Consider the following 56396-nt stretch of genomic DNA (forward strand, 5'->3'; position numbering starts at 1 on the left):
ACAAAACTAAAAGGATTGTCCCCTGTGCAATACAGAGTTCAATCCTTAGTAGCTGCTTAATATATTTGTCTAATTTTTTGGGTTCAGTTCAGAATGGTAGTCTTTTTTTGTGCTGTATGCTAAAATAGCTGTGTGATTGTATTTTTATTGAAATAAATTTAGGACAAAATAATAATATGAAAACGCTGTCATAAAATGTGAATAGAGTTGTGAACATAAGCAGGAAAAAAGGAAAATGGGGGATGTAATATGATTAGTATTCCGAAAGACGAATTTCAACAAATTCTTGTGAAGGATTTAATGATTTCATCGGAAAAAGTAGCTCATGTCCAAATTGGAAATAGTTTAGAACATGCTTTACTCGTTCTTGTGAAATCTGGATATTCGGCGATACCTGTCTTAGATCCAATGTATAAACTACATGGTTTGATTAGTACTGCCATGATATTAGATGGTATGTTAGGATTAGAGCGTATTGAGTTTGAAAGACTCGATGATATGAAAGTAGAGCAGGTGATGAAGGAAGATATACCTGTTCTTAAATTAGACGATTCATTTGCAAAAGCTTTAGAAATGACAATTGATCATCCTTTTATTTGCGCTGTTAATGAAGAAGGCTATTTTGAGGGGATTTTAACACGTCGGGCTATTTTAAAATTGTTGAATAAGAAAGTAAGGCAATATAATCGATAACGTGAGAAAAGTGACTTCATAGAAACGAAGAAGTCACTTTTTTTCGTGCATATCACTTGTGTATGTATTATATTTAAAAAGACATAAAACATAAGGAAAGTTTGCGCTGGACAATTGTATTTTCTGAATGAAAGCATTCGGCTAAATTAAGGATGAAAAGCTTATTAAAATAAGGTGTATGGAAGCTAAGGAAAGAGGGAGAAAGTTGCAAATTGATGATTTTCAAATGATGGTTGTGTTAGCTCAGGAATCAAATATGAGAAAAGCGGCGGAACGTTTATTTGTTTCCCAACCTGCGCTGAGTCAACGATTACAATCTATGGAGAAACAATGGGGAATGAAGTTTTTTATTCGCTCACAAAAAGGATTGACAATTACACCTGAAGGGGAAAAAGTAGCAAATTATGCTAAAGAAATGTTGCAAAGGGAAGAAGATATAAAAAGTGAGCTAGCTGTTTTTAGAACGGAAACTCATGGAACGTTAAAAATAGCTGTTGCGTCAGTTATTGGTCAATATTGGCTCCCTCCTGTTTTGAAAAAGTTTGTGCATAAATATCCTTCTGTAAAGATATCGCTGTTTACTGGATGGAGTAGTGAAGTGCAAAAGCAGTTTTATGAAGGAGACGTTCATGTTGCTATACTGAGGGGCACACAAGAATATAAAGGTCAGAAACAACAATTATTTGAAGATGAACTGTATTTAGTTGATAAAGAAATAAAAGATATTTCGATGTTAAAAGAAACAAATAGGCCGTTCATTCAATTTAAAAGTGACTCTACTTATTATGGACAAATACAAAATTGGTGGTATGGTTTATTTTCTAATCCGCCTAAGCGAACAATTGTAGTTGACCAAATTGAAACATGTAAACAACTTGTTTTAAATGGTATAGGTTATGCCCTTTTACCTTCTACTGTTTTAAAGGAAGTACAGGAAAATATGTATAAAACACCTGTTCAACTGACGAGAGAAACATGGTTGTTAACAAGTGACTCGGCAAGGCAGTTGAAGCAAGTGCAAGCATTTTTAGAAATTATAGAAGAAATTCAAAGGGAAAAATAAGATTATTATCTTGCTACTCGCTCTTTCGTTTGGTAGAGTAACATTATAAATGGATTTAGGAGGCAACAAGAATGAAAATGATGGATGCTAACGAAATTATTTCGTTTATTCAAAAAAGTGAAAAGAAAACTCCTGTAAAGGTATACATAAAAGGGGATTTAAAAGAAGTAACATTCCCTGAAACAGTACAAGCATTTGTGAATAAAAAATCAGGTGTATTATTCGGAGAATGGTCTGAAATTAAGACAATTCTTGATGAGAATAATAAGCACATCGTTGACTACGTTGTAGAAAACGATCGTCGTAATTCTGCAATCCCAATGCTTGATTTAAAAGGTATTAAAGCTCGCATCGAGCCAGGTGCTATTATTCGTGACCATGTTGAAATTGGTGACAACGCTGTAATTATGATGAATGCAACAATTAACATTGGTGCTGTAATTGGTGAAGGTTCTATGATCGACATGAATGCAGTACTTGGTGGACGTGCAACAGTCGGTAAAAACTGTCACGTAGGTGCAGGTGCTGTACTTGCAGGTGTTATTGAGCCACCTTCTGCAAAACCAGTTATCGTTGAAGATGATGTAGTAATCGGTGCAAACGTAGTTGTTTTAGAGGGTGTTACAGTAGGTAAAGGTGCAGTTGTAGCAGCGGGAGCTGTTGTAACAGAAGATGTGCCTCCATACACAGTTGTTGCAGGTACTCCAGCACGTGTAATTAAAGAAATTGATGAGAAGACAAAAGCAAAAACAGAAATTAAACAAGAGCTTCGTCAATTAAACCCAGAGAAATAAAAAGTAAAAAAAGCGTAAGAGCGTAAAAGGGCTCTTACGCTTTTTATAGATAGAGGTGCAAAAATGACAGTAAGCAAATTTGTCCAAATTCGTAGAGATCTACATAGAATTCCAGAAATCGGATTTAAGGAATGGAAAACACAACAGTATATTTTAGATTATATAGGAACACTTTCTCATGAATTTGTGGAAGTGAAGACATGGAAAACGGGTGTAATCGTTAAAGTAAATGGAAAAAATCCCGAAAAAATAATAGGTTATCGTGCAGATATAGACGGTTTACCAATTACAGAGGAAACTGGATACGAGTTTGCTTCTATTCATGAGGGGATGATGCATGCATGTGGCCATGATGTACATACAACAATCGGTTTAGGCCTTCTAACGAAAGTTGTGAGCGAAAGAATAGATGATGACCTTGTATTTCTATTCCAGCCAGCAGAAGAAGGACCAGGCGGTGCTCTTCCTATGTTAGAAAGTGAAGAGTTAAAAGAATGGAAACCAAATATAATTCTTGGTCTTCATATTGCACCAGAATACGCTGTAGGTACAATTGCAACGAAAGAAGGACTGTTATTTGCCAATACTTCAGAATTATATATTGATTTAAAAGGGAAAGGTGGCCATGCTGCCTATCCGCATACTGCAAATGACATGATTGTTGCAGCGAGTCACCTTGTTACACAGCTTCAATCCGTTATTAGTCGCAATGTAAATCCTCTTGATAGTGCAGTAATTACAATCGGGAAAATTACAGGTGGTACGGTCCAAAATATTATTGCAGAAAAATCTCGTTTAGAAGGAACGATTCGAACATTATCAGTGGAATCAATGAAGCGTGTGAAAAGCAGAATTGAGGCAATTGTTGCAGGTATCGAAGCTTCTTTCCAGTGTGAGTCGATTATAGATTACGGAGCAATGTATCATCAAGTATATAACCATGAAGAGTTAACGAGAGAGTTTATGCAATTTGTACATAAACAAACTGATATGAATGTTATTACATGTACTGAGGCAATGACAGGTGAAGATTTTGGTTATATGCTTCGAGAAATCCCTGGATTTATGTTTTGGCTTGGAGTAAATTCAGAATATGGTTTACATCATGCAAAATTAAAACCAGACGAAGAAGTGATTGAAAAGGCAATTACATTTTTAAGCCAATATGTAAAGTGGAAAGGGAATAGAAAATAAAACTTCCGCTTTCTTGAAGGTTCCAAAAAACTTTTTGTTCTGAGGTGTAAGTAACGCTCGTATAGATTGATTTTAGACATTTACATACAAATGGAAGAATTAAAGTTAATTGTACTGTTTTAATAATGAGCAGGGGGTTTAGCCACTGCTCATTATTAATTATTTGACTAACTTATATATATTTACTTTTAGTATGAAAAGTGTGTAAAATCAATGTGAAACATAGAAAAAAGGGTGGGGAATTACGTGCAAATTAGCAGTGCGATTTTATGTTTCGTCTTATATGCGTATGTTATTATTGCGGCGGTTTATTTTGGGATAAGTTTTTATGCCTATCGTCTAGTAGATAATAATGAATATGACGAAACATACAAATGGGTGAAGAGATATTTATCACCTGTACTAGAAATTATGAATGGGTTTGTGCTCTTTTTATTTATTGGATTAATTGCTTTCTCAACGAGTTTAGTAGGGAATAAAACTACGTTATTTGTATTGGGTATTATTATTTTTATGTTGTTAGGAATAAGGATTGGTAATACGGTCTTTTGGAATGAAAGAAAAGTAGATGGTTGGACGGGAATGTTAACTCCGTGCATGTTAGCTGCAATCGTGACAAATATAGAGCATGAATATTATCAATTACATTTTTGGCTTATTATCGTTTTAACAATTCTTTCTGTTTTGTATATAAGCACAGTAGTACTAACATATATTGCACATGAAAAAGGAGATGTTAAAGGTACTCGTTTCTTTAGAGGACGGGCATTATTTTGGAGTGTGCCGACGATGGCAGTTATCGCGCTTATTGCGATATTAGTAAATGGATATCAATTTTCTAATTGGCAACTATTTTTAGAAAATTGGTGGATCTTTATCGTTTCGTTTATTGCTTTTTTAGGTGCAACGCATTATTTATTCCATCAACATCATTACATATGGGCGTTGTTATTTGCATTCACACAGCTTCTATTTGCCTTTTTTGGTCAAGAAACATTATTATTCGTTTTTGAAACATTTAGTTCTTTTGGAAATATATTTGTATTTGCTATGCTACTTGTTGGTATCGCTTTTTACTTGCAACAATATTTTTATATACAAAAACAAAAATAAGAGCTAATTACAGTTTTTGTGACGCATATAAAGTGTGTTACACTGAAAATAAATAGTACTTGAAGTTATTGGAGGAATTCTTGTGGGTGAGAAAGAAAAAGAATTTGCTGTCATTGGACTTGGTCGCTTTGGTGGAAGTATTTGCCGAGAACTAGCTCAATTAGGTATGGAAGTAATGGCAATCGATTCAGATGAGGATAAAATTAATGAATTTGCAAATATAGCTTCGCATGCTGTAATTGCAGATTCAACAGATGAGATGGTATTAAAAAGCCTTGGTATTCGAAATTTTGATCACGTAGTCGTTGCTATTGGAGATAATTTAAATTCAAGTATTTTAACGACTTTGATTTTGAAAGAGTTGGGTGTAAAAAATATTACTGTAAAAGCTCAAAATGATTATCATGAAAAAGTGTTAAGTAAAATAGGTGCAGATCATATTGTGCATCCAGAACGTGATATGGGAAAAAGGATTGCTAATAATATTGCATCAAGCAATGTGCTAGACTACCTTGAGCTTTCAGATGAGCATAGTATTGTAGAGATTATTGCGAATAAAAAAATTGATGGGCACTCTTTAATTGAATTAGATATTCGTGCGAAGTTTGGATTGAATATTGTAGCAATTAAACGAGGCAAAGAAGTTATCGTATCCCCTCGAGCTACGGAGAATATTCAAGCAGGAGATATATTAATTGTCATTGGTCATGACGATGAAGTGGATCGATTTAAACACTTTTTAAGATAAGAGAAAAGGACAATGCCTTCATGGCATTGTCCTTTTTCTTATATTTCCATAATGATTGGTAAAATCATTGGACGACGTTTCGTTTTTTCATATAGGAATGGGGCTAATGTGTCTGTAATTTCATTTTTAATTTCAGACCATTGTGTTGTTTTACGCTCCATTACTTTTTCTAAATGAGTTGTAATTAATGTTTGTGCATCATTGATTAAATCGCTGCTTTCACGCATGTAAACGAAACCGCGTGAGATGATATCAGGTCCTGCTGCAACTTTAAATTCTTTCATATCAATGCTTACAACTACAATTACAAGTCCTTCTTCAGAAAGGATACGACGATCGCGTAATACGATATTGCCAATATCTCCAATACCGTTTCCATCAATGTAGACCGAACCAGATGGGATTTTTCCAGCTACGCTAGCTTCATCCGAACGTAAAGCAAGAACATCGCCATTATCCATAATGAAGCAATTTTCTTCAGGGATGCCACAATCATTTGCTATGTTCATGTGCATACGCTGCATACGATATTCACCATGAATTGGCATGAAGTACTTCGGTTTAATTAGACGTAACATTAACTTTTGTTCTTCTTGTCCACCGTGTCCACTTGTATGGATATTTGAAAGTTTCCCGTGAATTACATCAGCGCCAGCGCGGTACAACATGTTAATTGTACGACTTACGCTAATTGTATTTCCTGGAATTGGTGAAGAAGAGAAAACAACTGTATCTCCAGGAATAATTTGAATTTGGCGGTGTGTACCGTTTGCAATACGTGAAAGTGCTGCCATCGGTTCACCTTGACTACCTGTACATAAAATAACAACTTTATTAGCTGGTAATCGGTTTAGTTGAGATGCATCTATGAACGTATCTTTCGGGCAACGAATATAACCAAGGTTTTGTCCGATTTCAATCGCTGCTTCCATACTTCGACCAAACACAGCTACTTTACGGTTGTTTTCAACAGCAGCTTCAACAACTTGTTGTAAGCGGTGGATATTTGATGCAAAGGTTGCGAATATAATCCGTCCTTCTACTTTACGGAAAATGTCTTGAATGCTATCACCAACGCGACGCTCAGACATAGTAAAGTTTGGAACTTCACTGTTCGTACTATCAGATAATAGACATAGTACGCCATCTTTACCGATTTCAGCCATTTTTGTTAAATCAGCTGGTTCACCAACTGGTGTGAAGTCAAATTTGAAGTCACCTGTATGAACAACTTGACCTTGAGGTGTTTTCACAACAACGCCGTACGAATCTGGAATACTGTGAGTTGTACGGAAGAAGGATACAGACGTTTTTTTGAATTTAATAACGTCATCTTCTTGAATCTCGTAAAGTTTTGCTTTACGAAGTAAGCCGTGTTCTTCTAATTTGTTTTTGATGAGTGCAATTGCTAATTTTCCGCCGTAAATCGGAATGTTCACTTGACGTAATAGGTAAGGGATTCCGCCGATATGATCTTCGTGACCATGTGTAATGAATAACCCTTTAATTTTATCTTCGTTTCGCACAAAATAAGTGTAGTCTGGTATTACATAATCGATTCCGAGAAGTTCGTCCTCTGGAAACTTAATTCCAGCATCAATTATAATAATTTCATCTTGAAATTGAACAGCGTATGTATTTTTACCGATTTCACCAAGCCCACCGAGAGCAAATACAGCAACTTGGTCGTTTTTTAGAAATTTCATATCGCTATACGATTTCCGCTAATGTTAAATCAGCGTTTTCTTTTTCATATTCAAGATGAGCGCCAGTAACAGACTGAACAAACTCGATATTATATGCGAACTTATTTAATTTTGTACGAACATCCTTTTCAGACGTAGCCTCTAAATATAAAACTTTTGTATTTTCACGTACTGGAACCTCAGTTAATTTTTCTTGATAAAATACTTTAAAAATCATTTGGAAAACCTCTCCTTGTCTATGTTTTGCATTATCTGTTACTTATTATAAAGCAAACAGTCACGATTTTCATGTTTTTTCGAATGAGAATGAAGAAAAAGCCCGAAATGGGCACAATTTAAGCGATTGTCTTTTTACGGACTAGACCGTTTAAATAACGCTTGAGCTTTTTCTTCAGCTTCTTCAGCATGATTACTCCTTCCTTTCCTTATTTTAAACATGCCTATTACTAGTGAAAACTCTATCTCTGATATAAGAGATAGGACAAAAGTGAAGGGTGAATCTTGTCCTTTCCCATACAGTGAAAGTTATTCTATAGTAACGATTAGTAGCCGTTAGTTATAGGTATAGTATGAGGAAGAATGGAAAAGAAAATTCATCCGAACAAGTATCCACATGTTTTACTAATATATATATGCAAAGTTTATAAATAAGGTCAGAAAGGGAACGCTTTCTTCACAGATGTTTAATATGTTATACTTTTTTTTAGAATTTGAAAAGTGATATTCAAAATAGGAATATAGAGTGCCAGAAAGGATTTTGACAAATGAATGATAAAATTGTCTTTTTTGATATTGATGGAACATTATTAGATCATGATAAAAAAATTCCGCAATCTACACGAGATGCAGTAAAACAGTTACAAGAAAAAGGTGTACATGTAGCAATTGCGACAGGCCGCGCGCCATTTATGTTCGAAGATATTCGTAAGGAACTTGATATACATAATTATGTTAGTTTTAATGGGCAATATGTTGTCTTTGAAGATGAGGTAATATTTAATAATCCGTTAAATCCAGATGCTTTACATAGGTTTACTCAGTTTGCAAAACAAGAAGGATATCCACTTGTATATCTTGACCATCAAGATATGAGAGCATCAGTGGAATATCATGATTATGTGAAAGAAGGCTTTGGAAGCTTAAACTTTGAGCATCCAACATATGAGCCTAATTTTTATGAGGAACGTAATATTTATCAAACACTACTTTTTTGTGAAGTAAATGAAGAGGAAAAGTTTATTAATCATTATCCAGATTTTCATTTTATTCGTTGGCATGCATATTCAATGGATATCATTCCGAATGGTGGTTCTAAGGCAAAAGGAATTGAGAAATACATTGAAAAGTTAGGTTTTAATCGTGACCAAGTGTATGCATTTGGAGATGGCTTAAATGATTTAGAAATGATCGAAGCCGTTGGCACAGGTATTGTGATGGGAAATGGCCATGAAGACTTGAAAAAACTTGCAAATCATGTGACAAAGGATGTTAATGAAGACGGTATATATCATGGACTAAAGTGGGCTGGATTGTTATAAGTGAATATGGAACCCATTTCATAATAAAGAGGCGGAAGATTAACTTCCGCCTCTTTATTATTATCGCTCTAGAGGTTTGGAATCATCAGGAGCGGCAAAAGGATTTTCTTTATTGATATGGTCATAGAACATAACGCCATTTAAATGGTCAATCTCGTGCTGGAATACGATTGCTGGTAAACCTTTTAAACGTAATTTTACTTCTTCTCCGTTAATAGAAGTTGCTTTTACTGTAATTCTTGTATAACGAGGAACATAACCAGGTACTTCGCGGTCTACAGATAGACAGCCTTCACCACCCTGTAAATATGTACGTTCAACAGAATGGCTAATGATTTTTGGATTGAATAATGCATGGCTATATAATGTACCATCCGCATCGGTTACATGAACTGCAATCATTTTTTTTGAAACACCGATTTGCGGAGCCGCTAATCCGATTCCAGGGCGTAAACTATATTTTTCAGCCATTTCAGGATCTTGGCTATTTATTACGAATTCAATCATTTCTTTTAAGGTAGTTGTATCTTCTTCGCTTGCCGGTAATGACACCTCTTCTGCAACGTTGCGCAAAATAGGATCTCCTTCGCGAATAACATCTTTCATTGTAAGCATATGTAATCTCTCCTTTCCTCTTTAGTCTACCAAAGGAGATGGAAAAAGTCATCGGCAAGAAAGGGAAGGCATTTTGGAAATCGTTCTATTATAGAGTAGGTTATGTATGTGATAAACAGAAAAAGACGGCAAAGCCGTCTTTTTCTTTCCATAGTTGTTTCGTTTTACATTAGCGAATGCAAGCAGCACCAACGATAATTAAAAGAATAAACAACACAACGATTAAGGCGAAGCCGCGTCCAGACCCGCCACAAGAACCGCCATAACCGTAGGAAGGATATGAACAAGTTGGATAGCAATATGAGTATCCGTACATGAGATGACCTCCTTTATTATTTCCCGCTAATACTGCGGTTACTATAATGTATGGAAGAGAGGGTAGAAATGTATAGGTATTTACCTAAAAAAGGAAGAGTAGTTTGTATATTTTTGTTACGAAGAGAGAAAAACTAAAGAGAATTAAATCGTTTACATATTATTCTAAGAGAAAAAATAAGTGAAAAAGGGAATAATATAACAGTAGGTCAATGCTTACTAATACAGATGTAAAAAATAAAAACACGTTTGTGTAGTAGAAACCTGCATATTATTTATAAAAAAACGTATTCAAAGTAATTGACATCGTAATTAGAATAGTTGTAAACTAAAAAACGTGATCAAGATTGTATTAATATGTTTCTGAAAAAACATTAGTACAGATTGTTAGGTACACAAAATTATTCTCAACCGACATACAAACATGTTGGTTTACATCGTTGCGCTTTTTAAACTGGAAAATAGCCAGTGAAAGCGTTTCAGAATATGGTTCAAGAGAGGAAGAGGTGAACGGAATGGGTACTAAAACAAAAAAGACCCTATTTAATGTTGATGAGCAAATGAAAGCTATCGCAGCTCAATTTGAAACATTACAAATTTTAAATGAAAACGGTGAAGTTGTGAATGAAGCAGCTATGCCTGAATTATCTGATGACCAATTAAAAGAATTAATGCGTCGTATGGTGTATACTCGCGTATTAGATCAACGTTCTATTTCTTTAAACCGTCAAGGACGTTTAGGTTTCTACGCACCTACAGCTGGACAAGAAGCTTCTCAATTAGCAAGTCATTTCGCACTTGAAGCAGAAGACTTCATCTTACCAGGATACCGTGATGTACCACAATTAGTATGGCACGGATTACCATTATACCAAGCATTCTTATTCTCTCGTGGACACTTCATGGGTAACCAAATGCCTGAGAATGTAAATGCATTAGCTCCACAGATCATTATCGGTGCGCAAATCATCCAAACTGCTGGTGTTGCGTTAGGTATGAAACTACGTGGTAAAAAATCTGTTGCAATTACTTACACTGGTGACGGTGGTGCTTCACAAGGTGACTTCTACGAAGGTATGAACTTTGCAGGTGCATTCAAAGCTCCAGCAATCTTCGTTGTTCAAAACAACCGTTATGCAATCTCTACTCCAGTAGAAAAGCAATCTGCAGCTAAAACTGTAGCACAAAAAGCAGTAGCAGCAGGTATTTACGGAATTCAAGTAGACGGTATGGATCCATTAGCTGTATACGCAGCAACTGCTTTCGCTCGTGAGCGCGCAGTAAATGGCGAAGGCCCTACTTTAATCGAGACTTTAACATTCCGTTACGGTCCACATACAATGGCTGGTGATGACCCAACTCGTTACCGTACAAAAGATATCGAAAACGAATGGGAACAAAAAGACCCAATCGTACGCTTCCGTAAGTTCTTAGAAGCTAAAGGACTATGGTCTCAAGAAGTTGAAGAGACAGTAATCGAAGAAGCAAAAGAAGATATCAAACAAGCAATTGCTAAGGCTGACCAAGCTCCAAAACAAAAAGTAACTGATTTAATGGAAATCATGTACGAAAAAATGCCTTACAACTTAGCTGAACAATATGAAATCTACAAAGAAAAGGAGTCGAAGTAAGCCATGGCTCAAATGACAATGATTCAAGCAATCACTGATGCTTTACGCGTTGAAATGAAAAATGACCCTAACGTACTTGTATTTGGTGAAGACGTTGGTGTAAACGGCGGTGTATTCCGTGCTACTGAAGGTTTACAAGCTGAATTTGGTGAAGATCGTGTAATGGATACTCCACTTGCAGAGTCTGGTATTGGTGGACTTGCAGTTGGTCTTGCACTTGAAGGATTCCGTCCAGTTCCAGAAATCCAATTCTTCGGTTTCGTTTATGAAGTAATGGATTCAATTTCTGGTCAATTAGCTCGTATGCGTTACCGTTCTGGTGGACGTTGGACTGCTCCAGTAACAGTTCGTTCTCCATTCGGTGGTGGTGTTCATACTCCTGAACTACATGCTGATAGCTTAGAAGGATTAGTGGCTCAACAACCTGGTCTAAAAGTTGTTATTCCATCTACTCCATACGATGCTAAAGGTCTTTTAATCTCTGCGATTCGTGACAACGATCCAGTTATCTACTTAGAGCATATGAAATTGTACCGTTCATTCCGTCAAGAGGTACCAGAAGGTGATTACACAATTGATTTAGGTAAAGCTGATATCAAACGTGAAGGTACAGATGTATCAGTTATCGCTTACGGTGCTATGGTTCACGCTGCATTAAAAGCTGCTGAAGAACTTGAAAAAGAAGGTATCTCTTTAGAGGTTGTTGACTTACGTACAGTTCAACCATTAGATATCGAAACAATCATCGCTTCTGTTGAAAAAACAGGTCGCGTAGTTGTAGTTCAAGAAGCTCAAAAACAAGCTGGTATTGCAGCTAACGTTGTAGCGGAAATTAACGACCGTGCAATCTTAAACTTAGAAGCTCCAGTTGTACGTGTTGCAGCTGCTGATACAGTATTCCCATTCTCTCAAGCAGAGAGCGTATGGTTACCAAACCACAAAGATATTGTTGAAGCTGTAAACAAAGTAATGAACTTCTAATTTTTAGCTTTTCATGTGCAAAAGAAATCAGCACATGCTGGTTTCTTTTGCACATATTCCATAATAATGAAATGAATCAGGGGGCTGAATTCCGTGGCATTTGAATTTAAACTACCAGATATCGGTGAAGGTATCCACGAAGGTGAAATCGTAAAATGGTTTATTAAACCAGGCGATGAAGTAAACGAAGACGATGTACTTCTTGAAGTACAAAATGATAAAGCAGTAGTAGAAATCCCTTCTCCTGTTAAAGGTAAAGTACTTGAAGTACTTGTAGAAGAAGGAACAGTTGCAATCGTAGGAGATACATTAATTAAATTTGATGCTCCTGGATACGAAAACCTTAAATTTAAAGGTGACGATCATGATGAAGCTCCAAAAGCTGAAGAAGCAGCAGTAGAAGCTCCAGCAGCGGAAGCTACTCCAGCAGCAACTGCAGAAGTAGTAAATGAGCGCGTAATCGCTATGCCATCTGTTCGTAAATACGCTCGTGAAAAAGGTGTAGACATTCATAAAGTAGCTGGTACTGGTAAGAATGGCCGTATCGTAAAAGCTGACATCGATGCATTTGCAAATGGTGGACAAACTGTAGCAGCAACTGAGGCTCCAGCAGCAGTAGAAGCTACTCCAGCAGCAGCGAAAGAAGAAGCACCAAAAGCACAACCAATCCCAGCTGGTGAATATCCAGAAACTCGTGAGAAAATGAGTGGTATCCGTAAAGCGATTGCGAAAGCAATGGTTAACTCTAAACACACAGCTCCTCACGTAACATTAATGGACGAAGTAGATGTAACAGAACTTGTTGCTCACCGTAAGAAGTTCAAAGCAGTAGCAGCTGACAAAGGTATTAAATTAACTTACCTTCCGTACGTTGTTAAAGCTTTAACATCTGCATTACGTGAATACCCAATGTTAAACACTTCTTTAGACGATGCATCTCAAGAAGTAGTTCATAAACATTACTTCAACATCGGTATCGCAGCTGATACAGACAAAGGTCTATTAGTACCAGTTGTTAAAGATACAGATCGTAAGTCTATCTTCACAATCTCTAACGAGATCAATGATCTTGCTGGTAAAGCACGTGAAGGTCGTCTAGCTCCAGCTGAAATGAAAGGTGCTTCTTGCACAATTACAAACATTGGTTCTGCAGGTGGACAATGGTTCACTCCAGTTATCAACCACCCAGAAGTAGCAATCCTTGGTATCGGCCGTATCGCTGAAAAACCAGTTGTGAAAAACGGTGAGATCGTTGCAGCTCCAGTATTAGCATTATCTCTAAGCTTTGACCATCGTTTAATTGACGGTGCAACTGCTCAAAAAGCGTTAAACCAAATTAAACGTCTATTGAATGACCCACAATTATTAGTAATGGAGGCGTAATAACAATGGTAGTAGGAGATTTCCCAATTGAATTAGATACAGTCGTTGTTGGTGCAGGTCCTGGTGGATACGTTGCGGCAATTCGTGCAGCACAATTAGGTCAAAAGGTAGCAATCATTGAAAAAGCTAACCTTGGTGGCGTATGCTTAAACGTTGGATGTATTCCTTCAAAAGCGTTAATCAATGCAGGTCATCGTTATGAGAATGCAATGCATTCTGATGACATGGGTATTACTGCAGAAAACGTAAAAGTTGACTTTACAAAAGTTCAAGAATGGAAAAACGGCGTAGTTAAGAAATTAACTGGCGGTGTTGAAGGCCTTCTTAAAGGTAACAAAGTTGAAATCATTCGCGGTGAAGCTTACTTCGTAGATGCTAATACATTACGCGTTATGACTGAAGATGCAGCTCAAACTTATACGTTTAAAAATGCTGTTCTTGCAACTGGTTCTACACCAATCGAAATTCCAGGATTCAAATACTCTAAACGTGTTATCAACTCTACAGGTGCTTTAAGCTTACCTGAAATTCCTAAAAAACTTGTTGTAATCGGCGGCGGTTACATCGGTATGGAATTAGGTACTGCATATGCTAACTTCGGTACAGAAGTTACTGTAGTAGAAGCTGGCGACGAAATCTTAGCTGGTTTCGAAAAAGCTATGAGCTCTGTTGTTAAACGTGCTCTACAGAAAAAAGGTAACGTAAATATCCATACAAAAGCTATGGCTAAAGGCGTTGAAGAAACAGAAACTGGCGTAAAAGTTAGCTTTGAAGTTAAAGGTGAAATCCAAACTGTAGAAGCAGATTACGTATTAGTAACTGTAGGTCGTCGTCCAAACACTCAAGAGATCGGTCTTGAGCAAGTTGGAGTTAAAATGACTGACCGCGGCATCATCGAAATCGATGAGCAATGTCGTACAAATGTACCAAACATCTATGCAATCGGTGATATCGTTCCTGGACCACCATTAGCTCACAAAGCTTCTTACGAAGGTAAAGTAGCTGTAGAAGCAATTAGTGGCCATGCATCAGCTATCGATTACATCGGGATTCCTGCAGTATGCTTCACTGATCCAGAGCTAGCATCTGTTGGTTACACTAAAAAACAAGCTGAAGAAGCTGGAATGACTGTAACTGTATCTAAGTTCCCATTCGCTGCTAACGGTCGTGCATTATCATTAAACAGCACTGACGGTTTCCTACAACTTGTAACACGTAAAGAAGATGGTCTTCTTGTAGGTGCTCAAGTTGCAGGTGCAGGTGCTTCTGATATTATTTCTGAGATTGGTTTAGCTATCGAAGCTGGAATGACAGCTGAAGATATCGCTCAAACAATCCATGCTCACCCAACATTAGGTGAAATCACAATGGAAGCAGCTGAAGTTGCTCTTGGAATGCCAATTCACATTGTAAAATAATTTAAGTAATGTAAATAGCCCTTCTCTTATTGTAAGAGAGGGGCTATTTTTATTTTCATCAAATGACTTGCAAGGTCTTTAAACGTACTTGTCGAATGAATATATAATACTTTAACAAATGATTCCGGCTTAACTTACTTCAAAGGTAATATATATCATCCTATAATATGTAATTGATTCAAACTTAACCCCATATATTAATAAAATAGAGCATGTCAAAGGAGAAGGTTCCATGAAAATATTACATGTTATATTTTATCATTTACTACTATGGAGTGGCTTTTCCACTGTATTAACATTATCGAATGGTGATAAGTTTCATTATAAAGTTATTCTTTTTTTCGTATTTCTATATTTAGCCTATGTAATAGCATATTTTGTATTGCACGTAAGAAAGCAAGCTTTATTTCTTACATGTTCGAATTGTATATTATTTTTAATCATATTATCTATTTTTTAAATTAGCGTTTATAAAAATACATTGTTCTTCCATTAAATAATTGTAACTCTCCTTCTAATTTCTTCGCTAAAAAACGGCAAAATTCATTTGCTTTCCCTTTGTCACCAAATGTTGCATTAGGTGGTAAAGAAACTTGGATGAAAGATTGTTCATTTTCTATACCAACACCAATATAAATTGAGTCATACCGGTCGTGAGTGGATTGAAGTTTTAATGTTGTTGTAGATGTATCTAAAATTTCATAAGGAAAAGCGGTATTTGTATACGTGTAATTAATTTGGGCACCAGTTTTAGAAGTAACTGTTTTATAATAATGAAAAAGTTGTTTTATATCATCTATTGAAACTGATTGTTGGTTGGATTTCGGTACAAGCGTAATAAAGGCGTGTTGCATATAAGTTCCCCCTAACTTAGTAGAATACTATCATTCTACATCCTACTGAATTTTTTGACAATTAAAAGGAGTATGACATGTTTTGTTTAATATACTATTAATGAAACGTGATGTAGAAAGGTGGAAACCAATGTTTGAAAAATTGTATGATGAGCATGAAAGTGTGAAGGTACGATTTTTAGGGTTTATGACACATGATACACGTTATGATTTTGGTGTTATTTATACAAATATGTTTTTTGGAAAGCCGCTCATTGTTTGTATGCAAACAGGAAGGTCTACTTTACTCGGACGAGATGATGTAGAGAATGTTCAATATATACAGGAGATTTTTAAATTAGGATCAGAAGAGGAAGCAAAGGAGTTAGCTCAGTTTTTCAAATTTCTAGTTCCGTCAACTTCTTTACATGCGGAATATGAAGAATAATTATTTTGAAACAGTCGTACTTATAAATATGGCTGTTTTTTATTTGAATATCGCATACTAATTTAAATTAAAAATATTTAATGTGTTATACTAAAAACCTATTGACGTAAAAAGTATAACATATTAAAATAAAGACAGAAAGTTAAGCGGTTACAAAAAGTTTTTGGGATTATAAACTTAGGGGGAAATGAAAAATGGGAACAATCGTATGTCAAGATTGTGAAGGTACAATTGCACACTTCGAAGATGAGAAAGTAACGGTACTTTACGGGAAATGTGGATCTTGCGGATGTGATCACACAGAGCATACAAAAGCCCAATAATTGATAGGAAATGGACAGCTAAAAGTTTTTAGGACCATAAACTTAGGGGGAAATGAAAAATGGGAACAATCGTATGCCAAGTATGTGAAGGAACAATCGGACATTTTGAAGATGAGAAAACGACGGTACTTTACGGAAAATGTGGAACAAATTGTGACTGTGCTAGAAAAGATAATGCGAAAGCTTAATGATAAATAAATAGATTACTATTAAAACTCAGGGGGAAATGAAAATGGGAACAATCGTATGCCAAGTATGTGAAGGAACAATTGGACATTTTGAAGATGAAAAATCAACAGTACTATACGGGAAATGTGGATCTCATTGCGAATGTGACCATAAAGAACATACAAAAGCTTAATAATAAGAAAAAGCGCCTACATGTGTAGGCGCTTTTTTAATAAATTGTAGTTGTATGACCAACTGTTGCAACGATTGCATCATCTCTAATTGGAATAAAACTTATGGATGTCTGTGGTGTACTAGAAGAAGCGTATTGGCTCATTATACGGCTATCGATACGGGTAATAGTATCAGTCAAGAAAGCTGAAATAAAAGCGTAAGGGACTCTTCGCTCATTTAATGAATAAATAATTTCTTCTTTTGTTTTTACACCCACGCCATGTCCGTAAAAAAAGAAATTTCCTAAATAGATTGTGTTTTCTCCTTGCCACTCAATCGTAGCTGGATTCACTTGTGGGTTTTTAAAGTAAACGAGGTCACCTGGAACAAGATCGCCACCGTTTTTTGTTATGAGCCTTAGATCTTGATCGTAGTCCCATGTATAAAGTAAAAGGTTTGCAAATAGACGATTGAAAGTTTCTTCCTCATACAATGATAGTAAAGCTTTATAAAAAATAATGATCATAGCGGTTGCGCATTCAGTTCCATATAGTTTTCCGTTTTTGAAAATATCCTGTATGGCAATAGAAGGTGGTATGTTTGGAAGAAGCTCGAATCCTCCAAGAGACGTTCTTTTCCAATACTGGGGGTTGCAAAAGGATTGTTGAAATGTACGAAACTGAAATCCACTTTGAAAAAGCTCTAGTGCAGAGATAATAATATTAACTCGTAAATTGAGATCAAAGCTGAGTTCATCAGCTGTTCGGAAGGAATAAACTTCTTGATTTCCTGCCATTATTGATAAAATTTGTTGTTTCTCTGCTGCAAATGGCTCATATTCATTTGTAATATAAGGATGTACAATAGAACGGCCTATTACAATCATAATAGTATCCCCACCTATACGTTACATTCTTAAGTATCGTATGAAGAAAAGGAAAAAAGGTGAAAAAAAAGCCTATCAACTGATAGGCTTGTACTCTTTAATAACACGTAATGTTTGTAATGTCATATTTTCAGGACCTTGTACAGGTAAACCTGCTTCTAAGTTTTTACGAATATACTCTAAGTTTTCTTGTATAATAATTTCCCCCGGAGTAAAGATTGGAATCCCTGGCGGATAAACCATAACAAAATCAGCTATAATACGACCCGCTGCATTTTCAAATGGAATGACTTCTGTTTCCGAATAAAAAGCATCTCGAGGAGAAAGTGCTAGCACTGGAATTTCTGGAATCTCTACTTGTACTTGAACACCTTTATCTGCCCTATTTCTAAATGTTGCTGCTAAATCGTGTAAAGCTGCAATAAGTGTATTTGTATCACTTTCTGTATCTCCCAAAGTGATAAGACATAGTATGTTGTATAGATCTGAGAGTTCTACTTCAATGTTATATTGCTCTCTAAGCCATACTTCAGCTCGGTGGCCGGTAATACCTAAATCTTTTACAGATACAATTATCTTTGTAGGATCATAGTTAAAGGTAGCATCTGTACCTAACATTTCTTTTCCAGGACAGTAAAGATGCTCAATAGAATTTATAGCATCACGAACATGTTCAGCTAATTGTATTGTTTGTTCTATGAGTGCTGTTCCTTCTGTAGCAAGACGTTTTCTCGCAACATCAAGGGATGCTAACAAGATGTAAGAAGTTGATGTAGTCGTAAGCATGCTAATAATAGATTGGACATGCTTTACATTCACTAAGCCTTCTTTCACATTAAGAATAGAACTTTGAGTTAAAGAGCCTCCTAATTTGTGAACACTTGTTGCTGCCATATCTGCACCAGCTTGCATCGCTGACATGGGTAATTCATCGTGAAAATGAATATGAACACCATGAGCCTCGTCGACTAGTACAGGGATGTCATAAGAATGTGCTAATTGTACAATCTGTTCTAAGTCTGCAGCAAACCCAAAGTACGTTGGGTTAATAACAAGTAAGCCCTTTGCATCTGAGTGCTCTTCAAGTGCTTTTTTGACAGATTGAATTGTGATTCCATGAGAAATACCGAGCTTCGGATCGATTTCAGGATGCATGAAAATCGGTTTTGCGCCTGAGAAAATAATAGCTGACATTACTGACTTATGCACGTTTCGTGGTACTAGGATTTTGTCACCAGGACCGCAAACGCTCATCACCATTGTCATAATAGCACCACTTGTACCTTGAATAGAAAAGAAAGTATGATCTGCACCGAATGCAGCGGCTGCTAAATCCTGTGCTTCTTTAATCATACCTTTGGGATGATGTAAATCATCGAGTGGCGCAATATTAATTAAATCAATTGCTAATGCATTATGCCCAATAAATTCGCGAAATGTAGGATCCATGCCCTGTCCTTTTTTATGACCAGGAATATGGAATTGAATTGGATTTCGCTTACTGTGCTCAACTAAAGCGGTAAACAATGGTGTTTCGTATTGGGACAATCTATACACCCCTTCTTCTTCATAATATTTAGTGTAATTTGTTTTATATAATCCTGCTCTAAAAAAGTTTAGTCTTTTTTAGAATAAGGCTTGTTTTTCTGCCATTCAAAAAATCGTTTTTGAGATGGTAGCTTCACTTTATTTTCTATAAAACAAAAGCATTATATCACCAATAATTATAGATGTATAGAAAAAAATGTTTTTAAGGTGAGTATGTTTAATAGTTAGCCTCAACTAATGAATAGAGGAAGACAATTCCATTAAAATGAATAAATAGTGTATAATGCAGAGTGGCTATAATGAAGAATAAAATATTCTCTTTAAGATAGCATAATGAAACAAGAAGAAATGATAAATGAGGTGCGAAATGGAATATCAATATCCGTTAGATTATGATTGGTCAAATGAGGAAATGGTTAAAATTGTTAAGTTTTATGAAGCGATTGAGAAAGCTTATGAAAAAGGGATTATAAGAGAAGAATTAATGGGTTTATATCGTCGTTTTAAAGAGATTGTTCCATCGAAAGCAGAAGAAAAGAAAATTGATAAAGAATTTGAAGAAGTAAGTGGATACTCTATATATCGTGTTATTCAAAGGGCAAAAGAAGTCGAAGAACAAAAGCTTGTAAAAATGTAAAAAATATTTTGAAAAATAAAAACTGAAGTGATATAATGTGATAACAACTAAAAACGGACAATATAAATTGTCCGTTTTCTACTATCGATTACAAAGTGCATATAAAGGAAGGAGTGATTGCATCGTAGATTCAATCTTAGCAAGGAATTGTTCGTTGGTCATTGCTGAAAACTCCTCTGGTGATATATGAATACCAACTAATAATTCTGCCTTTTTTACAGTAGCTAATCGTTCAATCATCTTTTGTAAGTCTTCGGTTTCAAGTGTTTTATGTAATTTCACACTTGGTTTAGTATGGTCAATGGACCAAACGAAGTCATTTGGAATATTTGTTTTTAAATCATTTAAATGTTCTAAGAAGGCATGAGCCGTCTCAACTTTTTGTGGACACTCATAGATTAAACCAAAGTATATGAAGGCATGAGTACCCCATAAGCCGATTTGGAAATGCGGTAGCATTTTATATCCTCGTTTATTTGTTGAAAAAGCAACCCAAGTATCGTTTGGTGGATTGACTTTGCGGCGTGCGTGTTTTGCAACATGATAAAAAAAGTTCTCATCAGTTTGTTTGGATAAGTATTCTGCAAATTGTTCCCCTAAAGCTTCTAGCTTAGGATGAATGTTCGTTTTAATTGCACTCATTCGTTCTTCGAGACCATCAACTGTAAAGACATCAAAATCAGTTGACTTGAATGTTTGTATTGTCATGATTGTTCCTCCAACTCCTATTTTGCTTTTATTTTAGCATAGCTTGTACTATTCATAAAAAAAACAGCACAAAAAAAATTTAAATAAAAAAATATAATTTTGTTGCATAGATGATTTATCCAACATAGTATAGTATAAAACAAAAAATCAGAAAATTGAATTAATTCTAGTCCGAGGGCAGACGAATATTGGGAGGAGGCAAATAATATGAGACAGGTGATTAATGCGTTAAAGAGAACAGATGCTGAAAAGAGAATACCGGTGCTACGTTTGGAGTTAGATTATGAATTAGCAACTTTATATGATGCGATGATGGAAGATGATAAACAGAAAAAAGAAGAGTGTGTACAAAAGTTAGAAGTGTTAAGACTTGAAATGATTCGTTTAGAAGCGTAATAATAGTATATGTATAAAAAATTAGTTGGTGCGAACCTTATAAAGGGTTCGTTTTTTCTGTGAACAGTATAGATCGGAGTGTTTAAACATGCAAGAAGTATGGAAAGACATTGATGCACACGCCAAACGGTGGATTCGGGATGCAGGAGAGCATTTAATGGCATCAATGAAAAAAGCACTTATTATAGAAACAAAATCAAATGCAGCTGACTTAGTTACAAATATGGACCGAGAGATAGAACAGTTTTTAATTGGGAAAATTAAAGAAACATTCCCGAATCATAATATTTTAGGAGAAGAGGGTTATGGAGACGAGATAACGTCTTCTGACGGGGTTGTTTGGTTAATTGATCCAATTGACGGCACGATGAACTTTGTTCATCAAAAAAGAAATTTTGCGATTTCAATTGGGATTTATGAGAACGGTATCGGAAAGATTGGACTTATATATGATCCAGTGCATGATGAACTATATCATGCAGTCAAGGGATCTGGAGCTTTTTGTAATGATATATCAATTCCTCCATTGAAAAAAGGAACTGTAGAGCAAGGTATTGTAGCTTTAAATGCGATATGGCTTACAGATAATCCATTGCTTAATATGGAAAGTATGATGGCACTTGTTAAGAAAGCAAGGGGCACAAGATCATATGGCTGTGCAGCGTTAGAGATGGTATACGTTGCAACAGGAAGAATAGATGCATATGTAACGCCGAGATTATCACCATGGGATTTTGGCGGAGGACAGATAATTGTAGAAGAAGTTGGAGGTAAGGTGACGACATTCTCTGGAGCGCCACTTTCTATCATAGAGAAGAGCAGTGTGTTAGTTGCAAAACCAGGAGTGTATGAAGAAGTGTTATCGTTTATATGAGAGCAACAAAAAAAGTAAGAGGCTGTGTATAAGCTTCTTACTTTTTAGCGTTATTGTGATTTGCGCATTTTTCTTTTTGTTACAAAACCGTATCCAACTGTAACAAATGTGCCGATAATGCAAATAATAATACCGATTGGACTATTTTCAGCAATCATAATGCCGATACCGATTAAGAAAATAACACCGATAATTGCAGTTAATAAAAAGCGATATTGAATGTGTTCCATTTCTTCACCCTCCAATCTCATTTTACTTTCACAAAAGTAAGAATACAACTATATTTTCATTCTTGCTTTTATTTTAATTGCTATTGTATCCCCTTCGCTCTTATAATAGAGAAGGATTAAAAAGACATTAGGAGTTGGACATGTTGAAAAAACGACAAGATTTACGTAATATAGCAATTATTGCCCACGTTGACCATGGTAAAACAACACTTGTTGACCAGTTATTACGTCAAGCGGGGACTTTCCGTGCGAACGAACACGTTGAAGAACGCGCAATGGATTCAAATGATCTAGAAAGAGAACGCGGTATTACAATTTTAGCGAAAAATACAGCGATTCACTATGAAGATAAAAGAATTAACATTTTAGATACACCTGGTCACGCTGACTTCGGTGGAGAAGTAGAACGTATCATGAAAATGGTTGATGGTGTTTTACTTGTTGTTGATGCATATGAAGGTTGTATGCCACAAACACGATTTGTTTTAAAGAAAGCTCTTGAGCAAAACTTAACTCCAATCGTAGTTGTAAACAAAATTGACCGTGACTTCGCTCGTCCAGATGAAGTAGTTGATGAAGTAATCGACTTATTCATTGAGCTTGGTGCAAACGAAGATCAATTAGAGTTCCCAGTTGTATTTGCATCAGCAATGAACGGAACAGCAAGCTTAGATTCAAACCCAGCAAATCAAGAAGAGAATATGAAATCATTATTCGATACAATTATCGAACATATTCCAGCACCAATTGATAACAGCGAAGAGCCACTTCAATTCCAAGTAGCACTTCTTGATTACAACGACTACGTTGGACGTATTGGAGTTGGTCGTGTATTCCGCGGTACAATGAAAGTAGGACAACAAGTTGCTTTAATGAAAGTTGATGGAAGTGTAAAACAATTCCGTGTAACAAAATTATTTGGTTACATTGGATTAAAACGTCAAGAAATTGAAGAAGCAAAAGCTGGTGACTTAGTAGCTGTTTCTGGTATGGAAGACATCAACGTTGGTGAAACAGTATGTCCAGTTGAGCATGAAGATGCGTTACCATTATTACGTATTGATGAGCCAACACTACAAATGACGTTCCTTGTAAATAACAGCCCATTTGCAGGTCGTGAAGGTAAATACATTACATCTCGTAAAATTGAAGAGCGTCTTCGTTCACAATTAGAAACAGATGTAAGTTTACGTGTAGATAATACAGATTCTCCTGATGCGTGGATCGTATCTGGACGTGGGGAACTACATTTATCTATCTTAATTGAAAACATGCGTCGTGAAGGTTATGAATTACAAGTATCTAAGCCAGAAGTAATCATTAAAGAAGTTGATGGCGTAAGATGTGAGCCTGTAGAGCGTGTACAAATCGATGTACCTGAAGAATACACTGGTTCTATTATGGAATCTATGGGTGCACGTAAAGGTGAAATGTTAGATATGGTGAATAACGGAAACGGTCAAGTTCGCCTTACTTTCATGGTTCCAGCACGTGGTTTAATTGGTTACACAACAGAATTCTTAACATTAACTCGTGGTTACGGTATTTTAAACCATACATTCGATTGCTACCAACCAGTACACGCTGGACAAGTTGGTGGACGTCGTCAAGGTGTTCTAGTTTCACTTGAAACAGGAAAAGCATCACAATACGGTATTATGCAAGTTGAAGACCGTGGTGTAATCTTCGTTGAACCAGGTACAGAAGTATATGCTGGTATGATTGTAGGAGAACACACTCGTGAGAACGACTTAACAGTTAACGTTGTGAAAATGAAACAACAAACTAACATTCGTTCTGCGACGAAAGATCAAACTTCAACAATGAAGAAACCACGCCTAATGACTTTAGAAGAATCATTAGAGTACTTAAACGATGACGAGTTCTGTGAAGTAACTCCAGAATCAATTCGTCTACGTAAAAAGATTCTTGATAAGAGTGAGCGCGAAAGAGCTGCTAAGAAAAAGAAATCTGTTGAAGCGTAAAAATAAAAAAACAACGCCCTTTATAAAGGGCGTTGTTTTTTATTTTGTTTATTTTTTAGAATATTTACTCATTTTTGTGGACAGTATTTTTTTTGCGAGTTACTCTTGTATTAAGTGTATAAAGAAAATTGCATTTTACTGCTAGGGGGGAAGAGTGTGTTAGAAAGGATGTCTTTTTTTGCAAAATTGTGTAAGGTAGATGAAAATCCAGAGTTAGGAATGTGGTTACTTTATGGGACGATTATTATATTAAGTGCTCTCGTTTATAATTTAGGATTTGCTAAAAAGTTGTCTGTACTAAAAAATATTGTGATATACATATCATTAGCAATTGGATGCACAGTATTAACCTTTTTTGCTGTGTTTTTACCTGTTGGAGAAGGACTTGTTGTAGCGGCAATTGTACTTGGAATTTATAGATTGCGTTTGCGTCAAGCGAAACAACAAAAAGCAGGATAAGGAAGGGGAGTTTTCATGCGTTCAGTACAAGATGCACTATATAATTGGTTAACAATTAAAACAGTTGCGGAAGCACGTCTAGATGATAGTGCTGCAAAAGAAACATATTTGTTATTTCAAAATATGATATATGAAGAACATAAATTAAGAAATGTGGAAGTCGAAAAGAACGAGGAAATGTATTTAATTACATATGAAATGAATGGAGAACGGAAATCTGCAAGGTTTCCGTTAGAAGCCATTGATTGTTTTTTGGATCAGATGAATCGTGAACCAGAAAAATATAAATAAGTCCTTATCTATATGAGTAAGGACTTATTTACATTTTACCAATCATCTTCGATTTTTTTATCACGATATAATCGGAAATTACCACTTGCATGACGTTCCATTGTACGCTCTGCAATTCGTTCCGAACATTCCATGCACATATATGTATGAATAGGGCGATTACGCAGTTTTTTTGCCATAGGATTTTCATCATCTAACATATCTTTTTTATCACAAATCATACATTTGACTCTCATTTCGTCACCTCAATACGAATTCTATCAGTATAAGTATATCATGGAAGTATAATGTTTTTGAATAATAGCGGGAAAAAATAATATTTTCGCAATTCAAAAAATAAGTTATGATAAGGATATACCAAGTATGTTTGGAGGTGAAAATATGGCGAATGTAGTAGAGCCTACCTTAACAGAGGATTTAGTACAAACGTTGCGTAAAGAATGTATCGTTATGATAGCAACGACAGATTTCGAAAAACAAGTTCCTAACGTAAGTGCTATTTCTTGGGTGTATGCAGTGAGTAAAACTAGTATTCGATTTGCAGTAGATCAACGTTCACGTATTGTGGAAAATATACAGCATAATACAGGTGTGGTATTGACTATAATGGCGAATGAATCCGTATTTTCTATAAGTGGTGCAGGTGAAATTTTGACAGATAGAATGGAAGGTATTTCTCTAAAATTAACTGTAATAGAAGTAAATGTGCAAGAAGTGCGTGATGTTATGTTTTATGGAGCGAAACTTGCAATTGAACCAACATATGAAAAAACATATGATCTTCGGGCAGCGAAAAAGCTGGATAATGAAGTGTTAGTAGGGATAAGAGAATTATAAAGATGCTAAATAGGAAATTTGTTTATTCACTTTTGTAATCGGTTATTGTGATTTAACGTTAATAATTATAATAAAAAGTAATATATTGAATAGAAATGAATAAAGAATAAATAAAAGGTTTAATGACTATGATTTTCGATTCTACCTCGTTTACACGGTACATATAATTATAACAATGGTTCGTCCATATTTTATGGATGAAACCCTTGTTCTACAAATTTAAAAGTGGAGTCAGGGGGTAACAGGTTGGATAAAATTTATGTGTTAGATACGAATGTACTTTTGCAGGATCCTTTATCTATTTTTTCATTTGAAACCAATGAAGTAGTGATTCCAGCAGTTGTATTAGAAGAGGTTGATTCGAAAAAACGTTATATGGATGAAGTAGGACGAAACGCTCGTTATGTATCTAAGTTAATAGATAAATTTCGTGAAATAGGAAAGCTGCATGAAAGTATCCCGCTAGAAAACGGCGGAACATTTCGTATTGAATTGAACCATCGTTCATTTGTGCAACTACAAGATATTTTTGTAGAAAAAACAAATGATAATCGAATTTTAGCTGTAGCAAAAAATCTATCTTTAGAAGAACAGGAAAAAGAGGACGGGAAGTCTGTTATTTTAGTAAGTAAAGATGTACTCGTAAGAGTAAAAGCTGATGCAATTGGTTTGAAGGCTGAAGATTATTTAAGTGATCGCGTAATTGAAGTAGAAAATATATATTCTGGTTTTTTAGAAGGATATATATCAAAAGAACAATTGGATTATTTTTATGAGAAAGGTGAATTGCCTCTATCTGAAATTGCGAATCATCCTTTTTATCCAAATCAATTTGTAGTGATGAAAGATGCATTAGGGGGCTCTAGTTCTGCTCTTGGCATTGTGGATCACTTAGGTAAGAAGGTAAAGAAACTTATTTTTCACAATGAACAAGTGTGGGGGATACGACCACGAAACGTGCAGCAAATTATGGGATTAGAATTGTTGCTTCGTGAAGATATTCCGCTTGTAACGTTAACGGGGAAAGCCGGCACAGGAAAAACGTTACTTGCGTTAGCTTCGGGACTTATGCAAACAGAAGACTTAGGGTTATATAAAAAATTACTTGTGGCAAGACCAATTGTTCCAGTCGGAAAAGATATCGGTTATTTACCAGGAGAAAAAGAAGAAAAGTTAAGACCATGGATGCAGCCAATTTTTGATAACCTAGAGTATTTATTTAATACGAAAAAGCCAGGAGAGTTAGATGCTATTTTAGCTGGAATGGGTTCGATTGAAGTAGAGGCCCTTACTTATATACGCGGGAGAAGTATTCCAGATCAGTTCATTATCATTGACGAAGCACAAAATTTAACAAAGCATGAAGTGAAGACGATATTAACTAGGGTAGGGGAAAAGAGTAAGATTGTATTGATGGGAGATCCTCAGCAAATTGATCACCCATATTTAGATGAATATAATAATGGCTTAACGTATGTTGTAGAGAAGTTTAAAGAACAGCGTATTAGTGGTCATGTGAAGTTTGTTAAAGGGGAGCGATCTAATTTAGCTCAACTAGCAGCAGATTTATTGTAAAAAGGAGTGAGCTTAAGCTCACTCCTTTTCTTTAAATAATTGTAAATTTACGGATGTTACGGATTGGATTTTGTTGATTAGATCCATCATTAAAATAGAGATGAACAGGCCCGTCTTCTTTTAATGGTTTTCCTTCTTTTGAAAAGCCTAGTATAGCATTTTTGACAGTTTCTAATGGAAGTGTCATTGTATGATCTACCGTTTCAATTTCAACTTGCGTAGCGTCCTCTAAAATTTCAGCGTTAGCAAGGAATGGATGAAATGGTATACCAAATGTTCCAGTAATCAGCTGTTCTTTTTTATATTTCTTCACACTTTGTTGTATTGGAGGAAAAGCGGCACCATCACGGATTTCGCGATCCCAATGTTCTGAAGTGTTTTTTAAATAAGTTTCTAGTTCAGACGTGTTTTCTCTAGTTTCATCAAAGTAAGTTGTCAAATCTACTTTTCGATCATCAAAGATCCAAACAGTTGGATCAATAGTGATTGGAAAACGTACTTTTCCGTTAATAAATAAAATTTCGCTCATTGTTGTTCCCCCATTTGTGTTATACTCCCACTTTTCAGTATAATAGTATTAGACACTGTTGTCACAAAAAATGTTTCTATTGCAATTTATTAAAACTATCGCTAATATTAATAGATAGGATAGAGGAGAGTAGGATGGAAACGGAGGGAATCAATTTGGCGTCTGAGACAGTAGCAAATCATCAGGAAAAGGCACTAGCCCTTCTACAAGCGGATGCAGAGAAGATTTTAAGACTTATTAAGGTGCAAATGGACCATCTTACAATGCCGCAATGTCCATTATATGAAGAAGTGTTAGACACACAAATGTTTGGACTATCCCGCGAGGTCGATTTTGCGGTTCGCCTTGGTCTTATTGCAGAAGAACAAGGGAAAGCAATGTTAGGTGAGCTCGAACGTGAGTTATCTGCACTTCATGAAGCATTTACAAACAAACAACAATAACGGGTTCAAATAAGGGGGCTCAAACTAAATTAGTTTGAGCTTTTTATTTGTATAATAAAGCAGGAAGAATCAATGTACATATGGAATACAACAATAATTAAATTGAAACAGAAAGAGGAAATGAAATGAAAAAAGTATGGAAATCAATGGATTATTCATTATTACTTCCTCTTGTTATCTTATGTGTGCTGGGAGTAATAATGGTATATAGTTCTAGTTCCATTGTTGCGATTTCGAGGCATAACTGGCCGGCAAATTACTTTTTTAAAAAACAATTAATAACTTTAGCTATCGGAACGGTATTGTTAGTAATTGTAGCTTCGTTACCTTATAAGTTTTGGAGAAAACGAATAATTTTATCGGCGATGGGGCTAGGGAGTATTGCTTTACTAGCAGCAGCCTTGATTTTTGGTAAGGAAATAAATGGTGCAAAAGGTTGGATATTAGGTATACAGCCCGCTGAATTTGTTAAATTATCGATTATTATTATATTAGCTCGCTTTTTTGCAAGGAGACAAGAAACAAATACACCTGTTTTTAAAGGGTCGGGACTTACACTTGGTTTTGTTGGAATGGCAATGTTTTTAATTTTAAAGCAAAATGATTTAGGTACCGATTTGTTAATTGCAGGAACAGTAGGGATTATGTTTCTTTGTTCAGGAGTAAGGATTAATTTATGGATTAAACGAATTGTTTTAACTTCTATAGTATGGATTCCAGCTCTATATTTTTTGGCTAATTATAAATTAAGTGGATATCAAAAGGCACGTTTTTCAGTTTTTCTTGATCCATTCAATGATCCTCAGAATGATGGATTCCAATTAGTAAATTCTTTTATTGGAATTGCTTCAGGAGGGCTAAATGGTCGAGGATTAGGAAATAGTGTGCAAAAATATGGGTATTTACCAGAACCGCAAACAGATTTTATTATGGCTATTATATCTGAAGAATTAGGTTTTATTGGTGTAGCTATTATTTTAATTTGCTTGCTACTTATTATTATTCGTTCATTCAGGATTGCTCAAAAATGTAACGATCCTTTTGGAAGTTTAATTGCAATCGGAATTGCAAGTTTAATAGGAGTACAAACTTTTGTTAATGTTGGTGGTATGTCTGGATTAATACCGCTTACGGGAGTGCCTTTACCGTTTATTAGTTATGGTGGAAGTTCCTTAATAGCTAATCTACTTGCAATGGGAATACTACTCAATATTGCTAGTCACGTGAAACGACAAGAGAAACAACAGAATGGTGTAATGAAAGAAAGAGAACAAAATGGACCACATCTTGTAGTTGTAAAATAAAAACACATTGTGCTTTAGAGCATGATGTGTTTTTTATTTTTAAATATGATGTACTAATTTCTCTTTCAGTTAAAAGATATATCACATTAAGTTAAATGTGATATACAATTAAGTTGTTAGGAAAGGAAGAGGTATGCTATACTATTTTTGTGAAACAAATTGCACAGAAAACTTATCATTTGTTAGAAAATAAGGTATGATGGATAAAAATAAAGTGAAGCTTTCTAAGTATAATATAATGTGGAAAGTGAAGAACTTCACGCTTTTTAAGGTGTGTGTATATTTTATCTCTAGAGTGGTAGGAAAGTAGAGGGGGAAAATCATGACAAAGCTGCAACGTATTCAAAAAGTATTGGTAGCTAACCGTGGAGAGATTGCAATTCGTGTGTTTCGAGCTTGTTCGGAACTTGGATTAAAAACAGTTGCAATCTATTCTAAAGAGGATAGTGGTTCTTATCATCGCTATAAAGCCGATGAGTCCTATTTAGTTGGGGAAGGAAAAAAACCAATTGATGCTTATCTAGATATTGAAGGCATTATTGAGATTGCAAAAAGTAATCATGTAGATGCAATCCACCCTGGATATGGTTTCTTGTCAGAAAATATTCAATTCGCTAAACGTTGTGAAGAAGAAGGAATTATCTTTATCGGTCCGAAAAGTAAGCATTTAGATATGTTTGGAGATAAAGTGAAAGCAAGAACACAAGCGCAGCTAGCACAAATTCCAGTTATACCTGGTAGTGATGGTCCAGTAAATTCATTAGAAGAAGTCGAAAAATTTGCTGAAAAGTATGATTACCCGATTATTATTAAAGCATCCCTTGGGGGTGGCGGTCGTGGTATGCGTATTGTGCGTACTAGTGAGGAATTAGGAGAATCATATAATCGAGCGAAATCAGAAGCGAAAGCAGCTTTTGGTAATGATGAAGTTTACGTCGAAAAATTTGTTGAAAAACCTAAACATATAGAAGTACAAATTTTAGCAGATGAAGAAGGCAATGTTGTTCATTTATACGAGCGTGACTGTTCTGTACAACGTCGTCATCAAAAAGTTGTAGAAATTGCACCGAGTGTATCACTTTCAGATGATCTGCGTCAGCGTATTTGTGATGCTGCTGTGAAGTTAACGAAAAATGTAAACTATTTAAATGCAGGAACAGTAGAATTCCTTGTAAAAGATGATGAGTTTTACTTTATTGAAGTAAATCCACGTGTTCAAGTAGAACATACGATTACAGAAATGATTACGGGAGTAGATATTGTTCAATCACAAATTTTAATAGCGGATGGACATTCATTACATAGCAAAATGGTAGGTGTTCCGAAGCAAGAGGAAGTAGTTGTACATGGATTTGCAATTCAATCTCGTGTAACAACTGAAGATCCGCTAAATAATTTTATGCCGGATACAGGAAAAATTATGGCGTATCGATCAGGTGGTGGTTTTGGTGTGCGTCTTGATACAGGAAATAGCTTCCAAGGTGCAGTTATTACACCGTACTACGATTCTTTACTTGTAAAAGTTACAACTTGGGCACTTACTTTTGAGCAAGCTGCTGCAAAAATGGAACGTAACTTAAAAGAATTCCGTATTCGTGGTATTAAAACAAATATTCCATTCCTAGAGAATGTAGTAAAGCATAAAAACTTCTTATCAGGAGAATATGATACTTCATTTATCGATGCGTCACCTGAATTGTTCTTGTTCCCGAAACGTAAAGACCGTGGAACGAAAATGTTAAATTACATTGGTACAGTAACAGTAAATGGTTTCCCAGGAGTAGGGAAAAAAGAAAAACCAATATTCCCAGATGCTCGTATTCCATGTTTAAAACATTCAGAGCCAATCCAAAATGGAACGAAACAAATTTTGGACGAGCGTGGAGCGGACGGATTAGTAAAATGGGTACAGGATCAAAAACGTGTACTTTTAACGGATACAACATTCCGTGATGCACACCAGTCATTACTTGCAACTCGTATTCGTACAAAAGATTTACATCAAATTGCGGAGCCAACAGCGAGAATGTTACCGAACCTATTCTCAGCAGAAATGTGGGGCGGTGCAACGTTTGATGTTGCGTATCGTTTCTTAAAAGAAGATCCATGGGAACGATTACTAGATCTTCGTGAAAAAATGCCGAATGTGTTATTCCAAATGTTACTTCGTTCTTCAAACGCAGTTGGATACAAAAACTATCCAGATAATTTAATTCAAAAATTTGTGGAATGTTCTGCTCAAGCAGGCATTGATGTATTCCGTATTTTTGATAGTTTAAACTGGGTGGAAGGCATGAGAGTTGCAATTGACGCTGTACGAGACACTGGTAAAATTGCAGAAGCAACAATGTGCTACACAGGGGATATTCATGATCCACTGCGTAGTAAATATGATTTAAATTATTATAAAAATTTAGCAAAAGAGTTAGAAGCATCAGGAGCTCACATTTTAGGTATTAAAGATATGGCGGGCTTACTAAAACCAAATGCAGCATATGATTTAGTTTCTGCATTAAAAGAGACAGTGTCGATTCCAATTCATCTGCACACGCACGATACGAGTGGAAATGGTATATTAACGTATACGAAGGCAATTGAAGCAGGTGTTGATATCGTCGATGTAGCAGTGAGTTCTATGGCTGGTCAAACGTCACAACCAAGTGCGAACACGCTATACTATGCGTTAGGCGGAAACGAAAGACAACCAGATGTTAATATAGATTCTTTAGAAAAACTATCTCACTATTGGGAAGATGTACGCAAATACTATGCACCATTTGAAAGTGGTATGAATGCGCCTCATACAGAGGTATATATGCATGAAATGCCGGGTGGGCAGTATAGTAATCTTCAGCAACAAGCGAAGGCGGTTGGTTTAGGAGATCGCTTCGATGAAGTGAAAGTAATGTACCGCCGTGTGAATGACATGTTTGGAGATATTGTAAAAGTAACACCATCATCAAAAGTTGTTGGTGATATGGCATTATTTATGGTGCAAAACCATCTGACAGAACAAGATGTTTTAGAGCGTGGACATGCGATGGACTTCCCAGGGTCTGTTGTTGAAATGTTCTCTGGTGATTTAGGTCAACCGTACGGTGGTTTCCCGAAAGAATTACAAAAGATTATTTTAAAAGGGAAAGAGCCATTAACAGTAAGACCAGGTGAATTACTAGAGCCAGTAGATTTCGAAGCGTTAAAAGAAGAATTATTCCATAAACTTGGACGCGAAGTAACGATTTTTGATGTAGTAGCATATGCTTTATATCCAAAAGTATTTATGGATTATGAAAAAGTTGCTGAGCTTTATGGAAATGTATCTGTACTTGATACACCGACGTTCTTCTATGGTATGAGACTAGGTGAAGAAATTGATGTAGAAATTGAACAGGGTAAAACATTGATGGTTAAACTAGTATCAATTGGAGAACCTCAGCCGGATGGAAATCGTGTTCTTTACTTGGAATTTAACGGTCAACCACGTGAAATTATCGTGAAAGACGAGAGTGTAAAAGCAACAGTTGCACAACGTGTGAAAGGAAACCGTGAGAATCCAAATCATATTAGTGCAACGATGCCAGGAACGGTAATTAAAGTAGTTGTAAAAGAAGGCGAAGAAGTGAAAAAAGGCGATTCTATGGCAATTACAGAAGCGATGAAAATGGAAACGACAGTTCAAGCGCCGTTCAATGGTAAAGTGAAGAAAGTATATGTTAACGATGGTGATGCAATTCAAACGGGTGATTTACTTATTGAATTAGATCACTAAAATAAGAAAAGAGCTGTGTAAACACAGCTCTTTTTTATTGCAAAAAATCCCTTGCCGAATTGGCAAGGGATTTTAGTTTTAAATTATTTTGTTTGTTTAGAAGTTGATTCGGCTTCTTTGGCATTCACTTTACTTCGTGTTCCTAACATAACTAAATAGCATAGTACGGCAAACAAGCAAGAAATGAATAGAGAATGTAACAATGCCATCGCTAAACTAGCGTTTGTAAATACAACTAAAACTCCTACTACAGCTTGAAGTGTAACGAGGATAAATGAAATGATCCATCCCCAATATACTACAGGTTGCTGCTTGTAATGGCGAATAGCGAGAATCATGGCGTATAGTATCCAAGCGAAAATTAACATCGCTGCAACTCTATGGCCCATTTGAACCCATTCATGTAGTTGAGTTGGCATAGGTCTGTTTTTGCTACATAAAGGAAAGTCTGGACAGGCTAAGCTAGCTCGTTCGTGACGTACTAAAGCACCTGTGTAGACGACAATATAACTGTAAATTGTTACACCATAAATATGAAATTTCATTTTTTTGTCCATAATAAGTGAACGTGCATCAAATTTTTGGTCAATTTCAAAGATAAGACACGTTAATAAAATGACAGAAGCAAATGAAATTAAGGAAATACCGAAATGGATAGCAAGTACAGCTGGCATTTGTCCCCAAACAACTGCTGCTGCTCCCATTAATGCTTGTGCAACTAAAAATACGAAGGATAAAATTGCTAACGTTTTTGTTTCACGCACATGTTTATAATATTTCCAGGACAAAATACAAAGGAGAGTGACAAGAATTCCAGCTGATCCTGATGTTAATCGGTGGCTAAGTTCAATAATAGTTTCCATTGATAAATTAGATGGAACAAATTCACCGTTACAAAGTGGCCATGATTTACCACAACCTTGACCAGAACCTGTTTTTGTAACTAAAGCGCCTCCTAATAAAACTATTAATAAATCAATGCTTGTAATGACTGCTAACCATTTAATAAAGCGTTGCAATCTCTTTCACCATCTTTCTGCTATGAAGTTATTGCGAAATATTTTCATTCCATTATGTATAGAATAAAACGCGCTAGTTCCTATGATATATAAAAAATAATAAAATAGCAAAGAAATGGAGGGGGAAGGAAAGGGAGAGAAAATAGGTGTAAAAACAGGGTTTGAAAGGAAAAAATTAGGTGGAAAATAGGCTGTTTTGAAAAGAAATGGGGAGAATACGTGTTAAATAGGACAAAATAGTTTATTATAGAAGGTAACATCATGTTATGATAAGGACAAGTCAGAATGAAGTTTTTTATATCCGACACAAAAAGTTCATGTTTTCTTCACAAAATGTTCGGGAAATATGATTTAATATATTGGAGTATGGGCGTAGATTAGTAGTAGAATGGGTTAACAATGTTTCTACTGTAATAATATTGCTATATAGAAGCGAATTATTTCATTTGAAATAAGCGCAAAAAGAAAGATGAAAGTTTTAAGAGGGGGTTAGAGTGATGAACCATGCAACAAGTGAGCTGCATGATGAGTCTGCTGTTACAAGTGTACCGGAAACAACTCGGTTACAAGATTTATCAGCACTCGTTAAAATGGGGATTGTAAACTCAAATACACTTACTGTATTTACAGGATTTTGGTTGGCGTTACACTTTAATGGATTAAGTGTGATGGACAATCTGGATAAGCTATTTTTTACAATCGTTGGTTCAGGATTAATTATGGCGGGGGTATGTTGTTTAAATAACTACATCGATAGAGACATCGATCCGTTAATGGAAAGAACAAAGACTCGTCCAACGGTTACTGGAAAGTATAAACCAGGATTTGCACTTACATTTGGACTAGTTATATTACTTCTTGGATTTGTATTCTTATTATTAACAACACCAATGGCAGTTTTAATGGGATTTATTGGTGCTTTCACATATGTTGTCCTATATACTTTATGGACAAAGAGAAAGTATACACTAAATACTGTTGTAGGTAGTATATCTGGAGCAGTTCCACCTTTAATTGGATGGGCAGCAATCGATCCATCTTTAGGTCATCCAATTGCTTGGATGTTATTTTTAATTATGTTTATTTGGCAAATCCCACATTTCCTTGCATTAGCGATGAAACGTGTTGATGAATATCGAAATGCAGGAGTTCCAATGCTTCCTGTAGTTCATGGATTTGAAATTACGAAACGCCAAATTATGATTTGGACAGTATGTTTATTACCACTCCCATTTTATATGAGTGGACTAGGGATAACATTTATGGTAATTGCAACACTGCTTAACATCGGATGGATCGTTTTAGGATTTTATGGCTTCCGTAAGAAAGATGACATCAAATGGTCCGTGCAAATGTTTGTTTATTCCCTAAATTATTTAACAATCTTATTTGTATCAATGATTGTAGTTACATTCTTCTAAGACAACGACATAATTGGATTTCTTTACGTTGAGATTTACTTTACTTAACTATAAAGTACAATCTAATTCACAAGGAAAGTGGGGGTTGTTTGTATGAAGAAACAGTGGCGACTGCTTTCGTTCGTTTCACTGCTGGCTTTACTGTTAGGGGGATGCGGTAAAGCCTTTCAATCTACTTTAATTCCGCAAGGAGAAGTAGCAAAAATGCAATATGATTTACTTCTACTGGCTAGTGCAATCATGGTAGGAGTAGTACTAGTAGTTACTATTATTTTCTTGTATGTAATTGTGCGTTTCCGACAAAAGAAAGGTCAGGAAGATTATATTCCAGAGCAAGTTGAAGGGAATCACAAGCTAGAAATTATATGGACAGTTATTCCGATTATTCTTTTACTAATCTTAGCTGTTCCAACGGTTACATATACATTTAAACTTGCTGATGTAAGTGCGATGGAGAAAAAGAATATTGATAAAGATACTATCGTTGTTGATGTAACAGCGAATCTTTATTGGTGGGAATTTTCTTATAAATCAGAAAAGATAGTAACTTCGCAAGATTTGGTCATCCCCACAGGTAAGAAAGTGTATTTAAATTTGAAGGGTGCCGATATTAAACACTCATTTTGGGTTCCATCTTTAGCAGGGAAAATGGATACAAATACAGACAATGTGAACAAAATGTGGTTAAAGGCAGATAAATCGGGGACTTATAATGGTTTTTGTACAGAATTTTGCGGTCCATCACATTCTTTAATGCAATTTAAAGTGAAAGCTTTAGATGAAAGCGAGTACAAAAAATGGCTTGCTGATATGAAGAAGATTGATGAAAAAAAAGAAGTAGCTTCAACAAAGGCGCAAGAGGGCCAAGAAATATTTAATAAAAGCTGTATTGGTTGTCACGCAGTTGGATCTAATGATAGTAGACCACCTTCCGCTCGTATCGCACCAAACTTAGCAAACTTTGCGGATCGCGATATGGTTGCCGGTATTGCCGAAAACAATGAAGAAAACTTAAAAAAATGGCTGAAGGATCCTGAAAATATGAAGCCAGGAAACAAAATGACTGGCAAATATGGCAACTTAACGGATGATCAAATTGATGCATTAAATGCATACTTACAAACGTTAAAAGTTGAAAAGTAAAGAGGGATTATTCGCGAAGGGGAGGTTGAAAACGTGAGTTCTGTAGCAAAAAAACAGGGGATGGGTGCTGTCATATGGGATTATTTAACGACAGTAGACCATAAAAAGATTGCCATTCTCTATTTAATTGCAGGTGGATTGTTTTTTGTAATAGGCGGAATAGAAGCTCTATTTATTCGCCTTCAATTAGCAATTCCTAACAACGCTTTTCTTGTTGGGGATGCTTATAATCAAGTATTAACGATGCACGGTACAACAATGATTTTCCTCGCAGCTATGCCACTCGTGTTTGCATTTATGAACGCCGCTGTACCACTTCAAATTGGTGCACGTGATGTAGCGTTCCCGTTTTTGAATTCACTCGGATTTTGGTTATTTTTCTTTGGTGGAGTATTTTTAAATTTAAGTTGGTTTTTAGGTGGAGCACCTGATGCAGGATGGACATCTTATGCATCTTTAGCTTTAGCCTCTAAAGGTCATGGTGTTGATTTCTATGTACTCGGCTTGCAAATCTCAGGTATTGGTACATTAATTGGAGGAATTAACTTCCTTGTAACCATTATTAATATGCGCGCGCCAGGAATGACGTATATGCGTATGCCGATGTTTACATGGACAACATTTGTAACATCTTCGCTTATATTATTCGCTTTTCCGCCGTTAACTGTAGGATTAGGACTTTTAATGTTAGATCGTTTATTTGGAACAAGTTTCTTTAATCCGGCATTGGGCGGGAATACAATTATATGGGAGCATTTATTCTGGATTTTCGGTCATCCAGAAGTATACATTCTTATACTCCCAGCTTTCGGAATATTCTCGGAAATCTTCGCGACATTTTCGAAAAAACGATTGTTTGGCTATTCATCGATGGTGTTTGCGACGGTATTAATTGGATTTTTAGGATTTATGGTATGGGCGCACCATATGTTTACTGTTGGACTTGGTCCAGTTGCTAATGCTATTTTCTCAGTTGCAACAATGGCGATTGCGGTTCCGACTGGTATCAAAATATTCAACTGGCTCTTTACAATGTGGGGTGGAAGTATTCGTTTTACGACACCAATGATGTGGGCAGTAGCTTTCATTCCATCATTCGTAATGGGTGGAGTTACAGGGGTTATGCTAGCATCTGCACCAGCTGATTATCAATTTCATGATAACTATTTCGTAGTAGCGCATTTTCATTATGTAATCGTTGGCGGTGTTGTATTTGGTTTACTTGCAGGAGCCCATTATTATTGGCCACTGATGTTCAATAAAGTATTAAATGAAACATTAGGAAAGATAACGTTTTGGTTATTCTTTATCGGTTTCCATTTAACGTTCTTTATTCAGCATTTCCTTGGCTTGATTGGTATGCCACGCCGTTACTACACATATCTTGAAGGGCAAGGGTTGGAAATGGGGAATATGATTAGTTCTATCGGAGCGGTGTTTATGGCTCTTGGAACGATTGTTCTTCTATTCAATGTAATTAAAACGACAGTATCAAAAGAAAAAGCTGGTCGTGATCCGTGGGATGCACGTACATTAGAATGGACAATGCCAGCACCGACACCAGAATATAACTTTAAACAATTACCATTTGTTCGCGGATTAGATTCGTTTTGGATTGAAAAACGTGAAGGTAATAAAGAGATGACAGCAGCGGAACCAGTTGGTGATATTCATATGCCAAATCCTTCGTTTTCACCATTTGTCATTTCTTTCGGATTGTTTATAGCGGCATTTGGTGCGATGTATATGCAGGGCGGAAAAGATAAGTTCTGGTTATTAGTAGCAATTATTGGTTTAATCATTACATTTGGCGCAATGTTCCTACGTTCAGTAATTGATGATCATGGGTATCATATTCATAAAGAAGATTTAGAGGATAAGGGGGGCAAGGCATAATGCATGTAGATGAAAAATTAACGAATGAAACATTTCCAGCAGAGTCTGAAAAAGCAACCCTTGAAGGGAAAAATAAGTTTGTCGGTTTTTGGTTATTTCTTGGAGGCGAAACAGTGCTGTTCGCTTCATTATTCGGCACATATTTAGCGTTAAAGAATTCTACAAATGGTGGACCAACATCTCAAGAGATGTTCCAAATGCCACTCGTTTTTATTATGACGATGCTTTTATTAACGAGTAGCTTAACGAGTGTATATGCGATGTATCACATGAAAAACTTTAACTTTAAGAAAATGCAGCTTTGGTTACTAGTAACAGTATTGCTAGGTTTAGGGTTTTTAGGATTTGAGATATATGAGTTTTATCATTATACACATGAATTTAAGCATACTATGAGAAGTAGTGCGTTTGGCTCTGCGTTTTATGCTCTTGTTGGTACACATGGACTCCACGTATTGTTTGGGTTATGTTGGATTTTAACATTAATCTTTAGAAATGCGAAGAGAGGTCTAAATTTATACAATGCACCGAAGTTTTATGTTGCATCGATTTATTGGCACTTTATTGACGTAGTTTGGGTGTTTATTTTCACTGTAGTATATTTAATGGGAATGGTGGGATAAACAATGGCGATAAAGCAAACGAATAATCCTAAAGTTGATCTTGTTTATCGGAAGAGAAAAAGTGCGGAGGAAATGAGGCATCAAGTTATTACGTTTGCATTAATGATTTTTTTAACATTAGTTGCATTTGTAGCAGTGGCGTATCCAAAAACTTTTAGTCCGATTTTCTCTGTACCGTTTATTTTACTATTAGCAGTGGTACAAGTAATTTTTCAATTGTATTATTTTATGCATATGAGTCATAAAGGACATGAAGCAGCAAGTTTCTTTCTTTACTCTGGTCTGCTAATAGGATTAATTACAATTTTAGCTTTTATGACAATCGTGTGGATTTGAAAAGTGAAAAATAAGGGAGCTTGTGTTGTCACAGCTCCCTCTTCATATTATGAGATAACCTTACGAAGGTAGGTGTGAAAATGAGTAACTTGTGGATATTTGGTTTTCAGGCTTTATGGAGTCCAATCTTTTTATTATTTATGCTTTCAATTCTTATTGGGTACTTCTTAATTATTGGGCCATATAGAATGCGATTTGAAAATGCGACGAAGGTAAGTAAGAAGCAAATTTTTTATTTTACGACTGGTATTGTTCTTTTGTATTTTGTAAAGGGAGGACCTATTGATTTAATTGGCCATATTATATTTAGTGCTCATATGTTTGAAATGGCAGTCATGTATATTGCAGTTCCACCGTTACTGTTGCTTGGTATACCAATTTGGTTATATCGTTACATTACTTCTTTTAAGTTCGTTCAAATTATATTAAAGGCATTTGCTAAACCACTTATTGCGTTGTTTGTATTTAACGGCCTGTTTTCTTTTTATCATTTACCAGTTGTTTTTGATACAGTAAAACAAAGTCAAATAGCTCATCCTATTTGTCTCGCTATATTGTTTTTTACAGCAATCATGATGTGGTGGCCGATGTTAAATCCATTACCAGAATATCAAACGTTAAGTGATATAAAGAAACTTGGTTATATGTTTGCTAACGGCATATTATTAACGCCTGCCTGTGCGTTAATCATTTTTGCGACAGCGCCGTTATTTGCAACGTATACGGATCCAGCTGCTTGGATGAAAGCGATGGAACTATGTGTACCAGCGGACACTTTATCAGATTTGAATATAACGGGACCAGAATTTTTGCACTGGATGCCAGTCGTACAAGACCAGCAAACTGGTGGTATTATAATGAAAATTGTCCAGGAAATAGTATACGGTACAATTATAGGCTATGTATTCTTTAGATGGGCACGTAGAGAACGTGAAAAGGATAAGGAGCAGTTGCAACAATTGCCGCCGTATTTACAGACTAAGTAAAAAAGTGTATGGGATTCCATGCGCTTTTTCTTTTTTAGTTTTAGCTACCTTTAAAAAGATTGAATTTTCTAACTTTTTATGTTAAGTTAGTGTAGGCGTGTACTAAAAGTGGAGATAAAATTTACTACTAGCTTTCATGCGTAATAATTCCATATGTAGTGCAAGTTTTTTAGAGAGTTACAAATATATATTGTTATCTTTAATAAACACGAACTATTTTAAGGGGGAGTTTAAATGGGTAGTAGTGGAAGTATGGTAAAGCCGATTAGTGGTTTTTTGACAGCACTAATTCAATATCCAGTACCAGTAGTAGAATCGCGTGCAGACATTGATAAACAAATTCAACAAATCATAAAAACAATTCATTCGACCAAATCAGGTTACCCTGGTTTAGAATAGATAGTATTTCTTGAATATAGTACACAAGGGCTCAATACAAAAAAATGGACTACAGAAGAATTTTTATGCACAGTGCCTGGGCCAGAAACAGACTTATTTGCTGAGGCATGTAAAGAATCTAAAGTATATGGTGTTTTTTCAATAATGGAGAAAAATCCTGATGGTGGAGAGCCATATAATACAGCAGTTATTATTGATCCACAAGGTGAAATGATTTTGAAGTATCGTAAGCTAAATCCTTGGGTGCCAGTCGAGCCTTGGAAAGCTGGAGATTTAGGCTTACCTGTTTGTGATGGACCTGGAGGAAGTAAATTAGCTGTTTGTATTTGTCATGATGGCATGTTCCCTGAAGTAGCTCGTGAAGCGGCCTATAAAGGTGCAAATGTCTTAATTCGTATTTCTGGATATAGTACACAAGTTAGTGAACAATGGATGCTAACCAATCGCTCAAATGCAGGGCAAAATTTAATGTATACATTGTCGGTAAACTTAGCGGGTTATGATGGTGTATTTTATTACTTTGGTGAAGGACAAGTATGTAACTTTGATGGGACTACTTTAGTACAGGGTCATCGAAATCCGTGGGAGATTGTTACTGCTGAAGTATATCCAGAACTAGCAGATCAGGCTAGATTAGGATGGGGATTGGAAAATAATATATATAATCTAGGTTCAAGAGGATATGTAGCAACTCCTGGTGGGGTGAAAGAAAATCCATATACGTTTGTAAAAGATTTAGCTGAAGGTAAATATAAGGTTCCTTGGGAAGATGAGATTAAAGTAAAAGATGGATCTATTTATGGATATCCAGTAAAAAAAACGATTCATTCTTAGGGAAGGGAAATAAAACAAGCGCATCATATTGATGCGCTTGTTTTTGTTAATCAATAATTTGAAATTCTTTTAACTCTTTTTCGACATTTTGTAGGAGTTGTTCGCTTTTTTGAAGTACATTCGTTGGGAAAGTCTCATCATCACCATATTCAACGCCGTGAGGATAATAATGTTTTCCTAATAAGGGGGGAAGTAGTTTTACTTCAGCGTGTCTACTGCCGATGTCACCTTCAACAGCAACTCCTTGCACTCGTAAATAATAAACATCCTTTAATATTTCAAATTTATAATCGTATGTAACTCGTTCATAATCCCACTGTCCGGCAAGTACGAAGTGGTTGTTTTCCATGATTTCAGTTAAAAGAGTTAATTCAACGACGGCTCCATTAAATTTCGTATTTGTAAATTGCATATAATACCTCCTTTTTTAATGTTACACCATTATTTTTATAATAGTATGAATAATAAGAAAGTGCAATTCATATTGAGAGAAAAGGGATAATCCAGACTTTTTTCACAAAAATATGATATAGTGAAAAGAGTACGGTACACACAAAAAGAAAGAAAAGGATTTGTGTATATCTCAATTTTATGTTTTGTTCAGGAGGTATATCGTTTGAAGAAATTATTGCGTATCGTAATGATTACATTTTTAATTTTAGCTGTTGATTTATACGGGAAATTACTCGTTTCACAATATATATTAACCCCATCTCAATCAAAGCAAGAAAATAAAATTGTGAAAAAGAAAAAGCAAATTAAGGAAGACTCCTCAGACACTGTTTTAAATATGATTGGTGAAGACTCTGAAAACTTATTAGCGAAGTGGGGAGAACCCTCTCGAATAGAGCCATCTGCATACGGATATGAATGGTGGGTATACAACCAGGATTTAACTCAGTATGTTCAATTTGGAGTTTCTGAACGTAAAGTTGTAACGGCATACGCAGCTGGTGAACAAGTTAAGGTTCCACCTTATTATATAAATGAAAAATATGAAGAAGTATATAAAAAAAGTCCGCTTTCGCATGAAATTTCATTAAAAAGAGGGAAAAATAGTTATCAATTTGAGCTATCTGATACCGAAGTCATGGAACAACCGTTAATACCTGTAGAAGATGGATGGGCGCAATTGTATTTTGATCAATTTACACATGAGCTTGTTGGTGTTCGTTATATGGATGATGAAACTTTATTACGCCAAAGACCGTATCAGCTCGTTTATTCAGGTGAATTAATAGCAGAACAACCATTGACTCCAGAAAAAATAAAACAAGTAGAAAATGGGAATATGCAACAAATTTTTGATTTAACAAATATCATTCGAAGTCGTCATAAATTACCGTTATTAACATGGGATCAGGAAACAGCAGATGTTGCTGTTGGTCACAGTAAAGATATGAAACACAATAATTATTTTTCTCATGACTCACCTACATTAGGTACACTAGGAGATCGTTTGCAGCGCGGGAAAGTAGGATTTCAACTTGCTGGTGAGAACATAGCGGCGCAACATAGTGATGGAATTGCGGCAGTGCAAGGTTGGTTAAATAGTGAGGGGCATAGAAAGAATTTATTAAATGAACAATTTACAGGATTAGGTGTTGGTGTATACGATAAATTTTATACACAAAACTTTATTCGAAAATAAAGCGAAACTGTAAGCGGTGGGGTGTCACATTACCAAATTAGTTACTTCGTATTCACTGAATTGTAGGTGGGAATCTGACCGTATGCAAATAGCAGAAAAAAAGGTGCATGAATCGTCTAAAAATAGGCGAACCATGCGCCTTTTTTTTCTTACTATATAGTAGATATACATGGAGAGGTGAGGATTATGCCAACAACAAAAGGACCGTTACATCCATCGATTCAACAGTTTAAAGAATTTGTAAACCATCACCCTAAAATGGTTCATGAGGTTAGAAGTGGTCATAAAACATGGCAACAATTTTATGAAGAATGGTACTTACTTGGTGAAGAAGATCCAATATGGGCAACTTATAGACCGGATGGAGCGCCTGCGTTTTCTTCGGTAAAAGAAAATAAAAAAGAAAAAGATAATCGAACTGAAGAGGAAAAAACTGCTGATGTGATGGGGCAAATGCTTTCTTTTTTTAAAAAGTTGGACGTGGAACAAATGCAGAACCATTTAGCCAATGTGACGAGTGCAATTGGGAGCGTGCAACAAGTTATTCAGCAATTTCAAGGTAACCGTACGCAGCAAGAGCAAAGTACTTCAGAAAATAACCCGTTTTTCTTTCAAAAGGATTAGGGGGAAAGATGATGAGAGCAGAAATTATGGAGTTTATAAAGGCTGATGAGGATTTATCTCGCTATATTAGAGAGCAACCGTACTGGTATAGAAAATTAACACGAAATCCTGAAGAAAAAGAGGCTTTTGAGTTAGCGGCGATGCAACATTTCAAAAAAACGATACCAGATAAAGTGGAAAAGTTTCAAAATCAATTGGCCGTTGCTTCGATCATGATTGATATGTTTCAGTATATGAAGCAACAAAATGCAACCTAATTGGAAGTGAAAAATATGTCCGTCATGCAGAACTTTTGTTACAATAGAAGTTGATTATTTAAAAAGGAGTTGCAGCATGACGGAAATTTGTTTAGTACGACATGGACAAACTGATTGGAATTTTCAAGAAATTATTCAGGGGCGAGAAGATATTCCGCTTAATGAAGTTGGTAAGAAGCAAGCGAGTCAAAGTGCAGCTGCTTTACAAGAAGAAACGTGGGATATCATTATAAGTAGCCCGTTAATTAGAGCGCAAGAAACGGCTAATGAAATCGCAACGGCAGTTGGATTACAATCGATTTTATTAGATGAGCGATTTGTTGAACGGAATTTTGGAGAAGCTTCAGGGAAGCCGGTTGCGGCTGTTAGAGAGTTGATTGCTGAGGGTAAAGTAGAAGGTATGGAGCGAGATGAAGAGATTGTAGCTCGTTGCTTTGCTGCTTTAGAAGATGTTGCGACAACTCATTTTGGCAAACGTATTATTATTGTTGCTCACTCACACGCGATAAAAGCGATTTTACATGCCATTGAACCAGATGAAATTACATTTAAGACACCATTAAAAAATGCGTGTATTAGTTATGTGAAACAAAATAGTGGAAAATGGGATGTTCTTAAATATAATATAGCGGAACATATTAATGTATAAGTGTGTACGGATATAGTGTAAAAATAGTTACGTTATATCTTTCTTTTGAGTAAGTCACTTCAATTAGTAGTTCTAATCTAAATGTGGTATGATGGATACTCGGAGGTGTCTCTCATGATTGTAGCGACGCTAGAAAGCGTATTAATATTAGATAAGGCAGAGCAGCTTGCAAAAGCGATTATCTGTTCAGATATAGCAGAAGATTATCGTAAGTATTATAGAGAATTACATGAAGATATGGAACTTCAGACGCTAATTCAGCAATTTACAGCGATGAAAGAACGGTATGAGGAAGTACAGCGTTTTGGAAAATACCATCCTGACTATACTACCGTGTCGATGAAAATGAGAGAATTAAAGCGTTCTGTGGACTTACATGATAAGGTTGCAGCTTTTAAAAGAGCAGAAACTGCTTTGCAGAAGTTATTAGACGAAGTTAGTGTAGCAATCGGTTCGGAAGTGTCTTCTTCCATTAAAGTGCCAACAGGAAATCCATTCTTTGATGCTGGTGGCTGTGGTGGAGGTTGTGGTACTGGCGGAGGTTGTGGTTGTAAAAAAACGGGGTGATGTACCCCGTTTTTTAGAAGTTGGAAGAAAACGTATACAGAGTTTGTCCTGTAATGTTATAAATTTCTGATTGGTTTTCATAGAATATAAAATATATGTTTTTAAAAGGAGAAGATGGAGAAGATTATGTTCGGGCAACGACAAAGTATGATTGTTTATTTACATTCATTGAAACATGCCAAGATTTTAAGGAAATATGGTAACATACATTACATATCAAAACGATTAAAATATGCTGTAGTATATTGTGATATGGAACAAATTGAGCATATGATGCATAAGTTGAACAAACTTCCTTTTGTGAAAAAGATAGAACAGTCGTATCGCCCGTATTTAAAAACGGAATTTGAAAATTCCCGTCCTGATCGAGCAAAAGAATACGATTATAGCTAATAGAAAAAATCCCCTGCTAAATTTAGCCGGGGATTTTTCACTTGAAATAACACATTATTTCATCGGAGGAATGAAATTGTTCATTCGTAAAATACCAATTAAATGATTAAAAAATAGTTCTTTTTCTGGGAAAGTTGTAGATGGTTTTACAGTAAAGGTAGCCACTTTTTTCCCGAGTTGTTCTGCCGTTTCTTCAAATAAAATGACACGTTTACTTTTTTTATTTTCAAATACAGGAATGCCTTCACGACATATGTATAATGGTTGGAAATCACCAGTAGTAGTTGGTTTTAATATTACAACAAGCGAACACACTTTTTTATCGTTTTTTATCGTTTCAAATTGTAACATATGTGCTATACGTTCTTGATTTGTTTTGGCAATTTCAAGTAATTCATATAAATCAGAGTAGCCTTCTCCAAGTTCTATAAAGCGTTGAATCATATCTTTTCCTCCTCTTTCTTTTACTGTACCATTTCACTTTTTAAATGAAAAGCACACAAAGAAAAAAAACCCTGCATAGCAGGGCCCTTCTTATACTAGCATGTACTAGTAAGAAGGCAAAGGGAGAGGAGAAACCGGAGGAAGAACTTATGGGGAAACGTAAGTCTTCTCCGCGGTTGGCAACAACATCGAAGGTGATGTTGTTATAATTATTTATGTCCAATCTAAATGAAGATATACATAATGAAATTAAATTTTATGTTGGGCTTTTTATTTTTCTTTTTTTTATTTTGTGATAGGATAAAAAAGATAAAGTGGAACTAATATACATATTGGGTTCATATTAGTGAATGATGAGATGAATACATAAAAATAACGAGAGGTTATTTGAGGCTGAGTTTTTCTATAGTTAGGTGAATGTGGTTTGTTAACTGTTACCGAAGTGGGAATGGCTTTCTATAATCGCTCGATAGATTGAAATAAAGGTAGTGACAACAGATGAGAGTAGTTTCAGGAAAATGTAAAGGACACCCACTTAAAGCGGTTCCTGGTAATACAACACGTCCAACGACAGATAAAGTAAAAGAATCTATTTTTAATATGATAGGTCCTTATTTTGATGGTGGTATCGCCCTTGATTTATTTGGTGGTAGTGGTGGTCTTGGAATTGAGGCTTTGAGCAGAGGGATCGATAAAGTAATTTTTGTTGATCGGGATAGTAAAGCAATAAAAGTAATTCATCAAAATTTAGAAAGTTGTAGAGTACAGGAACAAGCTGAAGTATATCGAAATGATGCTGAACGTGCAGTAAAGGCGTTAATAAAACGTGAAATGTCATTCGATCTTATATTAATAGATCCTCCATATAAAGAGCAAAAAATTGTATCTTTAATTAGTGTAATGGATCAACATGGATTGCTACATAGTGATGGATTAATTATGGCAGAGCATGGTAATGATGTAGTTTTACCTAATTCAATAGGAAGGCTTGTAAAAGTACGAGCTGAGAATTATGGGATTACTGCAATATCGATTTATAAGTATGAAGGTGAGGGGACAGAATGACAAGTATAGCTATTTCTTCAGGAAGTTTTGATCCAATTACCCTTGGGCATCTGGATATTATTAAAAGGGGAGCAAAAGTATTTGATGAGGTGTACGTAGTCGTTTTAAACAATTCATCAAAAAAACCATTCTTTTCAGTTGAAGAGCGATTAGAACTAATTCGAGAAGCGACAAAGGATATCCCGAATGTAAAGGTAGATTCGCATAGTGGGCTATTAGTAGAGTATGCAAAAATGCGTAATGCAAATGCAATATTACGTGGTTTACGAGCAGTTTCTGATTTTGAATATGAGATGCAAATTACTTCTATGAATCGAAAATTAGATGAAAATATTGAAACATTTTTTATTATGACAAACAACCAATATTCATTTTTAAGCTCGAGTATTGTAAAAGAAGTTGCGAGGTATGGAGGAAGTGTAGTAGATCTTGTACCTCCTATTGTAGAGCGTGCTTTAAAAGAAAAGTTTCAAACCCCGTTAAAGTGAACGGGGTTTTTCTTTATATGTGCGCAAAAATAATAAAATAACATATAAGTATAGACAAAATAATGTAAAAATTGGTCCATAATGTATAAAAGATGTCCAAAGTTCATGTAGTATAGAAGGATGCTCGGATAAAAATACAGGAATATCTTTTGGCATAGGTGAGAAAGAACTCACTTTCTCATAAAATGGTGTCCAAAATACAAATGTAAAAATAGGGGCAAGAATACTTTGAATAATTCGTGCGAAAAAATAGGGTTTAAATCGGATATCTGTTTCAGCTAATATGCTAGCAACTTGTGCCTGAATAGAAAGACCGCTAAATGCTAAAATGAAGCTTGTTACCATAGCTTGTTGTAAGAGTGGTGTTTCATTTATTTGACTAATCATTTGGCTTCCGAGTGTCATTTCGAAAATACCTGATAATATAGGTATACTAAAATCTGTACTTAGTTGGAAGAATGATAAAATATGTTGCATAATAAAAGAAAGAGCTGCTGTAATATGGAATACAGTAATCATTTTATTTAACACAGAGAATAAAATAATAAATCCGCCAATCATAAGTAATGTTTGAATAGAAGAAACAATGGCATCCCCAAGTAATTTACCAATTGGTCTTTTTTCTTGTAAGCGTGTCTCGTGAAGAATTAAAAAAGGGTTTTGAAAGCGACGTTTTTTTGTAGTGTGTGTATTATTTTTGTAAGCGGTATTATCGCCGTAAAAACGCATAATTAATCCGACAGCAAAGTTACTGAAATAATGGGCAGCGGCTAATATAATTCCTAATTTCGGATTATTAAAAAAACCGATAGACACAGCACCGAAAATAAAAAGCGGATTGGAAGAATTTGTGAAAGAAACGAGGCGCTCCGCTTCAATCTGAGTTAAAAGATTGCTTTTTCGTAGTCTAGCGCTTAATTTGGCGCCTGCAGGGAAACCAGAAGCCATTCCCATCGCCCAAACAAATCCGCCTATCCCTGGAACGCGAAAAAGTGGGCGCATGAGTGGTTCTAATATAACGCCAATAAATTTTACAACACCGATACTAATTAGAAGTTCCGCAATGATGAAAAACGGTAGTAGTGAAGGGAATACAACTTCCCACCATATATTTAACCCGCGAATAGAAGCTTGCAAAGCGGCTTGGGGGTGGAGTACAAGAGAAAAGGTTAAAAATAGTGTTGATATGGTAAGGAAAGCGGTTTTCCATTTTTCATACATGTAAGTAAATCCCCCTTTGTCCCAAAAAACGTTCATTTCAGTATACGTGGATACGTAGTGAATTTAGACCATAAGTATGAAAAAGGAATGAAAAAAATTAAAGGGTGAGAAAAATGAAAGAACCAAAGATTGGTTTAGCACTTGGGTCTGGAGGAGCGAAAGGGTTTGCTCATATTGGTGTAATAAAGGTTTTAAGGGAAGCCGGTATCCCTATTCACATGATTGCAGGAAGTAGTATGGGGGCGCTAATAGGTACGTTTTATGCGGCAAGTAGTAACGTTGAAAGATTGTATAAATTGGCATCTGTTTTTAAGCGGAAGTATTATTTAGATTTCACGGTACCGAAAATGGGATTTATTGCTGGAAAACGTGTCAAAGATATGATTAAAATGTTTACATATAATAAAAATTTAGAAGAGTTAGATATCCCGACGGCTGTTGTGGCTACTGACATATTGAAGGGGGAAAAAGTGGTTTTTACAAGTGGGCCAGTTGCAGATGCGGTGAGGGCTAGCATATCTGTTCCTGGAGTGTTTGTACCAGAAAAAATAGATGGAAGATTATTAGTGGATGGTGGAGTCATTGATCGCATCCCAGTATCGGTTGTGAAAGAGTTAGGGGCCGATATTGTTATCGCTGTTGATGTATCTCCAATTAAGGTGAATGGCGATGTTACGTCCATTTATGACGTAATTATGCAAAGTATTGAAATTATGCAGCATGAGCTTGTAATGAATCGGCAAATTGCATCGGATTTAATGATGCGACCAGCTGTAGAGCAATTTAGTTCACGTGCTTTTACAAACATTGAAGACATTATTCGAGTTGGAGAAGTAGAAGCAGAAAAACATGTTTCAAATATTTATTTATTAATTGAGCAGTGGAAGGAGAAACATAATGTTTAAGCGTTTTCGGTTTATATATGCAATCTTAATAGGGGTTATATTGGCGATGTTACTTGTTTACGTGCGTTTACCGTATTATGTAACAAAACCAGGAATGGCTGCCAAATTAGAGCCTTATGTTCAAGTTGAGGGTGGAACGAAAGAATCTGGTGATTTTATGCTTGTTACGGTTTCAATGGGACCAGCAAATGTGGTGAATTTAATAGCGGCACAGTTTAATAAATATACACATATTTCGAAAGCGGAAGAAATATTGCAAAAAGGTGAGAGTGATGAAGAATATCAATTTCGCCAAAATTATGCGATGAAAGATTCGCAAAATGCAGCAATTTATAATGCATATAAACGTGCAAATCGCTCAGTATCTTTTGAAAATAAAGGTGTATTAGTTGCTGGTGTGGCAAAAGGAATGCCGTCAGAAGGAAAGCTTAAGCTTGGTGATGTTATTATAGCTGTTGACGGAAAAATATTTGAAAAGACGGAGCAATTTATTGAATATATGACAGGGAAAAAAGAAAACGATGCTGTAAGTATTGAGTACATGAGAAATGGAAAACAATTGAAAGAGAATTTAAATGTAAAGACGATTCCTAATGGGAATGGACGTGTCGGTATAGGTGTTTCTATCGTTACGGAAAGAGAATTAGTGGTCGATCCGAAAGTGAAAATTAATTCTCATGAAATTGGTGGACCATCCGCAGGTTTAATGTTCACATTAGAAATATATAATCAACTTGTGGAAGAAGACTTAACGAAAGGACATGAAATAGCTGGAACAGGTACAATTAATGAAAAAGGAGAAGTGGGCCCAATTGGTGGTATAAATCAAAAAGTGGTGGCTGCTAGCGATGCCGGGGCTGAAGTGTTCTTTGCGCCAAATGAAAAAGGTGCGGAGAAATCGAACTATAAAGATGCACTTGAGACTGCAAAGGATATTAAAACAAAAATGAAAATTGTACCAGTAGATACGCTGGATGATGCGTTAATATATTTAGAAAAGATGGATAAGGAAAAAACCTCTCTGAAATAGAGAGGTTTTTTATAGGAATTTTGTAGTTGTTTCATCATAGCGAATAGGATGGTGTGTTATATCCTGTTTTAATAGTTGTGTGCGTAACGGTTCGTGCATGATGGAGAAATATACAGAGTTTGCTTTTTTCTCTATATCTAAAGCGGCATGGTCGAATGTTTTTGTATGAGTAAGGATTGGAAGTTCGATTTTTTTCTTGTTTTTTGAAAGGTAAGTTTGTCCTTTTTGTGACATGCCTAGCAGGCGAATATATGGTGCGTGTTGTTCTATATTTGCGCTACGTATTTCCTCTTTTGTTGTGTTTGTTAAAATGTGTGTACAAGCTCTTTGTAATCTAGTCCATGTATAACGTTTTGTTTTTAATGCTTCCATGAATGAATAGAAGGAGGAACTGTTTTGTATTTTTGATAAAATACGATGCTCTAAACCTTCTTCTATTTCATATATATGTCGTAAGTCCCCTAGAGACATCGTCATGAGTCTATATTTAAAAAATGAAAAGTATTGTTCCCAATTATGTAATATCTCGTAGTTTTGTTTGTAATTTGCTAAAAGCGAAGTGGTTGCCTGTGGGAGAAAAGGTTTAATTGTTGTAAATGATCCTTCTTCGCTAAAGAGTTGTTTTCGGATGCTTGTTGCGCTTGCAATATGTTGGTCATTAAATGTTTCATCATGATAATGAGAGGCAAATCTTTTTATAGTTTGAGCTTGTATAGAGCTATTTTGTGACAGAATTGCTTTCATATATTGGAAGCCTAAAATATTATTTGGTTGTGACATATCTATGTTTTTTTCAGATGTTAAAATGTGTGAGAAAGCATCCGATGTTGCTTTTGCATAACTATTACCAGCGTCCATGAATTGTTTTACAAGGTAGTTAAAAGTCTCTTCTTCGTTTTTTTGTACGGAGATGGTATTATAAAAATTTTCGATTTGTCCATCCTCACTACCGAAACAAATTTCAGAAACACGTAGGGCATTTAAAATGGAAATAGCACCATTTGCGAAGGTTTCAGCCTTTTGTGTTGCAAAGACGTATGGAAGCTCTACAACAAGGTCTACGCCGTTTGCTAAGGCCATTTTAGTGCGATACCATTTGGAAATGAGTGCGGGCTCACCACGCTGTAAAAAAGGACCACTCATAACGGCAATTATTATATCAGATTGTGTTAACTTTTTTGTCTGTTGCACATGATAAAGATGACCGTTATGAAAAGGGTTATATTCAACAACAATACCACCAGCTTTTATGGTAATCTCTCCTTTCGATGTAGCATCTTTTTGAAAAACGTGATACTCTATATATTATTTACTATGATGACTTCATTATAGTGTAAAGAAAAAACATTGACAAATATAAAATGGCTAGCTATAATTTTGTTTGTTGCCTTGAGGTGATATGATATGAAATGGTCCATCCATCAATTGAATAAATTGAGAAATAAAGGATTGACATTGGATGAGATGGTAGATGTAAGTGAGCTAAAAGAGGTCGAGAAAGATATTCGTGAAATTAATCCTGTTCATGTAACGGGAAGAGTTGATTTTGGCTCCGGTAAGTTTACGTTTCATCTACATATAACTGGAAGCATGGTTTTACCATGTTCTCGCTCTTTAGTAGATGTGACATTACCATTTGACATTAAAACAACTGAGGTGTTCCAAACTTCACAAGAAGAATTTGAAACTGAAGCTGAAATTCATTCTTTAGAAGGAGAAGTACTTGACTTACTGCCCGTAATCAAGGAAAATATACTTTTGGAGATTCCAATGCAAATTTTCAGTGATGATGTTTCTGGTGGAGCACCGACGCAAGGTCAAGACTGGCAAGTGATTTCGGAAGAAGACAAAGAAAAGACTGTTGATCCAAGATTGGCAGGACTTGCAAAGTTTTTTGACAAATAATCGGAAGACTGGTTCAGGCCTTCATATGAAAATAACTATTTCTTTTAAGGAGGTGGGAAGAATGGCTGTACCTTTTAGAAGAACTTCTAAAACAGTAAAAAGAAAGCGTCGTACGCATTTCAAATTATCAGTACCTGGTATGGTAGAGTGCCCAAGCTGTGGTGAAGCGAAATTAGCTCACCGTGTATGTAAAGCATGCGGTATTTACAAAGGTAAAGAAGTAATCAGCAAGTAATTGCGGGAAAATAAACGCAGAAGATATCTTCTGCGTTTATTTTTTTTGTCTTAATCTTTAGTTGTTGTATTCTATCTTTTCTAGTAACTGCATATGCTTAATAAAAAATGCATAGGGAGGACTAGAGAGATGGCGACAACAAGACAAGATGCTTGGACTGATGATGAAGATTTGCTTCTGGCAGAAGTAGTACTCCGGCATATTCGAGAAGGTGGAACACAACTTTCTGCCTTTAAGGAAGTGGGGAAAAATTTATCTCGTACACCAGCAGCATGTGGGTTTAGATGGAATTCTTACGTAAGAAAGCAATATAAAGAACGTATTGAGGAAGCAAAGCAACTTCGTAAAGTAGAAAATTATGAAGTGAAAGAGACAAAGGTGTTAGAACCTACGTCAATTACGTTGAATGATGTTATTGATTTCTTGCAAAATTATAAAGATGAAAACTCTTTAACAGTGTTGCAACAACAAGTTGAATCATTACAAACAGAAAGAGAGCGTCTTCTGGAGCGATTATCAGTATATGAAGAAGAGTATAGAACACTACTTGATTATATCGATCAAAAAAGAAGTGTAATGGTAGCGGAAAGAAACAATGCTCGCTCGAATGAGAAGTTAGAGAAGCTTAAGAAATAAAAAACAGCTGTTATACAGCTGTTTTTTTATTTCTTAAGCCGATTCTTCGTTTGTAACCGCATTCAAATTTGCTTCTGGCTGCCAAATATAAAAATCTCCATCAGTTACTGATACGGGGTTGAAATTTAATTTATCCCAAAAACCAGCTGAATGAATACGTGCTATCGTTTTAATAGGAAATTGCATTTGTTTCGCATGATTTACAAGCATTTGCCCGAATCCTTGTTTTTGAAAAGTTGGTAATACTTCAAGTTTATAAAGTTCTAGGTAGGGACCTGTAATTTCGAATGGTTCTCCGCCGTTTCTTTTCATATATAGACTCATACGTGCGATTAGTGATCCGCCATAATAAATACCGTAAAATGGAGATTCACTGTCGTTTTCAATAATGTTTGCTTGCAATTCTTCCAGCATAGATAGTTCCTGGGCTCCGCACCCTTTAAATTTTTTGAATTCATCTAACGTTTTATAATTGATGAGCAAGCGCTCAACTTTTGGGAATCCCATTACATCACATCCTTTTCTTGTCTCGTTGAATGCAGAAAAGTAAAAATATTTATAATAATAGTATAACTCATTTTTTTATTTTTATGAAGAAGATAGTATATTTCTTTTTTTATTTTTTTTGAGGATTTGCTAAACTAAGAGTAGAAGCGTATTAATAGGTGGTACATACATAGTGAAAAATGAGAGTATATTTGTTGGGCAGAGGAGCGGAATTATAGGGCGTGCTCAGGTGCTTTAAAAAGATATAAAGGGGGGAAGGCAAGGGCACTTAGTGTGAATTCCTTGTGTGAAAATGAAAATTGGAATTGTCGGACCAGGTGCTATTGGTCTATTGTATACATTTTATTTACAAAAAAATAACCAAGATGTTACGTTGTTTACAAGAACAGCTAAGCAAGCTGAAGAATTAAATGAAATAGGTGTAACTTGTATTAGAGATGGAAGATGTGAAACAGTATATCCATCTGTTTTACCGATAGAAAGTATGGTAGCGCAAAATTTAGATTATATATTTATTGCTGTGAAGCAATATCATATAGATGACGTACTACCGTTTGTGGAAGGGGCATCATCATTAATCTTTTTGCAAAACGGAATGTCGCATCTTCAAAAGATGCTGAACATAGGGAGTAAAAATATAGCTGTTGGTATTGTAGAACATGGTGCGAAAAAAGAGGGAGGGCATATCGTTCATCATACTGGGATAGGGGTAACAAAATTTGGAGTGGTTTGTGGTCAATCTATACATTTTAAAAAAATATTCAATTATTTTCCTGTTGCTTATTTTCCAGTTCAAATAGAAACGGATTGGGAAGAGATTATGCATAAAAAATTAGTAGTAAATGTATGTATCAATCCGTTGACAGCACTATTGGGAGTTAAGAATGGTGAATTAATCACGAATCGTTTTTTTTATCAAATGATGGAGCAAGTGTTTCAGGAGGCAGCATTTCTTATTAGAGGAGAAAAAGAAATGGTATGGCAAATGGTACGAAATGTGTGTGAAGGAACGTCTCGTAATACATCTTCTATGCTAGCGGATGTAAGAGCGAGTAGACAGACGGAAATTAATGCGATTGTTGGATATGTATTAGAAGAAGCTAAGAAACAGCAACGACCAGTTCCGACACTTCAATTTTTGTTCGATGCAATAAAAGGTTTAGAAACAAGAGTATAAGTGTTATTCTTTGCTTTTACGTGAAACATTGACTACAATGTGGATTGGTGAGAGAACTGGATACGAAAGGAAGAATTATATGGAGATAAAAGAAATCTCTGTTCCGCAACAAGGTATTGTAGCGGACTATATGAACGGTAAAAAAGAGATACAGTCATGTTTTGATTATATGTTAACAGAAGATGCTTTTAAACAACGTTTACATGATTTGCGTGAAAGGGAGTTTTTCCGCCAAGATTTAGTAGCGCATTTATTAGAATATAATACAAAATTACAAGCGGGAGAATCTACACTTCAAAATGTAAAAGCGCTTGGAGATGAAAATACATATGTTGTTATAGCTGGACAACAAGCGGGGTTATTAACTGGACCGCTT

Annotated in this window: 65 protein-coding genes and 1 pseudogene (1 of these 66 running past the window's edge); 49 read left to right on the plus strand and 17 right to left on the minus strand. The window is 35.6% G+C overall.

Going from position 1 to position 56396, the window contains the following annotated elements; genetic code table 11:
- Positions 1–249 precede the first annotated feature (249 nt).
- The 6 genes from cbpB (at position 250) to MR169_RS09940 (ending at position 5605) form a co-directional block, all read left to right on the plus strand.
- Positions 250–693 carry a cyclic-di-AMP-binding protein CbpB gene (cbpB, locus tag MR169_RS09915; RefSeq protein ID WP_000623580.1) on the plus strand — a complete coding sequence of 148 codons (444 nt, stop codon included), beginning with the start codon at positions 250–252 and terminating at the stop codon, positions 691–693.
- 178 nt (positions 694–871) lie between these two features.
- Complete coding sequence (locus tag MR169_RS09920; protein ID WP_001987174.1) at positions 872–1756, plus strand: LysR family transcriptional regulator; 885 nt, start codon at positions 872–874, stop codon at positions 1754–1756.
- Positions 1757–1827: 71 nt separating this feature from the next.
- Positions 1828–2550: a 2,3,4,5-tetrahydropyridine-2,6-dicarboxylate N-acetyltransferase gene (gene dapD / locus MR169_RS09925; RefSeq protein ID WP_000783241.1), complete on the plus strand. Its 723-nt coding sequence runs from the start codon at positions 1828–1830 to the stop codon at positions 2548–2550.
- Positions 2551–2613: 63 nt separating this feature from the next.
- Positions 2614–3744, plus strand: a complete 1131-nt coding sequence (locus tag MR169_RS09930) for an N-acetyldiaminopimelate deacetylase (protein ID WP_000218675.1) — start codon at positions 2614–2616, stop codon at positions 3742–3744.
- Between the two features lie 246 nt (positions 3745–3990).
- Positions 3991–4857, plus strand: coding sequence for a cytochrome C oxidase assembly protein (locus tag MR169_RS09935; protein WP_242319342.1), 867 nt, complete (start codon positions 3991–3993; stop codon positions 4855–4857).
- An 82-nt stretch (positions 4858–4939) separates the two neighbouring features.
- On the plus strand, positions 4940–5605 hold the full coding sequence (locus tag MR169_RS09940) for a potassium channel family protein (RefSeq protein ID WP_000504032.1): 666 nt from the start codon (positions 4940–4942) through the stop codon (positions 5603–5605).
- 38 nt (positions 5606–5643) lie between these two features.
- Here the strand turns inward: MR169_RS09940 and rnjA are convergent, their stop codons facing one another.
- Together rnjA and MR169_RS09950 are read right to left on the minus strand one after the other, a co-directional pair.
- Positions 5644–7311, minus strand: coding sequence for a ribonuclease J1 (gene rnjA, locus MR169_RS09945; protein ID WP_000670377.1), 1668 nt, complete (start codon positions 7309–7311; stop codon positions 5644–5646).
- A gap of 4 nt (positions 7312–7315) precedes the next feature.
- On the minus strand, positions 7316–7528 hold the full coding sequence (locus tag MR169_RS09950) for a DNA-dependent RNA polymerase subunit epsilon (protein WP_000576435.1): 213 nt from the start codon (positions 7526–7528) through the stop codon (positions 7316–7318).
- Positions 7529–8075: 547 nt separating this feature from the next.
- Between MR169_RS09950 and MR169_RS09955 the strand changes: the two genes are divergently transcribed.
- Complete coding sequence (locus tag MR169_RS09955) at positions 8076–8849, plus strand: Cof-type HAD-IIB family hydrolase (RefSeq protein ID WP_000998272.1); 774 nt, start codon at positions 8076–8078, stop codon at positions 8847–8849.
- A gap of 60 nt (positions 8850–8909) precedes the next feature.
- Here MR169_RS09955 and def read toward each other — a convergent pair whose 3' ends face one another.
- Together def and MR169_RS09965 are read right to left on the minus strand one after the other, a co-directional pair.
- Positions 8910–9464 (minus strand): peptide deformylase, encoded by a 555-nt coding sequence (gene def, locus MR169_RS09960; RefSeq protein WP_000957048.1) that lies wholly within the window; start codon positions 9462–9464, stop codon positions 8910–8912.
- A 169-nt stretch (positions 9465–9633) separates the two neighbouring features.
- The gene (locus MR169_RS09965) at positions 9634–9780 is read right to left on the minus strand and encodes a YjcZ family sporulation protein (RefSeq protein WP_000274562.1); all 147 of its coding nucleotides are present in this window, start codon (positions 9778–9780) and stop codon (positions 9634–9636) included.
- 514 nt (positions 9781–10294) lie between these two features.
- On the opposite strand from MR169_RS09965, the gene pdhA reads away from it, so the two are divergent.
- From pdhA to MR169_RS09990, 5 genes are all read left to right on the plus strand, one after another.
- Positions 10295–11410, plus strand: coding sequence for a pyruvate dehydrogenase E1 component subunit alpha (pdhA, locus tag MR169_RS09970; protein ID WP_000536895.1), 1116 nt, complete (start codon positions 10295–10297; stop codon positions 11408–11410).
- 3 nt (positions 11411–11413) lie between these two features.
- A complete protein-coding gene (gene pdhB / locus MR169_RS09975) occupies positions 11414–12391 on the plus strand; it encodes a pyruvate dehydrogenase complex E1 component subunit beta (protein WP_000068168.1) in 978 nt (325 codons plus the stop codon).
- 93 nt (positions 12392–12484) lie between these two features.
- Positions 12485–13774 (plus strand): pyruvate dehydrogenase complex dihydrolipoyllysine-residue acetyltransferase, encoded by a 1290-nt coding sequence (gene pdhC, locus MR169_RS09980; protein ID WP_000863419.1) that lies wholly within the window; start codon positions 12485–12487, stop codon positions 13772–13774.
- Between the two features lie 5 nt (positions 13775–13779).
- Complete coding sequence (gene lpdA, locus MR169_RS09985; protein WP_000260104.1) at positions 13780–15192, plus strand: dihydrolipoyl dehydrogenase; 1413 nt, start codon at positions 13780–13782, stop codon at positions 15190–15192.
- Between the two features lie 232 nt (positions 15193–15424).
- Positions 15425–15652, plus strand: coding sequence for a hypothetical protein (locus MR169_RS09990; RefSeq protein ID WP_000697469.1), 228 nt, complete (start codon positions 15425–15427; stop codon positions 15650–15652).
- Position 15653: 1 nt separating this feature from the next.
- On the opposite strand, the gene MR169_RS09995 is transcribed toward MR169_RS09990, so the two are convergent.
- Entirely contained in the window at positions 15654–16046 is a 393-nt protein-coding gene (locus tag MR169_RS09995; protein ID WP_001163302.1) for a DUF1885 family protein, read from the minus strand.
- Between the two features lie 130 nt (positions 16047–16176).
- Here MR169_RS09995 and MR169_RS10000 point away from each other — a divergent pair, with 130 nt between their 5' ends.
- From MR169_RS10000 to MR169_RS10015, 4 genes are all read left to right on the plus strand, one after another.
- The gene (locus MR169_RS10000; protein WP_000462038.1) at positions 16177–16473 is read left to right on the plus strand and encodes a DUF3055 domain-containing protein; all 297 of its coding nucleotides are present in this window, start codon (positions 16177–16179) and stop codon (positions 16471–16473) included.
- A 194-nt stretch (positions 16474–16667) separates the two neighbouring features.
- A complete protein-coding gene (locus MR169_RS10005; protein ID WP_000536778.1) occupies positions 16668–16796 on the plus strand; it encodes a GapA-binding peptide SR1P in 129 nt (42 codons plus the stop codon).
- Between the two features lie 59 nt (positions 16797–16855).
- Positions 16856–16984 carry a GapA-binding peptide SR1P gene (locus MR169_RS10010; protein WP_000536803.1) on the plus strand — a complete coding sequence of 43 codons (129 nt, stop codon included), beginning with the start codon at positions 16856–16858 and terminating at the stop codon, positions 16982–16984.
- Positions 16985–17028: 44 nt separating this feature from the next.
- Positions 17029–17157 (plus strand): GapA-binding peptide SR1P, encoded by a 129-nt coding sequence (locus tag MR169_RS10015; RefSeq protein ID WP_000536796.1) that lies wholly within the window; start codon positions 17029–17031, stop codon positions 17155–17157.
- A gap of 36 nt (positions 17158–17193) precedes the next feature.
- Here the strand turns inward: MR169_RS10015 and MR169_RS10020 are convergent, their stop codons facing one another.
- On the minus strand, positions 17194–18024 hold the full coding sequence (locus tag MR169_RS10020) for a protein-glutamine gamma-glutamyltransferase (RefSeq protein ID WP_000635337.1): 831 nt from the start codon (positions 18022–18024) through the stop codon (positions 17194–17196).
- Positions 18025–18099: 75 nt separating this feature from the next.
- A complete protein-coding gene (gene speA / locus MR169_RS10025) occupies positions 18100–19572 on the minus strand; it encodes an arginine decarboxylase (protein ID WP_242319343.1) in 1473 nt (490 codons plus the stop codon).
- Between the two features lie 367 nt (positions 19573–19939).
- Between speA and MR169_RS10030 the strand changes: the two genes are divergently transcribed.
- Entirely contained in the window at positions 19940–20209 is a 270-nt protein-coding gene (locus MR169_RS10030) for a UPF0223 family protein (protein WP_242319344.1), read from the plus strand.
- An 81-nt stretch (positions 20210–20290) separates the two neighbouring features.
- Here the strand turns inward: MR169_RS10030 and MR169_RS10035 are convergent, their stop codons facing one another.
- Positions 20291–20917, minus strand: coding sequence for a YktB family protein (locus MR169_RS10035; protein ID WP_000155317.1), 627 nt, complete (start codon positions 20915–20917; stop codon positions 20291–20293).
- Between the two features lie 207 nt (positions 20918–21124).
- Here MR169_RS10035 and MR169_RS10040 point away from each other — a divergent pair, with 207 nt between their 5' ends.
- A complete protein-coding gene (locus MR169_RS10040) occupies positions 21125–21313 on the plus strand; it encodes a hypothetical protein (protein WP_001250164.1) in 189 nt (62 codons plus the stop codon).
- A gap of 88 nt (positions 21314–21401) precedes the next feature.
- On the plus strand, positions 21402–22187 hold the full coding sequence (locus tag MR169_RS10045; RefSeq protein ID WP_001158703.1) for an inositol monophosphatase family protein: 786 nt from the start codon (positions 21402–21404) through the stop codon (positions 22185–22187).
- Between the two features lie 50 nt (positions 22188–22237).
- On the opposite strand, the gene MR169_RS10050 is transcribed toward MR169_RS10045, so the two are convergent.
- Positions 22238–22417 carry a DUF5325 family protein gene (locus tag MR169_RS10050; protein ID WP_000400127.1) on the minus strand — a complete coding sequence of 60 codons (180 nt, stop codon included), beginning with the start codon at positions 22415–22417 and terminating at the stop codon, positions 22238–22240.
- A gap of 140 nt (positions 22418–22557) precedes the next feature.
- On the opposite strand from MR169_RS10050, the gene typA reads away from it, so the two are divergent.
- The 3 genes from typA (at position 22558) to MR169_RS10065 (ending at position 25152) form a co-directional block, all read left to right on the plus strand.
- Positions 22558–24402 carry a translational GTPase TypA gene (typA, locus tag MR169_RS10055; RefSeq protein ID WP_000914759.1) on the plus strand — a complete coding sequence of 615 codons (1845 nt, stop codon included), beginning with the start codon at positions 22558–22560 and terminating at the stop codon, positions 24400–24402.
- 156 nt (positions 24403–24558) lie between these two features.
- Complete coding sequence (locus MR169_RS10060) at positions 24559–24861, plus strand: YlaH-like family protein (protein ID WP_242319345.1); 303 nt, start codon at positions 24559–24561, stop codon at positions 24859–24861.
- Positions 24862–24876: 15 nt separating this feature from the next.
- Entirely contained in the window at positions 24877–25152 is a 276-nt protein-coding gene (locus tag MR169_RS10065; RefSeq protein ID WP_242319346.1) for a hypothetical protein, read from the plus strand.
- A 35-nt stretch (positions 25153–25187) separates the two neighbouring features.
- On the opposite strand, the gene MR169_RS10070 is transcribed toward MR169_RS10065, so the two are convergent.
- Positions 25188–25388 carry a YlaI family protein gene (locus MR169_RS10070; protein ID WP_002082250.1) on the minus strand — a complete coding sequence of 67 codons (201 nt, stop codon included), beginning with the start codon at positions 25386–25388 and terminating at the stop codon, positions 25188–25190.
- A 145-nt stretch (positions 25389–25533) separates the two neighbouring features.
- On the opposite strand from MR169_RS10070, the gene MR169_RS10075 reads away from it, so the two are divergent.
- Together MR169_RS10075 and MR169_RS10080 are read left to right on the plus strand one after the other, a co-directional pair.
- Positions 25534–25989, plus strand: coding sequence for a pyridoxamine 5'-phosphate oxidase family protein (locus MR169_RS10075; protein WP_000024595.1), 456 nt, complete (start codon positions 25534–25536; stop codon positions 25987–25989).
- A 246-nt stretch (positions 25990–26235) separates the two neighbouring features.
- Complete coding sequence (locus MR169_RS10080) at positions 26236–27564, plus strand: PhoH family protein (RefSeq protein WP_000358083.1); 1329 nt, start codon at positions 26236–26238, stop codon at positions 27562–27564.
- A gap of 31 nt (positions 27565–27595) precedes the next feature.
- Here the strand turns inward: MR169_RS10080 and MR169_RS10085 are convergent, their stop codons facing one another.
- Positions 27596–28093: a molybdopterin-binding protein gene (locus MR169_RS10085; RefSeq protein WP_001289809.1), complete on the minus strand. Its 498-nt coding sequence runs from the start codon at positions 28091–28093 to the stop codon at positions 27596–27598.
- 155 nt (positions 28094–28248) lie between these two features.
- On the opposite strand from MR169_RS10085, the gene MR169_RS10090 reads away from it, so the two are divergent.
- The 3 genes from MR169_RS10090 (at position 28249) to pyc (ending at position 33609) form a co-directional block, all read left to right on the plus strand.
- Positions 28249–28536, plus strand: a complete 288-nt coding sequence (locus MR169_RS10090; RefSeq protein WP_000135694.1) for an Fpa/YlaN family protein — start codon at positions 28249–28251, stop codon at positions 28534–28536.
- A gap of 125 nt (positions 28537–28661) precedes the next feature.
- Positions 28662–29840 (plus strand): FtsW/RodA/SpoVE family cell cycle protein, encoded by a 1179-nt coding sequence (locus MR169_RS10095; protein ID WP_000758413.1) that lies wholly within the window; start codon positions 28662–28664, stop codon positions 29838–29840.
- Positions 29841–30162: 322 nt separating this feature from the next.
- Positions 30163–33609, plus strand: a complete 3447-nt coding sequence (gene pyc / locus MR169_RS10100) for a pyruvate carboxylase (RefSeq protein WP_016118566.1) — start codon at positions 30163–30165, stop codon at positions 33607–33609.
- A gap of 83 nt (positions 33610–33692) precedes the next feature.
- Here pyc and ctaA read toward each other — a convergent pair whose 3' ends face one another.
- Entirely contained in the window at positions 33693–34628 is a 936-nt protein-coding gene (ctaA, locus tag MR169_RS10105) for a heme A synthase (protein ID WP_016118565.1), read from the minus strand.
- 497 nt (positions 34629–35125) lie between these two features.
- On the opposite strand from ctaA, the gene ctaB reads away from it, so the two are divergent.
- The 7 genes and pseudogenes from ctaB (at position 35126) to MR169_RS10140 (ending at position 42266) form a co-directional block, all read left to right on the plus strand.
- Positions 35126–36049 (plus strand): protoheme IX farnesyltransferase, encoded by a 924-nt coding sequence (ctaB, locus tag MR169_RS10110; RefSeq protein WP_001015064.1) that lies wholly within the window; start codon positions 35126–35128, stop codon positions 36047–36049.
- 93 nt (positions 36050–36142) lie between these two features.
- Positions 36143–37192, plus strand: coding sequence for a cytochrome c oxidase subunit II (gene coxB / locus MR169_RS10115; RefSeq protein WP_242319347.1), 1050 nt, complete (start codon positions 36143–36145; stop codon positions 37190–37192).
- A gap of 60 nt (positions 37193–37252) precedes the next feature.
- Complete coding sequence (ctaD, locus tag MR169_RS10120) at positions 37253–39088, plus strand: cytochrome c oxidase subunit I (protein WP_242319357.1); 1836 nt, start codon at positions 37253–37255, stop codon at positions 39086–39088.
- A complete protein-coding gene (gene ctaE, locus MR169_RS10125; protein WP_242319348.1) occupies positions 39088–39711 on the plus strand; it encodes a cytochrome c oxidase subunit III in 624 nt (207 codons plus the stop codon). Before ctaD ends, ctaE begins: the two co-directional genes overlap by 1 nt.
- A gap of 3 nt (positions 39712–39714) precedes the next feature.
- Complete coding sequence (gene ctaF, locus MR169_RS10130) at positions 39715–40047, plus strand: cytochrome c oxidase subunit IVB (RefSeq protein ID WP_000985706.1); 333 nt, start codon at positions 39715–39717, stop codon at positions 40045–40047.
- 80 nt (positions 40048–40127) lie between these two features.
- Positions 40128–41033, plus strand: coding sequence for a cytochrome c oxidase assembly factor CtaG (ctaG, locus tag MR169_RS10135; protein ID WP_000069021.1), 906 nt, complete (start codon positions 40128–40130; stop codon positions 41031–41033).
- A gap of 234 nt (positions 41034–41267) precedes the next feature.
- Positions 41268–42266, plus strand: a pseudogene (locus tag MR169_RS10140) (formamidase).
- Positions 42267–42312: 46 nt separating this feature from the next.
- On the opposite strand, the gene MR169_RS10145 reads toward MR169_RS10140, so the two are convergent.
- Positions 42313–42678, minus strand: coding sequence for a YugN family protein (locus tag MR169_RS10145; protein ID WP_001160947.1), 366 nt, complete (start codon positions 42676–42678; stop codon positions 42313–42315).
- A 204-nt stretch (positions 42679–42882) separates the two neighbouring features.
- Between MR169_RS10145 and MR169_RS10150 the strand changes: the two genes are divergently transcribed.
- The 6 genes from MR169_RS10150 (at position 42883) to MR169_RS10175 (ending at position 46407) form a co-directional block, all read left to right on the plus strand.
- Positions 42883–43917, plus strand: a complete 1035-nt coding sequence (locus tag MR169_RS10150; protein ID WP_242319349.1) for a CAP domain-containing protein — start codon at positions 42883–42885, stop codon at positions 43915–43917.
- A gap of 186 nt (positions 43918–44103) precedes the next feature.
- Complete coding sequence (locus tag MR169_RS10155) at positions 44104–44541, plus strand: YlbD family protein (protein ID WP_001143324.1); 438 nt, start codon at positions 44104–44106, stop codon at positions 44539–44541.
- An 11-nt stretch (positions 44542–44552) separates the two neighbouring features.
- Positions 44553–44798 carry a YlbE-like family protein gene (locus MR169_RS10160; protein WP_001200990.1) on the plus strand — a complete coding sequence of 82 codons (246 nt, stop codon included), beginning with the start codon at positions 44553–44555 and terminating at the stop codon, positions 44796–44798.
- A 76-nt stretch (positions 44799–44874) separates the two neighbouring features.
- Entirely contained in the window at positions 44875–45447 is a 573-nt protein-coding gene (locus tag MR169_RS10165) for a histidine phosphatase family protein (protein ID WP_000134947.1), read from the plus strand.
- 114 nt (positions 45448–45561) lie between these two features.
- Positions 45562–46014 carry a YlbF/YmcA family competence regulator gene (locus tag MR169_RS10170; RefSeq protein WP_000634366.1) on the plus strand — a complete coding sequence of 151 codons (453 nt, stop codon included), beginning with the start codon at positions 45562–45564 and terminating at the stop codon, positions 46012–46014.
- A 126-nt stretch (positions 46015–46140) separates the two neighbouring features.
- Positions 46141–46407 carry a YlbG family protein gene (locus tag MR169_RS10175; RefSeq protein ID WP_002082261.1) on the plus strand — a complete coding sequence of 89 codons (267 nt, stop codon included), beginning with the start codon at positions 46141–46143 and terminating at the stop codon, positions 46405–46407.
- Between the two features lie 54 nt (positions 46408–46461).
- Here the strand turns inward: MR169_RS10175 and MR169_RS10180 are convergent, their stop codons facing one another.
- Positions 46462–46851 carry a DUF7147 family protein gene (locus MR169_RS10180; RefSeq protein WP_000616017.1) on the minus strand — a complete coding sequence of 130 codons (390 nt, stop codon included), beginning with the start codon at positions 46849–46851 and terminating at the stop codon, positions 46462–46464.
- A gap of 498 nt (positions 46852–47349) precedes the next feature.
- Here MR169_RS10180 and rsmD point away from each other — a divergent pair, with 498 nt between their 5' ends.
- On the plus strand, positions 47350–47916 hold the full coding sequence (gene rsmD / locus MR169_RS10185; protein ID WP_001266981.1) for a 16S rRNA (guanine(966)-N(2))-methyltransferase RsmD: 567 nt from the start codon (positions 47350–47352) through the stop codon (positions 47914–47916).
- The gene (gene coaD / locus MR169_RS10190; protein WP_000200601.1) at positions 47913–48404 is read left to right on the plus strand and encodes a pantetheine-phosphate adenylyltransferase; all 492 of its coding nucleotides are present in this window, start codon (positions 47913–47915) and stop codon (positions 48402–48404) included. Before rsmD ends, coaD begins: the two co-directional genes overlap by 4 nt.
- On the opposite strand, the gene ylbJ is transcribed toward coaD, so the two are convergent.
- Entirely contained in the window at positions 48396–49625 is a 1230-nt protein-coding gene (ylbJ, locus tag MR169_RS10195) for a sporulation integral membrane protein YlbJ (RefSeq protein WP_044795376.1), read from the minus strand. The genes coaD and ylbJ overlap by 9 nt on opposite strands.
- Positions 49626–49738: 113 nt before the next feature.
- On the opposite strand from ylbJ, the gene MR169_RS10200 reads away from it, so the two are divergent.
- A complete protein-coding gene (locus MR169_RS10200; protein ID WP_000662590.1) occupies positions 49739–50530 on the plus strand; it encodes a patatin-like phospholipase family protein in 792 nt (263 codons plus the stop codon).
- Positions 50523–51560 (plus strand): SepM family pheromone-processing serine protease, encoded by a 1038-nt coding sequence (locus MR169_RS10205; RefSeq protein WP_000476294.1) that lies wholly within the window; start codon positions 50523–50525, stop codon positions 51558–51560. Before MR169_RS10200 ends, MR169_RS10205 begins: the two co-directional genes overlap by 8 nt.
- Before the next feature lie 9 nt (positions 51561–51569).
- Here the strand turns inward: MR169_RS10205 and MR169_RS10210 are convergent, their stop codons facing one another.
- Positions 51570–52751 (minus strand): nucleotidyltransferase, encoded by a 1182-nt coding sequence (locus MR169_RS10210; protein WP_242319350.1) that lies wholly within the window; start codon positions 52749–52751, stop codon positions 51570–51572.
- Between the two features lie 213 nt (positions 52752–52964).
- Between MR169_RS10210 and MR169_RS10215 the strand changes: the two genes are divergently transcribed.
- The 3 genes from MR169_RS10215 to MR169_RS10225 all read left to right on the plus strand — a co-directional run bounded on the left by MR169_RS10215 (position 52965) and on the right by MR169_RS10225 (position 54336).
- Entirely contained in the window at positions 52965–53465 is a 501-nt protein-coding gene (locus tag MR169_RS10215) for a YceD family protein (RefSeq protein WP_000872149.1), read from the plus strand.
- Between the two features lie 61 nt (positions 53466–53526).
- Positions 53527–53700 (plus strand): 50S ribosomal protein L32, encoded by a 174-nt coding sequence (rpmF, locus tag MR169_RS10220; protein WP_242319351.1) that lies wholly within the window; start codon positions 53527–53529, stop codon positions 53698–53700.
- Positions 53701–53829: 129 nt separating this feature from the next.
- Entirely contained in the window at positions 53830–54336 is a 507-nt protein-coding gene (locus MR169_RS10225) for an RsfA family transcriptional regulator (RefSeq protein ID WP_000246468.1), read from the plus strand.
- Between the two features lie 33 nt (positions 54337–54369).
- Here MR169_RS10225 and MR169_RS10230 read toward each other — a convergent pair whose 3' ends face one another.
- Positions 54370–54843 carry an N-acetyltransferase gene (locus tag MR169_RS10230; protein ID WP_000506695.1) on the minus strand — a complete coding sequence of 158 codons (474 nt, stop codon included), beginning with the start codon at positions 54841–54843 and terminating at the stop codon, positions 54370–54372.
- Between the two features lie 292 nt (positions 54844–55135).
- Here MR169_RS10230 and panE point away from each other — a divergent pair, with 292 nt between their 5' ends.
- A complete protein-coding gene (panE, locus tag MR169_RS10235) occupies positions 55136–56020 on the plus strand; it encodes a 2-dehydropantoate 2-reductase (RefSeq protein WP_016118560.1) in 885 nt (294 codons plus the stop codon).
- A 79-nt stretch (positions 56021–56099) separates the two neighbouring features.
- On the plus strand, positions 56100–56396 hold the start of the coding sequence (gene bshC, locus MR169_RS10240; protein WP_193533122.1) for a bacillithiol biosynthesis cysteine-adding enzyme BshC. Its footprint extends 1320 nt past the window's final position; only the first 297 of its 1617 coding nucleotides appear in the window; it begins with the start codon at positions 56100–56102; the stop codon falls past the right edge of the window.

Origin of the sequence: Bacillus cereus group sp. BfR-BA-01349 (assembly GCF_022663795.1) — a bacterium.
In the GTDB taxonomy this organism is placed as follows: Bacteria; Bacillota; Bacilli; order Bacillales; family Bacillaceae_G; genus Bacillus_A; species Bacillus_A cereus.

What these genes read in the sequence shown, in the direction of transcription:
- coaD (WP_000200601.1), top strand. Translation starts at nt 47,913, where the DNA reads ATGACAAGTATAGCTATTTCTTCAGGAAGTTTTGATCCAATTACCCTT.
- MR169_RS10155 (WP_001143324.1), top strand. Translation starts at nt 44,104, where the DNA reads ATGCCAACAACAAAAGGACCGTTACATCCATCGATTCAACAGTTTAAA.
- MR169_RS10095 (WP_000758413.1), top strand. Translation starts at nt 28,662, where the DNA reads ATGAAAAAAGTATGGAAATCAATGGATTATTCATTATTACTTCCTCTT.
- pyc (WP_016118566.1), top strand. Translation starts at nt 30,163, where the DNA reads ATGACAAAGCTGCAACGTATTCAAAAAGTATTGGTAGCTAACCGTGGA.
- MR169_RS10065 (WP_242319346.1), top strand. Translation starts at nt 24,877, where the DNA reads ATGCGTTCAGTACAAGATGCACTATATAATTGGTTAACAATTAAAACA.
- pdhB (WP_000068168.1), top strand. Translation starts at nt 11,414, where the DNA reads ATGGCTCAAATGACAATGATTCAAGCAATCACTGATGCTTTACGCGTT.
- MR169_RS09955 (WP_000998272.1), top strand. Translation starts at nt 8,076, where the DNA reads ATGAATGATAAAATTGTCTTTTTTGATATTGATGGAACATTATTAGAT.
- MR169_RS09995 (WP_001163302.1), bottom strand. Translation starts at nt 16,046, where the DNA reads ATGCAACACGCCTTTATTACGCTTGTACCGAAATCCAACCAACAATCA.
- MR169_RS10010 (WP_000536803.1), top strand. Translation starts at nt 16,856, where the DNA reads ATGGGAACAATCGTATGCCAAGTATGTGAAGGAACAATCGGACATTTT.
- MR169_RS10085 (WP_001289809.1), bottom strand. Translation starts at nt 28,093, where the DNA reads ATGAGCGAAATTTTATTTATTAACGGAAAAGTACGTTTTCCAATCACT.
- MR169_RS10030 (WP_242319344.1), top strand. Translation starts at nt 19,940, where the DNA reads ATGGAATATCAATATCCGTTAGATTATGATTGGTCAAATGAGGAAATG.
- MR169_RS10075 (WP_000024595.1), top strand. Translation starts at nt 25,534, where the DNA reads ATGGCGAATGTAGTAGAGCCTACCTTAACAGAGGATTTAGTACAAACG.
- MR169_RS10215 (WP_000872149.1), top strand. Translation starts at nt 52,965, where the DNA reads ATGAAATGGTCCATCCATCAATTGAATAAATTGAGAAATAAAGGATTG.
- MR169_RS10000 (WP_000462038.1), top strand. Translation starts at nt 16,177, where the DNA reads ATGTTTGAAAAATTGTATGATGAGCATGAAAGTGTGAAGGTACGATTT.
- cbpB (WP_000623580.1), top strand. Translation starts at nt 250, where the DNA reads ATGATTAGTATTCCGAAAGACGAATTTCAACAAATTCTTGTGAAGGAT.
- MR169_RS10175 (WP_002082261.1), top strand. Translation starts at nt 46,141, where the DNA reads ATGTTCGGGCAACGACAAAGTATGATTGTTTATTTACATTCATTGAAA.
- MR169_RS10160 (WP_001200990.1), top strand. Translation starts at nt 44,553, where the DNA reads ATGAGAGCAGAAATTATGGAGTTTATAAAGGCTGATGAGGATTTATCT.
- MR169_RS10045 (WP_001158703.1), top strand. Translation starts at nt 21,402, where the DNA reads ATGCAAGAAGTATGGAAAGACATTGATGCACACGCCAAACGGTGGATT.
- MR169_RS09965 (WP_000274562.1), bottom strand. Translation starts at nt 9,780, where the DNA reads ATGTACGGATACTCATATTGCTATCCAACTTGTTCATATCCTTCCTAC.
- MR169_RS10020 (WP_000635337.1), bottom strand. Translation starts at nt 18,024, where the DNA reads ATGATTGTAATAGGCCGTTCTATTGTACATCCTTATATTACAAATGAA.
- MR169_RS10200 (WP_000662590.1), top strand. Translation starts at nt 49,739, where the DNA reads ATGAAAGAACCAAAGATTGGTTTAGCACTTGGGTCTGGAGGAGCGAAA.
- MR169_RS10225 (WP_000246468.1), top strand. Translation starts at nt 53,830, where the DNA reads ATGGCGACAACAAGACAAGATGCTTGGACTGATGATGAAGATTTGCTT.
- MR169_RS10170 (WP_000634366.1), top strand. Translation starts at nt 45,562, where the DNA reads ATGATTGTAGCGACGCTAGAAAGCGTATTAATATTAGATAAGGCAGAG.
- MR169_RS10035 (WP_000155317.1), bottom strand. Translation starts at nt 20,917, where the DNA reads ATGACAATACAAACATTCAAGTCAACTGATTTTGATGTCTTTACAGTT.
- rnjA (WP_000670377.1), bottom strand. Translation starts at nt 7,311, where the DNA reads ATGAAATTTCTAAAAAACGACCAAGTTGCTGTATTTGCTCTCGGTGGG.
- ctaD (WP_242319357.1), top strand. Translation starts at nt 37,253, where the DNA reads ATGGGTGCTGTCATATGGGATTATTTAACGACAGTAGACCATAAAAAG.
- rsmD (WP_001266981.1), top strand. Translation starts at nt 47,350, where the DNA reads ATGAGAGTAGTTTCAGGAAAATGTAAAGGACACCCACTTAAAGCGGTT.
- dapD (WP_000783241.1), top strand. Translation starts at nt 1,828, where the DNA reads ATGAAAATGATGGATGCTAACGAAATTATTTCGTTTATTCAAAAAAGT.
- ctaF (WP_000985706.1), top strand. Translation starts at nt 39,715, where the DNA reads ATGGCGATAAAGCAAACGAATAATCCTAAAGTTGATCTTGTTTATCGG.
- MR169_RS09930 (WP_000218675.1), top strand. Translation starts at nt 2,614, where the DNA reads ATGACAGTAAGCAAATTTGTCCAAATTCGTAGAGATCTACATAGAATT.
- MR169_RS09920 (WP_001987174.1), top strand. Translation starts at nt 872, where the DNA reads ATGGAAGCTAAGGAAAGAGGGAGAAAGTTGCAAATTGATGATTTTCAA.
- rpmF (WP_242319351.1), top strand. Translation starts at nt 53,527, where the DNA reads ATGGCTGTACCTTTTAGAAGAACTTCTAAAACAGTAAAAAGAAAGCGT.
- panE (WP_016118560.1), top strand. Translation starts at nt 55,136, where the DNA reads ATGAAAATTGGAATTGTCGGACCAGGTGCTATTGGTCTATTGTATACA.
- MR169_RS10040 (WP_001250164.1), top strand. Translation starts at nt 21,125, where the DNA reads ATGAGACAGGTGATTAATGCGTTAAAGAGAACAGATGCTGAAAAGAGA.
- MR169_RS10005 (WP_000536778.1), top strand. Translation starts at nt 16,668, where the DNA reads ATGGGAACAATCGTATGTCAAGATTGTGAAGGTACAATTGCACACTTC.
- coxB (WP_242319347.1), top strand. Translation starts at nt 36,143, where the DNA reads ATGAAGAAACAGTGGCGACTGCTTTCGTTCGTTTCACTGCTGGCTTTA.
- MR169_RS09990 (WP_000697469.1), top strand. Translation starts at nt 15,425, where the DNA reads ATGAAAATATTACATGTTATATTTTATCATTTACTACTATGGAGTGGC.
- MR169_RS09950 (WP_000576435.1), bottom strand. Translation starts at nt 7,528, where the DNA reads ATGATTTTTAAAGTATTTTATCAAGAAAAATTAACTGAGGTTCCAGTA.
- def (WP_000957048.1), bottom strand. Translation starts at nt 9,464, where the DNA reads ATGCTTACAATGAAAGATGTTATTCGCGAAGGAGATCCTATTTTGCGC.
- MR169_RS10180 (WP_000616017.1), bottom strand. Translation starts at nt 46,851, where the DNA reads ATGATTCAACGCTTTATAGAACTTGGAGAAGGCTACTCTGATTTATAT.
- lpdA (WP_000260104.1), top strand. Translation starts at nt 13,780, where the DNA reads ATGGTAGTAGGAGATTTCCCAATTGAATTAGATACAGTCGTTGTTGGT.
- MR169_RS10145 (WP_001160947.1), bottom strand. Translation starts at nt 42,678, where the DNA reads ATGCAATTTACAAATACGAAATTTAATGGAGCCGTCGTTGAATTAACT.
- pdhA (WP_000536895.1), top strand. Translation starts at nt 10,295, where the DNA reads ATGGGTACTAAAACAAAAAAGACCCTATTTAATGTTGATGAGCAAATG.
- MR169_RS10205 (WP_000476294.1), top strand. Translation starts at nt 50,523, where the DNA reads ATGTTTAAGCGTTTTCGGTTTATATATGCAATCTTAATAGGGGTTATA.
- ctaB (WP_001015064.1), top strand. Translation starts at nt 35,126, where the DNA reads ATGAACCATGCAACAAGTGAGCTGCATGATGAGTCTGCTGTTACAAGT.
- ctaE (WP_242319348.1), top strand. Translation starts at nt 39,088, where the DNA reads ATGCATGTAGATGAAAAATTAACGAATGAAACATTTCCAGCAGAGTCT.
- MR169_RS10165 (WP_000134947.1), top strand. Translation starts at nt 44,875, where the DNA reads ATGACGGAAATTTGTTTAGTACGACATGGACAAACTGATTGGAATTTT.
- MR169_RS10230 (WP_000506695.1), bottom strand. Translation starts at nt 54,843, where the DNA reads ATGGGATTCCCAAAAGTTGAGCGCTTGCTCATCAATTATAAAACGTTA.
- typA (WP_000914759.1), top strand. Translation starts at nt 22,558, where the DNA reads ATGTTGAAAAAACGACAAGATTTACGTAATATAGCAATTATTGCCCAC.
- MR169_RS10050 (WP_000400127.1), bottom strand. Translation starts at nt 22,417, where the DNA reads ATGGAACACATTCAATATCGCTTTTTATTAACTGCAATTATCGGTGTT.
- MR169_RS10015 (WP_000536796.1), top strand. Translation starts at nt 17,029, where the DNA reads ATGGGAACAATCGTATGCCAAGTATGTGAAGGAACAATTGGACATTTT.
- ctaG (WP_000069021.1), top strand. Translation starts at nt 40,128, where the DNA reads ATGAGTAACTTGTGGATATTTGGTTTTCAGGCTTTATGGAGTCCAATC.
- ylbJ (WP_044795376.1), bottom strand. Translation starts at nt 49,625, where the DNA reads ATGTATGAAAAATGGAAAACCGCTTTCCTTACCATATCAACACTATTT.
- MR169_RS10070 (WP_002082250.1), bottom strand. Translation starts at nt 25,388, where the DNA reads ATGAGAGTCAAATGTATGATTTGTGATAAAAAAGATATGTTAGATGAT.